The following is a 57,671-nucleotide window of genomic DNA, read 5'->3' on the forward strand; positions in this document are numbered from 1 at the left end:
CGAATAACCGGCTTTTCGGGTTTTGAATGATCATTGTGATAGACGGTCGGCATCGCACCGGTCAGTTTCTCAACAGTCGCCGCCATTCCACCTTCGAACTGGTAATAGTCATCGCTGTCGAGCAAATCGTGCTCGCGGTTATCCTGATTTTGCACCACGGCCTGAACAGAGCGAAGCCGCTCTTCAAGAAGCCCGCGTTCCGCTTGCCCCTCTTCGCCCGCGCCATAGGCATAACCACCCCAGACAAGCCAGGCTTCCGCCAGATCATTGCGACCAGCCCAGCCATTTTCGTCAATCAGTGCCTGCAATCCAGCACCATAGGCACCGGGTTTTGATCCAAACACACGATAGCCTGCGCGACGCTCGGCGGTCTTTTCATCGGCACCTGTTGCGATAAGCCTTGCTTGTTCAGCTTTGATGCGGTTAGCAATCGGATTGTCATCCGCCTCTTCATCTAGTGCGCCCACAGTACGAACGGCCTTGTCAAACAGCGCAATCTGTTCGGGGAAAGCATCGCGGAAAAAGCCGGAAATACGCAATGTCACATCAACGCGCGGGCGCCCAAGCTTGGCAATCGGCACGATCTCATAGCCAGTGACACGCCGAGAAGCCATATCCCAGACAGGTTTTACGCCGATCAGCGCCAAGGCCTGCGCAATATCATCGCCGCCTGTGCGCATGTTGGACGTGCCCCAAGCAGTCAAGCCAAACGAGGTCGGCCACTCGCCGTGATCCTGCGTATAACGGGTAATGAGCAATTCAGCTGATTTGCGACCAAGCTCCCATGCGGCAGGTGTCGGTACGGCACGACTATCGGTCGAGAAGAAATTACGCCCGGTCGGTAATACATCAGGACGACCTCGCGTTGGCGCTCCCGATGGTCCTGGCGGCACAAAACGCCCTGAAATGGCAGCCAGAAAACCTTCAATCTCTGAAGGTCCGCAGGATGTCACCATGGGGCGCAAATGATCATTGATCGATTGCAACACAGCAGTGGTATGCGTCCACTCTACTGGGCAATCAACCTCGCCCTCAACAAACTGCGCAGCAAGCAATTCGATACGCTCAACCGTATCACCTTTAATACGCCAGCTTGCAGGACTTGCCGCCACCAGCAGTGCAGGCTTCGGCCCGATCCATGGATCAGCCATTGCACAATCGAGTGGATCAAATTCTTCCCCAAGACCTGCGTCTTTTGCGATAGCACGTTGCAGGCTCTGTTCGCCCGGCAAACCACCCAGCGCAACAGGAATACCACGCGGTACACGTGCCAGCGCTACCAGCAAATCTGTGAGCAAACGCCCTTCAGGGGCCAGACCAAAAATATGCAGCCCATCGCGAATCTGCATTTCCTTGAGATCGCAGAGATAGGCGTCAAGCTTTTGCAGCGCCATATCTTCATCGTCATGGTCGTGAATGCCTGCGTCGCGGTCAAGACCAATATCGCGCACAAGATCGAGAATCTGCGCCTTCAACCGCAGCAGGCGACGCGGATCAACGCCAGACGCCTCGTAGTATTCATCAACCAGCGCTTCCAGATCTTTGAGCGGGCCATAGCTTTCGGCACGTGTGAGCGGCGGTGTCAGGTGATCGATGATCACGGCACCCGCACGGCGCTTGGCCTGCGTGCCTTCACCCGGATCATTGACAATAAACGGATAGACATGCGGTGTAGGACCGAAGACCGCTTCGGGATAGCAATTTTCCGATAGTGCTAAGGCTTTACCGGGCAGCCATTCCAGATTGCCATGCTTGCCCATATGCACAATGGCATCGATCTTCGCCACGTCACGCAGATAGGCGTAGAACGCGATATAGCCATGCGGTGGCACCAGATCGGGCGAATGGTAGGTCTCTTTCGGATCAATATTATAGCCACGTGCTGGCTGAATACCGGCAATGGTTTCGCCAAGTTTCATCAGCGGCAGAGCGAAAGCATTAAGCTCATTTGCGAAATATGGATCACCTTCCGGCGCTCCCCAGCGCATTGTCACTTCATTCTGAATCACATTCGGAAGCTTTGCAAAGAAAGCCTTGTATTGATTCAGAGAAATGACTTCGCGGATTACGCGCCCATCACGCGCGGCATTGGTTGGACCGGCCATTAAAAGCTGCATGAAAGCATCACTATTGGCAGGCACCTCGCCCACCTGATAGCCCTCGCCTTTCATAGCCCGCAGCACTTCCACCGTTCCAGCTGGCGTATCAAGCCCAACGCCATTGCCAAGCCTGCCATCGCGGTTTGGATAATTGGCGAGGATCAACGCAACGCGGCGTTCTTCCGGATTCTTGCGCTTAAGGCGCACCCAGTTTGCCGCCAGTTCCGCCACAAAAGCCACACGACCTTCATCCGGTTCATGGGTGACGATATTGGCTTCAACGGCGCTATCGAATTGCTTTGCCGATTTGAACGAAACCGCACGCGACAGCACACGACCATCCACCTCCGGCAGCGCCACATTCATCGCGAGATCGCGCGCCAGTAGCCCCTGCTGCGAGGCCTTCCATGTCGCTTTTGGCGTACCGGAAAAGATCACCTGCAAAACCATATTACCGCGCTTATCAAGCACGGTCGGTTTACGTTCCGCACCCGGTGATGAAATCGCAAAGCCGGTTGCATTGAGCACAATATCCGGCTGGCAATCTTCAAACAGGCCATCGACAACCGCCGCCGAAAGTCGGTCCTTGAGGCTGGAAACAAAAATCGGAACAGGGTTCAGCCCCTTGGCCTGCAATGCACTGATCATTGCTTCAACCGGCTGTGTCTGTCCGCTCTGCACCAGCGCACGATAAAAAATGATTGCCGCAGCAGGCGCATCAGCGGCCTTCCATTGCTGGCGGATGAGATCGAGCGAAGGCGCGGCCATATTGGGCCACCACAGCCCAGCTTTCAGAAGCGGTGCGGCCTCTTCCGGCTTTTCGCTCTCATCAATCAGTGCGCAACAATAATCGAGAAAGCGCGACGTATTGGCCGCCCCGCCTTCGATCAGATATTGCCAAAGGGCATCCCGCTCCTGCGCTGGTACGGTTGAAAACCTTGTCAGTCCGTAATCGGGCTTATCATCCCCCGGCAGCACTGCGATCTTGATGCCGTGTGAAACTGCACAGGCATGAAGCGCCTCAAGCCCATAAGGCCAATAGGTCTCGCCACCAATAATCCGCACGACAATAAGCTTCGCATGTTTTGCCGTACGCTCAATATAAGCGTCGACCGACATGGGATGTGTGAGGCTTAGAAAATTAGCGAGCCGGAGACTTGGCCCGCTTTGCCCAAGCTTATGTGCTTGAGCAAGACTGGCCAGTTCCGTATCGGCAGCGGAAAGGAACAATATGTCACCCGGCGTCTGGCCGAGGTCGACGGCCTCATTGCCGTCGCTTATCGTTCCTTTCTGGGCAAGTAACAGATGCATTACGAAACGGCGTCTTTCACAGCTTTGGTGATTGCCTGCTCGTCAATCTCATGCAGACCAATGACGACAAGACGCGTATTGCGCACTTCATCCTTGCCCCATGGGCGGTCGAAATAATGCTCAATACGTGGACCAACGGCCTGCACAACGAGACGCATCGGCTTGCCCGGCACATCGACAAAGCCCTTGAGACGCAGAACATCGTGTTCCGCGATCACAGCTTTGAGCTTCTCTGCAAATACCTTGGGATCGGCTACCGAACCTGCTTCCACCACAAAGCTTTCAAACTCATCGTGATCATGCTCGTGACCATCAGCATGATGAATTTCATGATGCGATTTGCGATTGGCAATATCGTCTTCCGTACCCACGCCAAGACCGAGCAGCACGTCTGCACCAAGCTTGCCGAAGCTTGCTGGCACCATGTTGACGCGACGCGTTGAGCGTTCAGCCACATCGGCCTTCACGCTATCAAGTTTCGATGGATCAACGAGATCGGCTTTGTTCAAAACAATAAGGTCAGCTGCATGAATCTGATCCTCAAAAAGTTCCTCTAAGGGGCTTTCATGATCAAGAGATTCGTCCGCTGCGCGTTGTGCATCAACCTTGTCATGATCATCTGCAAAACGACCTTCGGCAACGGCGGCAGCATCGATAACAGTCACTACACCGTCAACCGTTACCTGTGTCTTGATTTCAGGCCAGTTGAACGCGGCGACCAGCGGCTGTGGCAGCGCCAGTCCTGAAGTCTCGATCACGATATGATCAGGACGATCCGCACGATCCAGAAGCTTAGTCATGGTCGGAATGAAGTCATCGGCAACAGTGCAGCAGATGCAACCATTGTTGAGTTCGATCACGTCTTCCTCACGGCAGCTTTCAATACCACAGCCTTTCAGAATTCCGCCATCGACGCCCAGATCACCAAACTCATTGATGATAAGCGCGATGCGCTTTCCATTGGCATTTTCCAGCAGATTGCGGATCAGCGTCGTCTTGCCGGAACCTAAGAAGCCGGTGATTACGGTCGCTGGAATCTTTTGTCCCTGCATCGAATTATCCCTTCATTTTGAGCGGCAGACCTGCCGCCATGAAATAAACTTCATCCGCCACTGATGCCACGGCCTGATGCAAAAAACCGGCATGATCGCGAAACTCCCGCGCCATCTGATTTTCCGGCACAATGCCTAGGCCAACTTCGTTGGAAACGAAAACAACCGGACCTGAAAGCGGACTCAACGCCGCTATCAGTGTCTCGGTTTCAGCAGCGATATTCTGCTCTGCCATCATCAGATTGGTGATCCAGAGCGTCAGGCAATCGACCAGCACGAAGCGGTCATGCCCCGCATGTTTTTCAAGCGCCCCAACAAGGTCGAGTGGTTCTTCCACCGTCTGCCATTCACGTCCGCGACGGTCGCGATGAATGGAAATACGGCTTTCCATTTCCTTGTCGAATGCACGTCCTGTCGCGAGATAGACTGGCTGAAGTCCTGAGTCCTCAACCAGTTTCTCCGCAAACGACGACTTACCAGAACGGGCTCCGCCAAGAACGAATGTAATTTTTGCATTTTCATTTCTGGGCGGAGCCATAGGTATCAGCCTTCAATATCCGACTTTGCATAAGCCTGAATGAACCAGCCCAGCGCAAGACCAATGACGGCCCACATGAACAGGTTTGTTGCAAGCGATGCGACTGCATATTGCGAAGCAAGCAGCGATGGGATTGGCGATGCAATATCTTCAGGATGCGGTGCACCATAAAGATGTGGTGCGATAATCAACACAAGCCCGAGAATTTTGGAAATGATCTCACCACGCAAAACCAGCAGATAAATGCCGACGCCGCTTAACACCACTGTCAGAATCCACCAGAGCTGGCGCTGCGCCAGATCGGCTGCGGGCATCGCAGGCAGTTCCGGCGAAAGCCCCAAAGCTGGCAGGAAAGCGACTGCAAAGAAACCGGCCACACCCCAGAAAATACCGTTCTGCGGCGTAATACGACGACCAAGCAACAGAGCAACACCGCCCAAAAGCAGGGCAAAACCTGCGCCAGCTACGAGATTGGCGAGCAATGTATTGCCAAGACGACCAAACGGCAGTTCTGCCCCGGCCTCACCTTCACCTTCGCTGGTTGCAGCTGCTGCATGATCGTGCGGTGCAGCCGCTTCGGCTGCATCACCATGACTATGACCGCCACCAGCGTCTTCATAAGTTTCCGCCTGAATGATCAGCGGAACGGTTTTCAAGTACATGGCAGGCGTCACGAGAAGCCCTGCCAAAATGCCAGCAGCAAGCGTGGCCAGAAGATATCGGATAAGCATTTTAGTCCCTCAACAACGGCAATTCGCGCCGATAGCCGTCCACCATCGGGCGTTGCTCAATTCCAATTCAAAAAGCTAAACGGCTTAGTGGCAGGGAAAACCGTATGAATGACGCGTGTCGTGCGCTGAATCGTGCAGCGTATCGGAGTGAGCAAGACCCACGCCATAAATCAGAAAAGCACCAAGAAGCAGCGACACGACAGCCGTGCCAAGACGCGTTGCAAGCGGCATAGCTAAAGTGTTGGGAACAGAATTTTGGGTACGCGCAGCCATGACAACCTCCGTGCAGGCAGCAGGGAAAACCTCCCATGGGGTGCGGACAAAATGTCCTTCACGCAACAGGCAGGTCTCCTGGCTCACGGGTCGTAGGGTTTGAAGCTGCCTTCCCAGAAACGCTGTGTTTCCAGTGGCCGCCGGTTAACCGGCTTGCCTCATCCCTCTCCGCTCTACAGTCGCGGGGTCGGCTGCGATAAAGACGCCCGGATTGGGTCCGTCCGTCGCATTCCCTTTTGGTATCGTCGGGATTCGTCCCGGCAAAACCTGTTGTGTAAACCGACACTAGGCTTTCACAAATGCGGCGTCAATCGAGTGCAAACAACGCATCAATATCCAGACAGTTTTCAAGGCCGTCAGCCAGCTCATCAAGTGCCGTTTCAATGCCAGCACGATAATTCTCGACTGAACTGCTCACGCCGAGCGTTGCAAGAAATTGCCGACGGAACTCATCCGCACCAAAAAAACCGTGCAGGTAAGTCCCCATTACCCGACCGTTCGCCGAGACTGCCCCGTCATCGTGATCGCCGATCCGCGCGAATGGGCGGATAGCATCGGGACCATTTGTCCGCCCTATATGAATCTCGTAGCCATCAAGTGCTGCATCATAAAGTTGCGAGTGAGCCTCAACATTGCGCAAGACTTTTTCTGGTTCCATCATAGTGTTGACGTCCAGCAACCCCAACCCGTCGATGTCGCGCACCTGACCCTCGATACCCTCCGGGTCACTGATCCGGTTGCCGAGCATCTGAAACCCACCACAAATACCAAGCACATGCCCGCCGCGCCGCACATGGAGCTGCAAATCACGCTCCCATCCGTTTTCGCGAAATGCAATCAGATCGGCAATCGTTGATTTCGTGCCCGGTAAAACCACAAGCCCTGCGTCATGCGGCAAAGGCTGTCCCGGCGGAACCATGACAACCTCAACCTGGTTTTCTGCCTTCAGCGGATCAAAATCGTCGAAATTCGCAATACGCGGCAACAGGGGGACTGCTACTTTCAACGCCTTGGCATCGCCGCGCGTGGCTCGTTCCAGAACGACCGAATCTTCAGCAGGCAGTCGTGACACGGCTTTCAACCATGGAACAACCCCAAAAGAACGCCAGCCCGTAAAGCGGGTAATCGCTTCCAGACCGTCATCAAACAGCGAAATATCGCCGCGAAACTTGTTAATCATGAAGCCGCGCACCATGGCGCGATCTTCATCCGGCAGAATTGTATGCGTACCGACCAGCGAGGCAATCACCCCGCCGCGATCAATATCACCCACCAAGACGACTGGCACATTTGCACGCGTGGCAAAGCCCATATTGGCGATATCACCGGCGCGCAGATTGATTTCGGCAGGCGACCCCGCACCTTCGATCAACACCAGATCGGCGCCTTCACTGACAATATCAAAGGATTCCATCACCGCAGCCATCAGTTGCGGCTTTAACTGCTGATAATAGCGCCCACGCGCCTCGCCACGCACTTTACCCTGCACAACCACCTGACTGCCCATATCAGTCTGTGGCTTCAGCAGAACCGGGTTCATATGAACCGATGACGGCTCGCCGCAAGCCAGAGCCTGAAGCCATTGCGCGCGCCCAATCTCGCCGCCATCATCGCTGACGGCTGCATTATTCGACATGTTTTGCGGTTTGAACGGCCGGACTTTCAGCCCGCGATTGCGTGCAACGCGACAAAGACCGGCAACAAGCACGCTTTTGCCGACATCCGAACCCGTTCCCTGAAACATGATTGCGCGTGTCATGCGAGCTTGCCTATCCCAACTTCATGCGACTGGCAATCGCCAGCGGTTGCGGCAACCTTATATGCAAAAATGCGCATCAGTTTATTACAAAAGTGAGCAACATTATTCCAATGGAGCGTTGGCAGCCACGCGCCATTGTGATCTAGTCGCCTCAGGAGGGTGCGGTGCTCATAGGGAGGAAACCATGGATACTGCCGACCAGAACCAGTTTGAACTCAATGAAGATCAACTCGCCATTCAAGATATGGCGCGCGGCTTCGCATCGGATTTTGTTGCGCCTCATGCACTGCGATGGGATCGCGACAAACATTTCCCGATTGACGTTATAAAGGAAACCGGACCGCTTGGCATGGGTGGCATTTATGTTCGCGAAGACGTAGGTGGATCGGCACTTAAACGCTCTGATGCGGTCCTTATTTTCGAGGCGCTTGCCGAGGCTTGCCCAGCTTTTTCAGCGTTTATTTCCATCCATAATATGGCAGCATGGATGATCGATACGTTTGGCAATGAAAGCCAGCGTCAGACATTTTTGCCTAAACTTACGTCGATGGAATGGCTTGCGAGCTATTGCCTGACTGAACCCGGTTCAGGCTCCGATGCAGCCGCACTTCGCACCCGCGCAGAGCGGGATGGCGATCACTATGTACTTAACGGCACCAAGCAGTTTATTTCCGGTGCGGGAGCTACCGATCTTTATGTAACTATGGTGCGTACCGGCGAGGACGGTCCGAAAGGAATTTCTACCATCGTTGTGCCGAAAGATGCGCCCGGCCTGTCGTTTGGCGCCAATGAGCACAAGATGGGTTGGAATATGCAGCCCACCCGCACAGTGATTTTCGACAATTGCCGCGTGCCTGTCGCCAACCGTCTGGGTGACGAAGGTACGGGCTTCCGAATCGCCATGGCCGGCCTTGATGGTGGACGACTAAACATCGCCGCCTGCTCGCTCGGTGGTGCACAATCTGCGCTCAATAAAGCATTGGAATATACCGGGCAGCGCAAGGCTTTCGGCCAGACAATTGACCGGTTTCAGGCGTTGCAGTTCCGCCTTGCTGATATGGAGACCGAGCTCTCAGCAGCAAGACAGCTTCTTTACACTGCTGCGAGCAAGCTTGACCGCAAAATGCATGATGCTGGCAAATGGTCAGCGATGGCCAAACGCTTTGTGACCGACACAGGCTTTAACGTCACCAATGACGCGCTGCAGCTTCTGGGTGGCTATGGCTATCTTCATGATTACGGCATCGAGAAACTTGTCCGTGATCTGCGCGTTCATCAGATTCTCGAAGGCACCAACGAGATCATGCGCGTGATCATTGCTCGCCAGCTGATCGGACGCTGATACAAATATTGAATGGGAGGAAATCATGGCCACTATCGCGTTTATCGGCCTCGGTAATATGGGCGGCCCAATGGCCACCAATCTGGTGAAAGCCGGACACAAGGTCATAGGCTTTGATCTGCTGCCTGCTCATCTTGAAGAAGCTAAAGCCAACGGCCTTCAGATCGCGGCAAATGCTGCAGAAGCGGTCAGCGATGTAGACGCGGTTATAACCATGTTGCCTGCTGGTAAACATGTTCTTTCTGTTTATGAAGACATTGCCCCTAAGGCTCGTAAAGACTCACTCTTCATCGATAGCTCGACGATTGACGTTGATTCGGCGCGCAAAGCTCACGAAATCGCAGCCCGCCATGGCCACCTCTCCATTGATGCACCGGTTTCGGGCGGCACAGGTGGCGCCGCAGCAGGTACCCTCACCTTTATGGCGGGCGGCAGCGATAATGCCTTTACAAAGGCTGAGCCGCTTCTTCAGCCGATGGCTGGTAAGATCGTGCATTGCGGCGGCGATGGCGCAGGTCAGGCTGCAAAAATTTGCAACAACATGATTCTCGGCATTTCGATGATCGGCGTCAGCGAGGCCTTTGTGTTAGCTGAAAAATTAGGCCTCTCGCATCAGGCACTGTTTGATGTGGCATCCACCTCATCGGGGCAATGCTGGTCGCTGACGACCTATTGCCCGGTGCCCGGACCAGTACCAACATCGCCTGCCAACCGGGATTATAAGCCCGGATTTGCAGCAGCTCTGATGCTCAAAGACCTCAAGCTTTCGCAGGAGGCGGCAAAAAGCTCGGGTGCTGCAACGCCGTTGGGCGCTCATGCAGAAGCACTTTACAGCCGCTTCGATAATGAAGGGCATGGCGGAGACGACTTTTCGGGCATAATAAATTTCTTGCGCTCAACCAAAGCAGGCAATTGAGAAATTCTTCGCCAAAGCAGCGAAAAACTTGCTTTGTTTAGATTTGCTTAAGTATCTGATAACTGTCCGGTAACGATGTTGCGCTAAAAAGGAGCCAGAGACGGTGCAAACCTTCTCGACGCTCCGGATCTGGTACTGCGTACCGGAGCTTCAGTCTCTCCCGCCTGTGTATTGTTTGGCGGGAACGCCATGCGTTTTTGGCAAAACCGTGCACCTTCAGAGGCAGCGCGGTTTTTGCCATTGTTCATTTCATAAATTATGCGTGATTTTTATATTAGATCTGGTCCCAAAGATTGAATTCTGGCCATAATCCTGTGAAAGCTAACCGCTGCTTGGTACGCAGATAAAGCGTAATTTTTTCTGGGATCTATAGATTTTGAGTGCAACACGACCAATAACGGCACTTCCAGCCGAAAAAAACACGTTCGGTTTACCGGCGGCGGTGCTTTTTGTCCTTTGTTATTTCGCCTTCCAGGCAATATTGGTCACGTTTGTATCAAACGGTGCAGGTCTCGACGATGCGGAACAGCTCGCCAATATCGGCTATCTTGATTGGGGTTACGGCGGCTCTCAGCCACCGCTTTACACCTGGATAACAAATATTACGGCGTCGGTGCTAGGCACTTCTATGCTGACGTTGCAGATCGTCAAGTTCGGTGTACTCGCAAGCCTTTTTCTAAGTGTATTCGCCGCAATGCGGCTGCTCGGGTTTTCACGTATCGTTGCCTCGACGTCAATGCTTGGACTTTTTCTCATTCCGCAGATTGGATGGGAATCGCAGCGCGCACTCACACACTCTGTTGCAGGCACAGCGGGCTGTGGTTGGGCCTTTTTGGCTCTTGCCTGGCACATGCGCGCCCGTCATGTGGGTTCGGCGGCCGTACTTGGCATTACTATGGCTGCAGCGATTCTGGGCAAATTCAATGCCTCGCTTTTCATAATAATGCTGATTGTCACCGCTCTTTCAGTCCCCGAATATAGAAAAATTCTCCTTTCAAAGCTCTCTATCGTCACAATCATTGCCTTTGGCGCAGCTTTCGCCCCCACGGGCATGTGGATGCTCGCGCACAAATCGAGCGTCATTGCTCGCTCTGGCAAACTCCAGATAGGCGCTTCGGGAAATCTCTTTATTGACCGCCTCAACGGTGTCGGCAGCTTTATTGAAGCAGCCTTTCTATTTTCGATTGTAGCACTCGCGGTTGCGGGCATTATTGCGCTTATCCACTCGAAAGCGCGGACATTGCCAAATAAACCATTCACTTCAGGCGAGATTTTTATGCGTCGCCTGCTTATCATCGGAATGGGAATTGTTTTTGCCGGTGTCGTGCTGGCCGGTGTCAGCAATATCAAAGACCGCTGGTTGCAGCCGGTTCTTTTCCTTCTACCTGCAGCCACCGCTGCCTGGTTTGCACATTATCGAGCCGGAACACGAGCGCTGATAGATTTCGCGACTGTAAGTATCGTTGCGGCTCTAATTGTGCCACCTGTCCTTGCCTATTATCTCACATATGGCTCAAGCACGCCGCCCTATGGCCAGCTGGAATATCAGCGTCTTTACGATGAAGTGAGGCAGCAGGGCGAATTTAAAACGATCTTGACGGACAACGCACAGATCCCCGGAAACTTCCGTCTCTTCGACCCGTCTCTCCAGATTATTCATCCTGAAACACCGTTTGGTGCGGCCAATGCAGTGAGGCCTACGCTGGTTATGTGGTTCGGAGATGCAGTTCCAAATGAGCGTGTATCGGCGCTTATAAACGAGGCACAGATTCATATTCCTGAAACGGGCATCACAACGACCAAGATCGCCTACAGAACCCGTCCAGACATGAACATCACTGTGAGTTACTTCCTGCAGAAATAAAAAAGGTCCGGGTTAATTACCCGGACCTTTTCATTTTATTCTACTGTTTCCTGCACCGCATGTGCGGTGCCTTTGACGTCGCGCCCGACGCCGCGGACTGTATTTGCGCAAGACGCCAGCGTGAAAGCACACAGAACGATGGCAACGGGGACAATGCGGGATAGCTTCATAACAGTCTCTCCATTGAGATGCTCAATTCAACCAAATATGCCTCCCAAACTACCTGACGCGCGCTGCCCGGTATTCTGGCGGTGAAGCCGTTACTCGGCTGTCACATATAAAATCTAGCGCAGCTTTTTTCGCTGGCAAGAGAGGTATTTAGTAAACTGCTAAAGTTTCATTGCACGGCTCAACCTGCGCGAAATGTATCGAAGCGACCGCTGCGGCGATAGCTTTCAAAAACATTGCGTAAATGTTCAGCGACCACCTGAATGTGCTGGCGCGCGTCCGGTTTAATGATCATTCCGAGCTGATAACGTCCAAGCTGCGGCAGATTATGTTCAGGTCCGAGCGCTACAATTCCCTCTCCCAGCAATGTTTTACCGAAAGGTGCAATAGCGAGATCAGCCTGTATGGCAGCGCGCTGCCCTGTAGAATGAGAACTCATATAGGCGATACGATAAGACCGGCCTGACTTCTCCAACGCTTCCAGCGCATTTCCACGCCATGCACAGCCCTCTTCCCATATGGAGAGCGGAAGTGGATCACGACGATAGGCCGTACCACATTTTGCGCCTGCCCAGACAAGCTCCTCATCAAGCAACACTTCAACGTCACCTCTGCCCGGCACTGTGTGCGAGAGATTGACCAGCGTGACATCAAGACGGCGTTCATCCAGCCGCTTGCGCAGATTGGTGCTTTGATCAATGACGACATCGACAGTGACGCCCGGATGGGTCTCAGCAAATCGCTTCAAAACCAGAGGCAGAACGCATTCGCCAATATCGTCAGGCGACCCTAAGCGAACAACGCCTGTAACCGTCGGAGCAACAAATTTGGCCACGGCCTCGCGATTGAGCGCAAGCAGTCGCCGCGCGTAGCCAAGCAATATCTCACCATCACTCGTCAGCGTAACCGAACGCGCATCGCGCTCAAAAACGGCAACCCCGAGCTGCTCTTCAAGTTTCTTGATCTGCATCGAAACAGCCGAGGGCGTCCGAAAAACCACATTTGCCGCTGCCGAAAAACTGCCTGTATCGGCAATGGACGCGAATGTGCGCAACACATCAATATCGAGCATTGGCAGAGGATGTTGAACCGGCGCTGTCATGTTGAACTCCGCGATTTCCGTTAGTTCAATTTTTCTGATCTTATACCTTTCTATATTTCGTTTGATTGAACGTCAAGATGGTCGCAAGCTCTCATCATCGAGATCAGAACATCTCCACCCAACCACTTGGTCTCACTTTTTGTCAGGAGAACGAAAATGAGCATTCAATGTGAAGCACTGCAAAACGAATCTGGTTCGCGCCCATCTGTCATCCCAAGCTGGCTGCAAGCGAACATTGCATCGGTCGTCGCTTTCTATGCCGAATGGGCTTATCAGCGGCGCGTAAAGAAAAGCCGCAGGGTGCTGGAGTCGTTACCGGAACACATTCTACACGATATCGGCTGGCCTTGCGTGGATGATCGCCTTCCCACTTCCACACGCATCAGCCGAAAGAAGTAAATAACATCGTCAGTTGAGGGCAGGATATTCCTTGCCCTCAATTAAACGACATATAGATGCCAATTTACGGCAGGCATTTAGCCGCACTATGCAATCTGAAAGTTCTATGTCTCAATATGTCTGTCCTGTTTGCGTCATAGCCTACCCCCTATAAATCCGGGCTGGAGCAACAGGATGGCCGGTCAGAAAGCGACCGGATGACAGGGTCTGACAAAGCCCCGGTGTCATGACGGAGGCACAAAGCCGGAAACTGCGTCGGGAACCGCGGTTCGGGCTTTCGAGAATGGGAACGATCAGGCTATGAATCAAGCTTCATCGGTTAAGCGGTCTATTGTTTTTTTTCTGGTCCCTGACTTCTCGATGATCGCATTTGCGACAGCAATTGAACCGCTGCGCATTGCCAATCGAATGCTGGGCTATGAAGCCTATCGCTGGCGGTTGACATCCACCGACGGCAAACCGGTAACAGCGTCGAACGGCGTGGAATGCGCTGTCAATGCTTCGCTGGAGGACGAGCGACGCTTCCTTCAGCGCGAACAGCGCCCTTCCATGGTGTTTGTTTGCTCGGGCGTTTATGTCGAAGAATTTCGCAACAAGTCAGTCTTTGCCTGGCTACGCGAAGAATATAACCGCGGCGTCGCGGTTGGCGGCCTTTGCACGGGCGCGCATATTCTGGCGGCTGCCGGCCTTCTCTCTGGTAAACGTTGCGCCATTCACTGGGAAAACCTGCCCGGCTTCTCCGAAGCTTTTCCAAAAGCGGAAGTCTATGCCGATCTCTTCGAAGTCGATGGCAATATCTATACCTGTGCAGGCGGAACCGCCTCACTCGATATGATGCTAAAGCTCATCGGTGATGACTTCGACGATAATCTGGTCAACCGCATTTGCGAACAGGCTCTCACGGACCGCGTGCGCAATCCGCATGATCGCCAGCGTCTGCCGCTTCGCGCTCGTCTTGGTATCCAGAACTCGAAGATTCTGACGATCATCGAAATGATGGAAGCCAATCTTTCAGAACCCGAAGCGCTTATCGATGTGGCGCATAATATCGGGCTTTCGCGTCGCCAGGTCGAACGTCTGTTCCGTCAGGAAATGGGTCGCTCACCAGCGCGTTATTATCTCGAAATTCGTCTCGACCGGGCCCGGCATCTGCTGCTGCAATCATCCATGCCGGTTGTTGAAGTTGCCGTTGCCTGTGGCTTTGTTTCCGCGTCGCATTTTTCCAAGTGCTACCGCGAACTTTACGGGCGTTCGCCGCAGCAGGAACGGGCTGACCGCAAAATGCTGATAGCAGCCTGATCGGAGAAACAAGCATAAAAGCCGCATTATTCACAATGCGGCTTTTCTTTTTAAATCATAGTGATAGCCCTGCCCTGTGAATCAAATTCTCAACACATTAAGGTTCCGGATTTCCTGTCCGTCAAAACGATCAAACAGCCATTGAGCTTCGGTCGCCTCACGCCGTGATTATGTCGTAGAATGACAATTGTAAGCTCCTGCCAATCACTATGTTTCTATCAAATGAAAAATGGGATCGCATAAAATGGCAGAGTTTCCTAAGAAAGCGAAAGTAGTCATTGTCGGGCTGGGCGGCATCGTTGGCGCATCCGTCGTCCATCACCTGATCGAGCGTGGCTGGGACGATATTGTTGGCATTGATAAGTCAGGCATCCCCACCGATATCGGCTCCACCGCACACGCATCTGATTTCTGCTATGCAACCAGCCATGATTTTCTGTCGTGCTGGACAACGCTCTACTCCATCGATTTCTATGAGAAGATGGGCCATTACGCTCGCGTCGGCGGTATCGAAGTTGCTCGCGTCGGCGACGATTCCCGCATGGAAGAACTGAAACGCAAAGTCGCATCCGGCAAAGCCTTCGGCACACGCGCCCGCCTGATGGAGCCTGCGGAAGTCAAAGAAAAATTCCCGCTAATCGAAGAAAGCCTCGTTCAGGGCGGCTTGTGGGACCCGGATGCAGGTCTCGTTATTCCGCGTTCGCAGACGGTTGCGGGCAAGCTGATTGACCAAGCCGAAGCAGCTGGCAAGCTTCAGAGCTTCGCCAATACCCCCGCACAGTCGCTTGTTGTTGAAAATGGGCGCATCAAGGGCGTTGTCACCCATCGCGGTACGATCGAAGCGGATTATGTTGTGATCTGTGCCGGTCTCTGGGGCCGTCTGATTGCCGAGATGGTTGGCGAAGACCTGCCAGTCATGCCGATTGACCATCCGCTCACTTTCTTCGGTCCCTATAATGAATTTGCAGGAACCGGTAAGGAAATCGGCTGGCCGCTCATGCGCGATCAGGGCAACTCAGCCTATATGCGCGACACCGGCGACCCGAAGACGGCCGAAGGCGGTCAGATCGAATGGGGCTATTACGAAGAAACCAATCCGCGCCTCTGCCATCCGCGTGATTTGCTCGAAAAGCATGAAGCACGCCTGTCGCCATCACAGCGCGATCTCGACATGGAACAGGTACTCGAACCGCTTGAACGCGCCATCGAACTGACCCCGATCCTCGGCGAACTGGGCTACAATGAAAGCCATTCCTTCAATGGTTTCCTTCAGGTCACGACTGATGGCGGTCCTTCAATGGGTGAAAGCCAGAAGGTGCGCGGCCTCTGGTATGCAGTTGCGATTTGGGTCAAAGACGGCCCCGGCATGGGCAAGCTCATTGCTGACTGGATGACAGATGGCCGTACAGCAATCGATCACCACGCTATCGACTATTCACGCTTCTATCCGCATCAGATGACCGAGCAGTTCATATGGGATCGCTGCACCGAAACGGCGATGAAGGTCTATAATCCAGCAGTGCATCCGCGCGAACCATTTTCCAAAGGCCGCAATATTCGTCGCTCACCTTTCTATGAGCGTGAAAAGGAACTTGGCGGCCACTTCATGGAGCTGGGCGGCTGGGAGCGCGCGCACGGCTATGCGGCCAATGAGCATCTGCTTGAAAAATATGGCGACCGCATTCCGGTCCGTGAGAACGAGTGGGATAATCGCCATTTCTGGCGCGTTTCCAACGCTGAGCATCTCGCACTGAGTGAAGATTGCGGCATTATCAATCTGTCGCATTTTGCCATGTACGACATCGAAGGCCCGGATCATGTCGAGCTGATGGAATGGTTATGCGCTGCCAAGATCGGCGGCGATGCCAATATCGGCAAAGGCATCTATACGCATTTTCTCGATGATGAAGGCATGGTGCGCGCCGATTTCACGGCCATCCGCATGGCAGACCGCATCCGCATGATCAACGGCGCGGATGCCGGTCCGCGCGATTTCCATTATATGCGCCGTGTGGCTGAAGATAAGGGCTTTGATGTCACTATTACCGATGTGACTGAGAAATATGTCACCATCGGTATCTGGGGACCGAATGCACGCGACAATCTCAAAAAGGTTGTCGAGAACCCGGAGGGTCTTGACCTCGAGAACTTCGCGTTTGCCGCCATCAAGCCAATCTGTATTGCAGGCAAGGACGTAACAGCGTTCCGTATTTCCTATGTCGGCGAACAGGGCTGGGAATTGCACATGCGCTATGAAGACGGCCTCGCTGTCTGGGATGCGCTGCGATCAACCGGGGCAATTGCCGTCGGTGTTGAGACCTATGCGAATACACGCCGCATGGAGAAAAGCCTACGCCTTCAGAATGCAGATCTGCTCACTGAATACAATCTGCTTGAAGCTGATCTGGCTCGCCCGAAGGTCAAGGAAGCAGACTTCCGTGGCAAGGCAAAGCATCTTGAGTACAAGGCTCGCGAGCATCAGCCAGCCATGCTTTGCACGCTGGTTATGAGCGAGAATGTCGACTCCAAAGGCGTCAAACGCTACCCGGTCGGCATTCTGCCGGTGCTCGACCCTGAAACGGGTGCAACATTGGTTGATGAACTCGGACGTCGCTCGTTCACGTCGTCCATCGCCTACGGCCCAACCATCGGCAAGAATATCGCACTTGCCTATCTGCCTTGGTCCTACTGCCAGGAAGGCCGCAAGCTGAACGTGGAGTATTTCGGAGAGACCTATCCAGTAGAAGTCGTATCGATTGGTTACAAGCCACTCTACGACCCGGAAAATCTCAAGCCCCGCAGTTAAAGAGCAGACCGAAAAGTGCGACGCGGTTCTCGGAACAAGAGGCGCGCAAAAACAAATAGATAGAGAATTCCCAACGGTTCAATGAAGATGGGAGACGCTCTAATCGTAAAGCTCAATAAAAAGCCGGGGTTGTGCCCCGGCTTTCTCAATTCGTGCTAGTCAACTTATTGAATGGTCGCCTTGCCACCCGAAATCGTAATGGTTTCGTCGCCCTTAAGCGCCTCACGATCACCATTCGGGAACGTTACAAAACAACCGCCATTGCAGAAATCGACTGTTTCACCAGGTGCCACCAGCATTTCACGCTTCGAAGCGCCTTCAGTCACCACAATGGTCTGAGCCGAGCTGTCGTTGTTGGCAACAGTTGCAGCATAAAGGCTCGGTACGGAGAACGAAATCGCGAGCATCGCACCGATAGCGACCTTGCCAGCATAATTGACCTGAGTTCTGTTCATATCGTTTCAGCGTTTCCGCTGCTCCCGCTACAAGCCGAGTATACGGCCCCATTGCTCTAAGACAGTTCGCCTGCCTCTTTTCGTAATCATTTATAAGACTTCAAAACTGAACTGCAACTGAACGACATATTCATAATTCGCATTAAAGCGCATCCCAAAAAGTACGAAGCGGTTTTCGGAACAGGATGCACGCAAAAACGAATAGATAGAGAGTTTCCAACGATTCAGTGAAAACTGGAAGTAATTTAAAGCGTTCAGACTTTGTCGTCACGTTCAGGCTTTTCGCCCTTCTCAGACTCAGCAGGCTTTTCCTTCCGCGTCTTTGTAGCGCGTGGGGTATCTTTATTCATAAGCTCGGAAAGCTTTTCGATTTCCGTAACACCAAGAACCAGATCAGTGGAAGACGAAGCCAGCTCGATACCTTCTGCGTGGAAACGTTCAACAATCTGGAATCGCAGCTCATTCTTGATACCGCCTGTCGATGTAATATCTGCAACATGTGCGTAGATATCGAACACCAGCAGAGAATCCGTCATGCTCTGAAACGCTACGAACGGTTCCGGATTTTTTAGAATTGAAGGGTGACTGCGGATGATTTCTAGCAGCAATGTGTGAACGCGACGCGGCTCATCAGTATAGGCTGCCTGCACATTGATATCGATGCGGCCAAGCTTGTTACGAAGTGTCCAGTTACCGACATTGCCGTTGATAAGCGTCGAGTTTGGAACGACAATCGACTGCTTCTGGAAAGTCTCAACTTCGGTTGCACGAACGCTGATCTTTTTTACGATACCGCTAACGGTGCCTGCTTCGACCCAGTCGCCCACTTTGAACGGACGTTCAGCCAGAAGGATAAGGCCCGAAACGAAGTTCTGGACAATGTTCTGCAAGCCAAAACCGATACCAAGTGACAGACCACCAGCAATCAGTGCGAGACTGGACAGATTGAAGCCAGCTGCCGAAACACCAACCAGCGCCGCAAGTACCAGACCAACATAGCCAACCACCGTACGGATCGAATTACGAACGCCGGAATCTACACGACCACGCGCCATGACGCTGTTATCAAGCCAGTTCTGGAACCAGCGCGTCATCAGATAGACAACGACGAAAAGCGCAATACCCGTCAGAATACCCATCAGCGAAATGGAAATATTGCCGATAGGGATGCCCGTCATCAGATTATAGAAAGTGCTTTTCAGCTCCGACCATTGGAAACCAAACTGCATCAGCACGAGCGGTATGCCGACCAGCGCCACCGCAAAATTGATGAGAATGCCGACACCAAGCCCTATTTGGTCAAGTGTCGCTTCATCAAAATGGAAGCGGTCACGCATAACCCGACCAATCGGGCTGGACGCAAAGGCCTGTTCTTCCGAAATTGCACGACCGGTCAAAAACCCGAGATACATCGTAACGAGGAACGCCCCGGTAACAACGATCTGCTGTGCAGCAAAGCGTGCAAGTCCGATAAAGCCAAGACCAGCTGCGATAATCGGCAAAAGACCAAGGACGATCAGGAATATCCTGAACATCTTAGGCCAGGGGCGGACGCCCTCTTCTCCGTCTTTTTCTATTGGCTTCACAAAGGCGACGATGAGGATCAGAACGCCGATCACGACCGTCGAAAGCAAGCTTTTCGCCATCGTCAAAGAGAGCGGCGAGGAAAGAACCTGATTTACTTTGCTGAAAAACGAGTCAAGCCCGTTGATCAAAGCCATGCCTGTGATCAGCCAGACGAGAACCCGACCTGGGCGCGGTGCGACCGGCACCAACCGCCATGCTGGTGTGTATGGGCTTATACAGGCAAACGCCAGCCGGCTGATAAAGAACACAATGCCTAAAACGACGAAGAGCGACTGTAGAAGCCCTGCAATATCAGGTCTTAAAACATTGAAGTAATTGAGAAAGAAATAGGTCGTTGCCAGAAACACACCGACAGCACCCGATGGGATCGCTGTAGACCAGAATGCAACCGACAAACGGCTCAGATAAGAGGGTGTTTCAATCGTCGGGTCACGTTCGTAAAGCGTACCGAGAACGCGGCGTGCGCCGAGCTGGATGATCAGTGCCGCGACAAATGCGAAAAAGGCCGCTGCCAGAAACGAATTCAGCTTGAAGGTGGAGACAAAGCGCCACCATGATTTCACGATGCTCCACAGCGAAACCATCTGATCGCCAGCAGCCGAGGTTACTTCAGATCCGAGCGTAAGATCGAGATTGACGCGCTGAGACAAGGTCTGCGCAAACAGGTCACGGCGCATATTGCCGATTTTCGCCGACATCTGATTGACCGAAAGCGATGCATCTTCCGTCTCGCCGATAACGGCGTTGATCTCGGCCTTTTCAGCAGTCAGTCGTGCGCGTTCATCCGCAACGATTTGCGGTTCTGCCGGTTGATCGCCGGAGGGGGCGGCACCCAACTGCTCCAGACGTGTGTTGATTTCCGTCAGCCTTGGACGAAACGCAACACCCGCATCAAGCAGCTTCTTGGAAAGACCATCAAGCTGTAGCTTGAGATTTGCGAGCGTCTCATCGCTGGTCGAAGATTTTTGCAGCTGATCGTTGATCGATTTGGTCTGCTGCTTGAGATCGTTGATGATCGGCTTTTGTTGCTGCACCACACCAGAAACGGGTGTGCTAGCTGCCGCAGGTTCTGCTGATACCGGTGCAGGAGCTTGAGCAGGCGCCGATTGCTGAGCGAGAGGCTGAGCCTGTTGCGGTTTGTTATCCTGAGCAAACGAATGATCCAGCGCCCCAAGCGACACAGCAAAAGTGGTCATTGCAAATGCAATTGCGCGGAACGTCGGTAAATATGCCAATTTAAGCTCTGCCAGTTTCACGATCACTGTTTCAACATAAAGCGCGTTAAAGCGGAAGCAAGCCCTACAACATTGGGCCGAAAATCGAAATCGGTTTTATGACCAACAGAGCCTAATCGACGCAGGATTTTGGTTGTGTGAGCAGCAGATCAGGAACCATCGCAAACCCTTTCATGCGAACCGAGGGGCAGCAGGTGACAGAAATAGATTCCAATTTGTGAATCGATGCTGTAGGTGTCAACGCTAAGTCCCGATAAAAATACAAAGTTTTTGAATCGGGCTTTGCATAAAATCGAATAACTAGAGTGGCTTAGGCCAATCGGAAAACCACTCTGGCACTGGCTCATTTCTGCGGAAAGACTGTAGAGGAAAGTCCAAGCGTTTTGATTAAGGGCATGAACAACACAGATCAGCGCACTGATCGTTATCATCAGCATGGATTCATGCTGTTTGTAACGTGCGTCCTGTCGTTTGCAGCCTTTATGTTTGCGGTGGACCTTTCTGCCCTTGGCGATGAAGCCTGCCGCACTGTTCCCAAAAGCATGGCAGCCCAGCAGGTCGAAGACGCGCCTGCGATACCTGGACGCCAGCAATCCACGCCTGCGACGCAGCCGTTACGCGCCGTTCTGGCCGAAGCGATTGCTGCTAAAATCAAGGCAACCTATCCCGACGGAAATGGTGCAGGCTTGTCGGCAATGCCGCGTGATCTTGCATTTTTCGACGCAAAACCAGTCGAATCCGCAAGGACAAACGCGATTTTGAGACTTTCGTGGAGCACATATGCTCCCGCACGCGCGCCACCAAGTAACGCCTGAAAGTCGTCATTGAGATTGGCCATAGCCAATCCTGAATCACTTACGAAGAAATGCGCCTTAAATTTTTGTATTCATTACGAAATTTGAATGCGCTCAATATCCGGAACTTCAACTCATGCGTACTTCTAAATGGGTCGCTGTGCTATATGGCCTGATCGTTCTGATCGGCGTCATTATCGCCTTGCCCAATTTCTTTACACAGCAGCATCTCGACGCGATGCCGTCGTGGTTCCCTAAACGACAGGTAACGCTCGGCCTCGATCTGCGTGGCGGCTCCTACCTTGTTCTTGAAGTGGATGGAGCTGGTCTCAAAAAAGATCGTATGCGTGCGCTGCTTGATGATGCACGCGGCAAGCTGCGCGCTGAACGCATTCAGCCACAATCGATCCGCGCCGTTGGTGATTCCGTCATCGTGACGATCCCTGACGCCGATCAGCGTGCAAAGGCCGATACCGCGCTCAAAACCCTGATTTCTCAGGTTAACACGAGCGGCTTCGGCGCGGCGATCAACGATATCGACGTAACGTCCAGCGACAATCAGATTCGTCTGACACTGACACAGGCTGGTTTCACCTATCGCCTTGATTCAGCGCTTCAGCAGAGCCTTGAAATCATTCGCCAGCGTGTTGATCAGGTCGGCGTTGCCGAGCCTTCGATCCAGCGCGTTGGTTCCGACCGTATCGTTGTTCAGCTTCCGGGCCTTCAGGACCCGGCACAACTTCGCCAGCTTCTCGGAAGCACCGCGAAGATGAGCTTCCACATGGTGGCTGACGCGAATCCGAATGATGCACCGCCTCCGGGCGTCAGCATCCTGCCGGATTCCAAAGATCCAAACATCAAATACCCAATTGAAGACCAGGTTGCCCTGTCCGGTGAGCGTCTTACCGATGCGCGTGCAGGATTTGATCAGCGCACCAACGAACCAATCGTTTCGTTCCGCTTCGACAGCCTCGGTGCCCGTCAGTTTGCTGACATCACCACCAAGAACGTCAATCGCCCATTTGCTATCGTTCTCGACGGCAAGGTGCTGAGCGCGCCGGTCATCCGCGAACCGATTACCGGTGGTAACGGCCAGATCAGCGGCAGCTTCACGGTTCAGGACAGTGTTGTTCTCTCAGCATTGTTGCGTGCAGGTGCTCTCCCTGCCCCACTGACGGTTATCGAAGAGCGTACAGTTGGTCCTGACCTCGGTGGCGACGCCATCAAGATGGGGCTGATCACCGGTATCGCTGGCTTTATCCTCGTCGCGATCTTCATCCAGCTGCTTTATGGTGTCTGGGGTCTGATTGCCAACGTAGCGCTTCTACTCCACACGTTGCTGACCTTCGCAGCACTGAGCCTTATCGGCGCGACACTGACGCTGCCCGGTATCGCCGGTATTATTCTGGGTATCGGTATCGCGGTTGACGCGAACATTCTCATCAACGAACGTATTCGAGAAGAAACAAAAAGAGGCCTTGGTGCCATGGCAGCCCTCGACCGAGGCTTCCATAGCGCTTTTGCTACAATCGTTGACTCCAACGTCACCTCGCTGATTTCGACCCTGCTCCTCTTCATGTTCGGCACAGGCCCGGTGCGCGGCTTTGCTGTTGCCATGATGCTCGGTATCGTGATCTCGATGTTTACCGACGTGACGCTGGTTCGCATGGCGATGGGTTGGTATGTGCGTCGTCGCAAGCTCAAGGTGCTTCGCATTGAGCCACTGGTAAGGATCGCGCCTGAAAACCCTAACTTCCGCTTTATGAATGCGCGCTTCTTCGGCATCGGCGTTTCCATCGTCCTGTCGATTGCTTCGATCGCGCTCTTCTTCAAGCCGGGGCTGAATTACGGCATCGACTTCAAGGGCGGCATTCAGGCGGAAATCACCACGTCGCAACCTGCTGATCTGGCGCAATTGCGTGAGAAGCTCGGCGGACTTGGCCTTGGTGAAGTTGCCCTGCAGTCTGCTGGCAGCCCTAATGATGTGCTGATCCGTATTCAGCGTCAGGATGGCGGCGAAGAAGCGCAGACGGTTGCGGTCAACAAGATGCGTGACGCTGTTACTGAAATCGATCCGGGTGTGAAGATTGAACGTACCGAAGTTGTGGGACCAAAGGTCTCCGGCGAACTGGCCCGTTCTGGGTTCATCGCGGTTGTGCTTTCGGCTCTCGGTATGCTCATCTATCTTTGGTGGCGCTTCGAGTGGTTCTTCGCAGTCGGCGCGATTATCACGCTGATACTCGATACCACGAAGATGGTTGGTTTCTTCGCGCTGCTTCAGCTCGACTTCAACCTGACCGCCATTGCAGCGCTTCTGACCGCTATCGGTTACTCGGTAAACGATAAGGTCGTTGTTTATGATCGTATGCGTGAAAACATGCGTCTCTACAAAACGAAGCCTCTGCGTGAGATCGTCGATATGAGTATCAATCAGGTACTCGTCCGCTGTATCTATACATCGGTTGTGACGTTCCTCTGCCTTCTGCCAATGGCAATCTGGGGCGGCAGCGCCGTTCATAATTTTGCCGTGCCGATGCTGTTCGGTATCTTCATTGCAACGACGTCGTCGATCTTCATCGCAGCACCGATTCTGCTGTTGCTAGGCAACTGGTGGCAGCATCGTCGGGAAGCGCATCAGGCGCTTGAAGACAACACGGCTGCACAAAAATAACTCCATTGCCGGGCATGGTTACGATCATGCCCGGCTCTCCATAAAAGTTTTATAAGACTGAAGAACGGGAAGGCACCCCTATGCCCCATGACACGCCTTTGATTGCGACAATCGTCATCGGGTTATGTCTGGCGTTTATCTTCGGCGCGATTGCCACCCGTCTCAAAATCTCCCCCCTCGTCGGTTATCTGCTTGCTGGTGTCATAGCTGGCCCGCACACGCCAGGTTTTGTTGCCGATCAGGACCTCATTCTCCAGCTCGCGGAAATCGGCGTTATCCTGCTGATGTTCGGCGTTGGTCTGCACTTCTCTCTCAAAGACCTGCTTTCTGTGAAAGCAATTGCTGTTCCCGGCGCGCTGGCGCAGATCGCGACAGCAGCAGCACTCGGCACAGCTCTCGGTCTTGCACTTGGCTGGGACGTAAAAGCCGGTCTTGTCTTCGGGCTGGCACTTTCAACGGCCAGTACCGTCGTTCTCCTGCGTGCGATGCAGGATCTGCGTCTTATCGATACAGATCGCGGCCGCATCGCCATCGGATGGCTGATAGTCGAAGACCTCGCCATGGTCATGGCGCTGGTGCTTCTGCCTGCCCTTGCCAGTGTCGGCACTGAAGCCGGACATGCCGCGGCCAACGATCCTATCGCCGAGTGGCTGGGGCTAGGCATTGGCGGCATCATTCTTCTGACCATTGCCAAGGTTGCAGTTTTTGTAGCGCTTATGCTGGTGGTGGGGCGAAAGGTGATCCCATGGCTTCTGAACGTCATTGTTCAGACAGGCTCGCGTGAACTGTTCCGCCTTGGCGTTCTGGCTATAGCGCTTGGTGTTGCCTTTGGTGCCGCCCATCTGTTCGGCGTATCTTTCGCGCTTGGTGCATTCTTTGCTGGCATGGTGATGAGCGAATCTGAGCTAAGCCATCGCGCCGCAGAGGAATCGCTGCCTCTGCGCGACGCTTTCGCGGTTCTGTTCTTCATTTCCGTGGGCATGTTGTTTGATCCAATGAGTCTCATCCGTGATCCCCTGCCCCTGATTGCGACACTCCTGATTATTCTGGTCGGCAAATCGGTTGCAGCATTCTTCATTGTCCGCGCATTTAAACGTCCCGTTGGAACAGCTCTTACCATTTCCGCAAGTCTTGCTCAGATCGGCGAGTTCTCATTCATCCTCGCAGGGTTGGGAGTAGGCCTCAACCTTCTCCCGCCTGAAGGGCGCGATCTGATCCTCGCCGGTGCAATTCTTTCGATCTTCCTCAACCCGGTCATGTTCATTGTTGCCGAGCGACTACGACCTTGGATCGAAAAGCGTCTGGGCGTTGAAGGCTCAACCAATGATTTGGGTGAAACAAGCCTCGATATCTCGGAACCCGAACCGCTACCGCGCACCAAATTGACAGCTCACACAATCATTGTGGGCTATGGCCAAATCGGTAAACGAGTGGCTTCGGCCTTGCAGGAAAAGCAAATGCCTTTCCTTGTGATCGAAAATTCGCCCAAGATTTATTTCAGATTGAAAGAAATCGGCATTGAAGCTATTGCGGGCAATGCCTCTGATGCTGAAATATGGGAGGCGGCGAATCCTGAGAAAGCAATCAATCTGGTGATTGCTATCCCGAATGCATTTGAAGCCGGGCGCGCAACATCACTTGCCCGGGCTGCAAATCCGGGCCTGCGCATCATCGTGCGAGCCTGTTCGCCAGCTGAAGCACAATACCTGCACGATCTCAGTGCAGACTCCGTTATCCTGGGCGAAGCCGAAATCGCCGGAGCAATGGAGAGAGCAATTATAAACGAGAGACGAAACGAGGGTTTTCAGCAACATCGCCCTTCGTCCGAGACCATGGTTGATTTGAAGGGGATCGAACCGGAAGCAACCTGATGCAAGAACCGGAGAGATCGATAAAGGGGAATTAGATGCGAGTTGAAGGTGCGGTGATCGGTTAATGAAGTTCAAGGATTACATCTGGCCGGTAATAGGCATTCTAGCAGTCATTGTTTCAGCCTGGCTTCTTTATCGGGAGCTGCGCAGTATCTCGCTTGAAGACGTTCTGGATAGTCTTTACGCGATCCGCGCGCATCATTGGTTGCTGGCAACAGCAGCAGCGCTCCTCGCCTATAGCTCGCTGGCCGGATATGATCGCATTGCGCTTCTCCATTTGCGTCGCAAAATTTCCTGGCTCTTCATCGCCCTCTGCTCGTTTACGACCTACGCATTGTCGCACAATATCGGCGCGTCGGTCGTTTCAGGTGCAGTGGTGCGTTATCGCGCATATTCCTCGCAAGGAATGCCAGGCAGTGAAATCGCTGTCCTTATCGCTTTCTGCTCATTCACATTCATTCTCGGCGTAATCATCACCTCCAGCATTGTCCTGCTGCTGGAACCGCATATTTTGATGCGGTTCAACTCGGACCTGACGCCGACTGTGTCGATAGTCATCGCGTTGTTGATGCTGGCTTTTGTACTGCTTTATATCTTCGGCAGCTGGTTGCAATTACGCCCACTTCAGATCGGCAAATTCCGCCTCGAATATCCGCGTTTGCCAGTTGTTACACAGCAGCTGATTGTAGCCCCGCTAGAACTGATTGGTGCCGCAGGCATCATCTATTTCGCACTGCCAGAAGCAGGCAATCCGGGCTTCCTGATTATTCTCGGCATCTTCCTGGTATCGTTCTCGGCAGCCCTCATATCACACGCTCCGGGCGGCCTTGGGGTGCTTGAGCTGGTTTTCCTCACCGGCCTGCCGGATATGGATCAGGCTGACGTTCTGGCGGCACTTATCGTCTTCCGCCTGCTTTATCTTCTCATTCCATTTGCCATGTCGCTGATCGTGGTTCTCGTTTTCGAGAAATCGCAATTTGTGCTGCGCTGGAACGACAAACAAAAGAAGTAATCAATCTGAGGCGGGATTAATTTTTACACACCCGCCTCAATTTGAATTTATATTCCTTAAAATGATATGAAATAGCCCCTATCTTGGAAATTGCTTCGCATATCCTCCTGATGCAGAGCAGAAACGCCTCCCAAGGCACATTCCAAGAGGAACTAACGCATGCCTGCGACATTGATCATCCCCGGTTACAAGGGATCGGAAGCAGGCCACTGGCAGCGCCAATGGTTGCATGACGATCCGTCAGCAGTGCTCGTCGAACAAGATGACTGGCACTATCCGGTGCTATCCGACTGGATGCACGCGCTTGAAGCCAAACTCGCCGAAAATCCCGGTGCGGTTCTGGTTGCCCATAGTCTTGGCTGTATTCTTGTTTCGCATCTTGCAAGCCGTCCGGCTGCGGCTCACGTTGCTGGCGCACTTCTGGTCGCCCCGGCAGACGTTGAAACTATGTCGCGTCGCGATAGCCGCTTTGCGAGCTTTGCACCCTTGCCTCGGCATGAATTGGCTTTTCCATCCATCGTCGTTGCCAGCCGCGATGACGAATATATGCGCTTTGCCAAGGCAGAAGCCATTGCGAATGTCTGGGGTTCTGGCTTTGTCGACGTCGGCCATGCAGGCCATATCAACGTGGCAAGTGGCTTCACGCACTGGCCGGAAGGCGCAATCCTCGCCTCATCCCTGCAACGCGAACCAATAACACACACGCTCTCCCAAGCAGCGTGACCGCTAGCCGCCTGCCTCTCAAAAAGCAGGCGGTTTCTTTTTAGCCGTGCTGTTTCCGCTCAAGCCAGATTTTTAGAACAAGCGTCAGCAACGCTAAGCCAGCCAGTGTCGAAGCGGCAGCAAAAGCACCAGCGACATTGTAATCGTTGAACAAGAGCTCAACCTGCAGCGGCAATGTATTGGTCTTGCCACGGATAGCGCCTGACACAACGGACACCGCGCCAAACTCGCCCATCACGCGGGCATTACAAAGCACAGCACCGTAAAGCAGCGCCCATTTGATATTGGGCAGCGTGACATAAAAAAATGTCTGCCAGGCATTCGCTCCAAGCGTAAGAGCCGCTTCTTCCTCATCGCTGCCCTGCACTTCCATCAGTGGAATCAGCTCGCGTGCCACAAAAGGCGACGTCACGAACAGGCTCACCAGAAAGATCGCGGGAACCGTGAACATGACTTTGACGTCGTAGCTCTCAAGCAACGGTCCGAGCAGTCCCTGCGAGCCATATAGGAAAAGATACGTAACACCAGCGACGATCGGAGAGACCGAGAACGGAATTTCGACGAATGTGATCAACAGTCGGCGACCCGGAAAGCGAAATTTTGTGACCAGCCACGCCACACAAATGCCAAATGCCATATTGATCGGCACAACCACAATCGCGGTCAGGATCGTCAGCCACACCGCATGAAGCGTATCAGGCTTGAGAATTTCTCCAAAGAAGACATCCACCCCTTTGCTGAAGGCATAGGAGAAGATGACGGCCAGCGGCGCGCCAATGCAGATTGCTGACAAAATGGCAGCCATTCCGATCAGCAGGCTACGCACAGAGCCCGGCTTGTTGCGCGCCTGCGCGCTTGCACTAGCGCTCTGCATAACGAAGTCGCCTTGCCTGAATGATATTAGTCACAAGAAGCATAAAGAACGCCATGAGCAGCATCATGAAAGCGAGTGCTGCAGCAGCTGGATAATCATATTCATCCAGCCTGATGAAAACCAGAAGTGATGTGACTTCCGTTTCAAACGGCAGATTGCCGGAGATGAAAACGATGGAGCCGAACTCACCGAGACTGCGGGCAAAGGACAACGAAGCGCCAGCCAGGAACGCCGGGAAGATTGTCGGCCAGATAATATGCGAGAAAACCTGCCAGGGGCTAGCACCCAGGCTGCGCGCAGCCTCTTCCACATCAGCACTCATATCTTCCAGCACCGGCTGTACGGTGCGGATGACAAAGGGAATACTGGTAAAAAACATCGCAATCATAATGCCAAGTGGCGCATAAGCAACCTTGATACCAATCGGCTCAAGAAAGCGACCAAACCAGCCATTGGGTGCGAACAGCGTCACCAGTGCCAGACCGGCTATCGCAGTAGGCAAAGCAAAAGGCAGATCGACTGCCGCATCGATCAGTCGCTTTCCAGGGAACTGATAGCGGGACAGAACCCATGCAAGCAGAAGCCCAAACAGACCGTTGAACACCGTAGCTACGGCTGCGGCACTGATTGTAATGCGAAACGTCGCCAATGCACGATCCGAAGTTACGATGTTCCAGAAATCGCTCCATCCAAGACTGGCGGTTTTCAGGATCATTGCCAGTAGAGGCAAGGCGACAATGACCGCCAGATAAAGCAAAGTGCAGCCAAGGGTCAGTCCGAACCCCGGCAGCACAGAATTGCGTTTCATGCTCAGAAGCGACACTGGATTTTTCCAAAAGAAAGGCGAGAGCTGGGTGCTCCCGCCGGGTAGTCTTGTTTACTTAGCAGTAAAGAGCTTATCAAGTACGCCGCCTTCGGCAAAATGCTCTTTCTGAACCTTTTCCCAGCCGCCAAAAGCATCTTCGACTGTTACAAGGCGCACATCTGGATAGATATCCTTATGCTTTGCAATCACGTCCTTGTCGTGCACGCGATTGAAATTCTGTGCGAGGATTTCCTGACCTTCAGGCGCGTAGAGATAGTTTAGATAAGCTTCGGCAATCTTGCGGGAGCCGCGCTTGTCGACAACCTTATCAACGACAGTAACCGGGAATTCAGCCAGAAGGCTGACTTCTGGAACAACCACGTCATATTTGTCTTCGCCGAGCACCTTGGCTGTACCGCGCGTTTCCGCTTCAAACGTTACCAGAACGTCGCCGATACCGCGTTCAGCAAAGGTCGTCGTTGCACCACGACCGCCTGTATCGAACACTGGTACGTTCTTGAAAATCTTACCGATGAACTCGTGAACCTTTTCCTGATCGCCCTTGAAAGCTTCGTTGGCATAAGCCGTCGCTGCTAAATAGGTATAACGCGCATTACCAGAGGTCTTAGGGTTCGGGAAAACAACCTTCACGTCGTCACGAGCGAGATCATCCCAGTTCTTGATGCCCTTTGGATTGCCTTCACGCACAAGGAAAGCCGGGAACGAGTAATAAGGCGAAGAATTGTTTGGCAGGCGCTTCTGCCAATCAGCAGGAATAAGGTCGCCCTTATCGTGCAACACCTGAACATCCGTCACCTGGTTAAAGGTTACAACATCAGCTTCCAGACCTTCGAGAATGGAACGAGCCTGCTTGGATGAACCGGCATGGGACTGATTGACAGTGAGGTCTTCTCCAGTCTTGGCTTTCCAATCCGCGATGAATGCCTTGTTGACCTGCTCGTAAAGCTCGCGTGCGATGTCATAGGAAACGTTGAGGATTTCCTTTGGCTCCTGCGCGCTGACCGGAGCTACGCCCAAACCGAGAGCAACAGCCGCATATAGAATAATTTTCTTCATAGATCGCACCCTTCTCACTTTGCTTGCGCAAAGCGCCCGTAAATCGACTTCTGTTGGGAAACAAATCTACAGAGAGACAAGCAAGAATCAATCTAAATCATTGATTTAAATATATAAACTACTTTCATAACCATTCTTGGAAACCTCGCCTAACGGAAAAATTGGTCTGAGAATATTTTTCCAAAGACAGGCAGAAACGCGCAATAAAAACGAGAAAGCCGGAAGCTTTCGCTCCCGGCTTTCGAAACTTTTTTCATTGCTTAGATGTTACCAAAACCCACGGTGCTGCCAGCACCAGAGAAAATTTTGCTCGCCACGCTCCAAGCGATTACGACGACGCTCTGCAATTTCATCAGCGCTTAGCTTCATGCCGCGCCAAGGCTGCTCCAGATAGGCCGTCATGCGCAGCACAGCATCTTTTATGCTTTGCGCCAGCAATTGAATTTTACGGTTCATAAGAGCCTCCATTTCACGCTCACCACTCAAGCTGCAATCTGAAGCCCAATTTGGGCCACGCTTTCGCCGCAGCAATGAACGATGTGTTAATTTTGAAGGCTTCTGCGATAAAGTCAATATCCCACTTATTTTATGGGAGTTAACATCGCGAAATATTTTGCGAGCAACCATGTGGATGCTCGCAAAATTATTCTATTTTACACTTCGTAGTCGTCGACGGGCCTGATCCGGACCTTTTCAACATGACGACCACTCATCGCTTCGATGGTGAATTGGTATCCATCCTCGACAAAGCTTTCACCGCCCACCGGCAGATGGCCGAGGTGCCAAAGCGCATAGCCCGCAAGCGTTGTGTAACGATCGCTATCATCCACCAGATCGCGCTGCAGGATGCTGCTGAGACGGCGAATATCAGTGAAACCATCAACCAGATAGCCACCCTGTCCGTCTGATTCTGCAACAGCAGCCTCTTCGTCTTCATCCGGGAACTCACCGGCAATGGCTTCAAGCACGTCGGTCGGTGTGACTACGCCTTCAAACGAGCCATGCTCATCCACCACCACAGCAAGCTGCACCGGCGAAACACGAAGCTGTTCCATGACGCGAAGCACATTCGCATTTTCATGAACCACCAGCGGCTGCTTGACCACTTCATCCCAGTTGATCTGCTTCTTGTCGGTCATATCAAGCAGCAGATCCTTGACCGAAGCGACACCGACAAACTCATCAACCTGACGACGGGCAACAATTACGCGAGAATGCGAAAGCTTACGGATCGCTTCATGAAGCTCAGCTTCATCCTCATCCAAATCAAGCCATTCGATCTCATTACGCGGCGACATGATGGAACGAACCGGGCGATCGGCAAGATCCAGTACGCCTCGGATCATTTCCTTTTCTTCCGGCAGGAAGACGTCACTGGCAGCCGTCTGCTGCGCAATCACGTCAACTGTGTCCGAAAGTGGGTTATCGCCGCGATGGCCACCGAGCAGGCGCAGAACAGCGCCCGCTGTGCGTTCACGAAGATCGTTTGTGGTCACGAGCTTTTCGCGATTCTTACGCGCCATCTGATTGGCCGCCTCGATCAATACCGAGAAGCCGATAGCGGCATAGAGATAGCCCTTCGGAATATGGAAGCCGAAGCCTTCAACGACAAGGCTGAAGCCGATCATCATCAGGAAGCCAAGGCAGAGGATAACCACTGTTGGATGCTTGTTGACGAAGTCCATCAGCGGACGCGAAGCCAGCATCATGACTGCAATCGCAATAATGACCGCGATCATCATAACCGGCAGATGCTGCACCATACCAACAGCCGTGATCACGCTATCGAGCGAGAAGACTGCATCAAGCACGACGATCTGAACGATAACCTGCCAGAAGATCGCATGGGCAACGCGCGTGTTCTTAGGTCCATGCGCACCTTCAAGGCGCTCATGCAACTCCATCGTACCCTTAGCGAGAAGGAACAGACCACCAACCAGCATTATGAGATCGCGACCGGAGAAGGAAAGTCCCATCACGGCAATCAACGGTTCGCGCAGCGTCACGATCCACGAGATCGAAGCCAGCAATGCGAGACGCATTATCAAGGCCAATGAAAGACCGATTATACGCGCACGATTACGCTGATGAGGCGGAAGTTTATCGGCCAGAATGGCGATAAAGACGAGATTGTCGATGCCGAGAACAATTTCTAGCACCACCAATGTCACGAGTCCTACCCAGGCATTGGGGTCGGCAATCCAGTCCATGGACCAATCCATGATTTGTCGGCTCCTGTAAAATCAGAGAAAAGAGGAAACAGAAAAAACGCCGCATGCGTTTCCCTCCCGAACCACAGAAAAGCGGATCGGCCAGAAGGAATTGCAAACGGCGTGAGAAAGCTCAAAGCCTTTTAAGTCCAATGCTCCCATACAGGGAGCGGGACTTCGTGAAGACGAATCGTCAGAACTGTCGTCGGGCATAAAGCGCGATGAACCTTTTAAAGAGACACGAAGCAGACCCTTTGTCTGCTCCAGAACACCATGTTTTCATATGGCATATGATGGCTGCATTATGCAGACGCGCGGCTTACGCGCAAGACCATATACTATTCAGCCGGAGAAACATGCACGCCGCGCTTGCGCTCACGACGTGGACGACCTTTGAAATAACGCATACCGATCACCGTTACCACGATCGTCAAGGCCGTAATGCCTATCACGGACCAGAACATGTGATCGCCATCCATCTTCGCAAATACGCCTATGCCGCGACCAGCGAGCCAGCCTGGTAGGAACATGAGCGGCGCCCAGACCACCGCAGAAAGCACGTTTGCGGTCTGGAAGCGCTTTTGATCCATCGACATCATGCCTGCAACCATCGGAACGGTACAACGGACCGGCCCAAAGAAGCGACCAAGGAAAACAGCCGAGAAGCCATAGCGGCGAAATAGCAATCGTGCCCGCGCAATGCCGGTGCGGTGCTTATTGAGCGGCCACTTGTGAATAATGCTGCGACCAAGCCACCAGCCAAGCAAATAAGAAACGATATCGCCGATGACCGCGCCGATGATGGCGCCGATGATAATTGGCCAAGGCTCCACGATTCCGGCGCCCACCAGACCGCCAATGGCGAGCATGATAGGTGTGGCAGGAATGAACATTCCGATAATAGCGAGAGACTCGCCGAAGGCTATAATGCCTACGATAGGACCCGCCCATACCCGATGATCGGAAATGAACTGTCCGAGATCGCTAATTATGCTTTCCATTCCGTCCTCAAAATGCCGCGAACCGGATTCTGAAGTCAGACCCCAACCGTGGGGTGACTTCGGGTTTTCTTAAACGAGGACAATCCGGTGCGTGAACCCCTCGCCTGCCTGCGCGTAACAAACGCTTGCAGCATTCTCTCAATGGCAAAGAACTTATTTGCCTATCAAGTCTTTTATATGCCGAACCATCTCAGACAAGCATCAAAAATTGATGACATGGCTGCGAATTTTGCTGCGCAAATCATTTAGCTCGAACGAATAATGCCAGTCCCCTCTTGAGCGAAGCATTAGCAAGTCCAAATCGAGCGTTGCGAATATGGAAATTCCTGCGTCCACTTACAACGTCATTTGGAAAAAATGATTCAAAATCAGAATCATGACAAGAATGATTCCACTGGCAGAAATTTATTTTAGCAATCAAAACGATTAGTTTTCACTTATACGCGGAATAGGTGCATTGAGTATTTAATTAAGAACTCCGCATTTCCGGGCTTTTTGAAATCTCCGCAACTTTTTTTCATTTTTTTATCACTGAAGGCTAGACAGACAGAAAAGCGGCCTTTATAGAACCGCTCACCTCACCGGGGCCGCTGCCTCGGAGAAGCGAGTGGGTGATTAGCTCAGTTGGTAGAGCAGCTGACTCTTAATCAGCGGGTCGTAGGTTCGATCCCTACATCACCCACCATTTTCTCCTCTTCTTTCAAAGAGTTACCGCTGATTACACGATAGCCGGACGAACCGGCTCAAGTTTCAATTGCGTTAAAAATCTTCTTCCTTGCTACTTGTAAATATCCAGCAATATTGCAGCCTAAGTGCGCAAATAGGCATGGCGAAACCAATAAGGTGGTACTATGAGTGTGCCACATGACGCCCAAGAGCCTTGGTTACACATTCACACTTCTAGCCGTTGCCATTTTTGCGGCACAAGATGGCATCTCGAAGTATCTCGGATCACATTACTCGCCCATCTTCATAACGATGGTGCGTTATTGGGCGTTTGCCGTTTTCGTGATTCTACTTGCGATGCGCGCCGGGGGAATTGCACGCGCTGCTTCGACTAAGCGTCCATTTTTGCAGATCTTCCGCGGCGTCTTGCTGGCAACGGAAATCGTTATCTTCGTATTCGGCCTTAGCCGGGTCGGCATGGCCATGGCGCAGTCAATCTTTCAGGTAGGCCCATTACTCGTCACGATGCTCTCAGTGCCCTTCCTTGGCGAAAAAGTAGGCTGGCGTCGCTGGACCGCGATTGTGGTGGGTTTGTTCGGTGTTCTTCTCATCATCAATCCAACTCATGTAAAATTCGACCTGAACTTGCTGTTTCCCATGGCTGCAACAACCATGTTTGCAATTTATGCGATTGCGACACGCGCAGTCAGCAAATCTGATAACTCCATGACCAGCTTCTTCTATACGGGCATTGGCGGCGCTGTTGTACTAACCGCAGTCGGTTTTTTTCATATGGAACCAATTGCGCAGAATGACTGGCCCTGGATGGCGGCGCTTTGCGCCTGTGGCATTGCAAGCCATTATTGCCTCATCCGCGCCTACGACATTCTTGAAGCCGGTGAGGTGCAACCACTATCCTATCTCCAGCTCGTGATTGGAGCGTTCATTGCAGTTCTTGTTTTCAACGAACATCTGACCTGGAATGTAGTGACCGGTGCAAGCATTGTCGTCGCGGCTGGCCTCTTCTCGATGTTTCGAGAGAGAAAGCTCGCAAGCAAGGCATCGTAACATTACGAATTATTAATTGGCCTGTTCATATCAGGTTCACCTAAAATGGCTGACATTGCTCACACGCCAATAAATGGCGCCGTGTATAGAGTAATGGAGTCAAATAACCATGAAATCGAAGACCTTGTATATTGCAGTTATCGCTTCTGCATTGCTTTCCACCGCCGCATTCGCACAGGAAAAGGCCAGCGAAAATACAGACAAGTCAGCGACGGATACTTCCATTACACAGAATGATGGATCTAAAGGCAAGCGCGGACCAATCGATCTCGAGAAATTCTCCCGCATGGACGAATTGAAAGCCGCCGACACAAATGGCGACGGCGTCCTCTCTCGCGATGAAATTGAAGCACTTGCGCTCAAGCGCATGGTCAGCCGCGCAGCAGACCGCATGGAACGTCGCCTTGATGTAAAGGGCGATGGCAAAATCACTCTGGAAGCGATTGAAAAGCAGCGACAGAAGGAATTTGCAGCGCTTGATCGCAACGAAGATGGCAAGCTAGACCGCCACGAGCTACGTGCAGGCAAGAAGTTCCACCACCATGGCCCAAAGGGTCCGCATCACGGTGGCAGAGGCAAAATGGAACACCACCAGCCAAAGCCACAACAGTAAAATAAACATTACGAAGAAGCCCCGCAATGCGGGGCTTTTTTGTTTCCATTATGAGCGAATAACGCCCTTCTTGAAAATGATATTGCCATAGAGACGCTTTTCGCCAGAGCGGATGACTGCATAGGCAGAACTCGCCCGATCGTAGAACGCAAAGCGATCAATCGGATCAACAGCAATTTTGCGGCCTTCTGCCTTCTCAATGATGGCTTCAAACTCACCAAAAATCGCAGGCGTCTCACTAGGGCACTCCATCACAGCCGCTGGCTTATCAACAAAGTCGTCGAGCGGCAGCAGAGAAAGCACAGCGTCTGCAATATCTGTCGCGCTGAGCCCCGGAAAGTCCAGAACCTGCACACCGGAAGCCTGTGCTGGATAATTGGCATCAACGATAACAAGATCGTCGCCATGGCCCATATCCGCAAGCACTTCAAGAAGCGAACCGGTCAGCAGTGGGTTTAGATTTTTAAGCATTGGGTAAATCCGAATGGTGGAGTTTGAATGCGCGCACCCTATAGCATCACCGTAATAACCGATATCGGTTTCTGGAGACACGGGGCAAAGATAAAAGAAGCGAAAGTGTCGTGTCCACACTCATTATGGTGATCACAAGCGACAAAAAACGCCGGCTGATTAAAGCCGGCGTTTCCAGTTGATCACTTAAAAAGAAACGTACCGTTATTCAGCTTTCGCTTCAATATTGACCTTATCAAGCAGCGCTAGCGGGTTCTGCGATGCCGCAACCATTTCCAGCGCACCGATACCCTTGTCTGACTTGGACTTGACCGTCACCTCAAAGATATTTGGCTTAGCAAGGAATGTCGAAAAAGCAGTGATCGCATCTTGAAGCTGCGGTTGGTCGGCAGCAAGTTCCTGCAGAACTGCATTAGCAATCATGGTCAAAGCGCTGCGGGCATCTTCGACAGTCATGTTGTTTTCGTCTGCGTAGAACTTGAGACCCTTTTCAATCAGACCCTGTTCTTCAATCTTGAGCTTTACCTCACGAGCCTTGAGGCCGAGAAGTGCAACCTGTGCCAAAACTTTATCACCGGAGAAGAACTCTTTGGTGAAGCCGCCCAATAGACCAGACATGGAAATTTTTCCCATGTCCTGACCGCTGACCGACAGATCCTTGATGACGAGGCTCTGGCTGGCTTCATCCCAATTTGCTTCCAGATTGGATGAAACGTTTACACGGTCATAACCGAGCTTGCGCAGCTGCTGATACATTTCTTCACGGCTGTTCGCAGGAACAGGCAAAGACATATCCTCATAGGCAACACGAATATCAGTCGGAATACCGTTGAACGGCTTGTTCAACGCCAGCTCGTAGCTCTTCATGCTAAACTTGATGCGCTCAGGCAAACCGGTTGCTGGCGGCGTTGCTGTTGTGTCCTGATCTTCCTCAACATCAACGTCGTCATTGGCGTTGCTGTCGCCCGGCAGGTCGGCATCAACACCTTTGACGACCATCGTGCCGAATTCAGGCAGCATGGTCGTGAACGGGAAATTCTCCATTTCCTGGTCGCTCAGACCTGCAAACTTTGTCACGGCCTCTGCCGACGGCGCCCAGTTGAAGCCTTTAAGCGAGAATTCGTCCAGCTTCACGAAGTCGGTGCCGTTACCAGCCGAGAAGCCATTAAGCGACATGTCGAGCTTCTTATTGTCGAAGGACATCGCCATCTTGTCGATTTTGCCTACGCCCTTTTCTGGATCACCCGGTTGGATTTTCATCCCGAGTAACTCGACGTCGCCCTTACCAATCGTGTCGAAGAGACCGATCAGGCGCATGAAGAACTCTTTACGTTCTTCCTGCGAAAGAGATTCGATGTCCTTGGCTGCTTCCAGTTTCTGTAGTGTTTCGGTAAACGGCTCTGCAGGCAGGCGCATGGTAAAGCCGTTGCTGCGAACTTCATCATAGCTGAAGCTCGACTTCGTGCCCTTTACGACGATATTCTTCGCAGAAAACGGTCCATAAATCGGCTTCGCTTCGGTATCGTTCGGACCAGCCTTCTCAGTATAAAGACGTGCTATGAAAACGCCGTCGATATCCTTGCCTTCCGATGCGCCGATCGTACCAGCCATACGTTCTTCATTAATCGTGCCGTTTTCATCGGGCAGCGAAAGATCAAGATCGAATGTCGCGCCACTTGAAGTGTAGCGTGCGACATGGCCATGAACGATGTCTTCCAGCGCGACATCTTTATAAGACGTCTTCTGTTCCTTATCGTTCAACATCTGAACGATGTTGATTTCAGGCACCGACATGCGCTTGGCAGAAACACGCCCAACGCGTTCAGCAAGGCTCAACTCGCCATTGCCGAACGTATCGCGCAGCATCTGGATATCGAAATTCGCATCGTCGATAAGAACACTCGGCATCTCAATCTTAAACTGAGCGATTTCCGTCTTGATACCTTTGGCATCAAGCATGCCATTCAGAAACAGTACTTTTGGACGACCTTCGATCGAAGCGATGGTGACGTTCGTGCCGTTTTTCAAAGGCAGGACCACATCGGTCAGCTTTATGTGGCCGAGAAAATCTGCCGAAACAGAGGCAGCCTTGCCGCCACGCCGCTCAAGCTGGGCGTTAATCGTCTTTTCGAGTGTGATCTTGTATCCGACTGCACCTGCAGCCGCGATGGCTATGACTGCGACAGCTGCCCAAAGCGCTTTGCGTCCGCCCTTGCGTTTTCCGCTCGTTGCCTGCTCCACGATTTCTCATCCTTTCAGCGCAATTTCAACGGGATCTGATAGATGATTGGTTAATCACAAGAAATTGTAAGAGCAAGCAGGATCGGTAAAGATTAAGATTTTTTCGGCCGCCAGATGTGAAAAATCCTGCACATTCTGGAAGGATTTTGCAGAAATTGGTGCAGAAGAGCCTCAGAGCGGGTTTGCTGGATGCGGAGACGAATCGTATGCACCCCAGATCGACTGGTCAAAATTCACGATTGCACCAGTCATCATTCCGGATTCTTCCGATGCCAAAAACGCAATCGCGCGCGCAACTTCCCTGGGATCAATCAGACGTCCAAATGGCTGGGCCTTGACCGCTTCATCCAACCAATTGGCGGGTGCGCCGTGGAATTCGCGCTGGATACGATCTTCGCCATCCGATGCCATCCAGCCGATATTGAGGCTGTTGACGCGGATGCGATTACGCAGCACCGAATAGGCAATATTGCGCGTGAGCGTATCAAGCGCACCCTTGGAAGCACAATAAGCAGCGATGAATGGTTGGCCGCCCATCGAGGACATAGACGAAATATTGACAATTGCACCTTCGGCCTTTTCACGCCGGAAAAGCTTGATCGCTTCCTGAATAAGAAAGAAAGGTGCACGCGTATTGACCGCAAAAAGCCGGTCAAACAGTTCAGGCGATGTATCAAGTATATCGCCACGATCCGTCAGCCCCGCTGCATTGACGAGAATATCAAGCCGTCCAAAAACCCGATCCGCTTCCGAAATCACCTGACGGCAATCTTCGACCTTTTCCAGATCGGCCTGAACAAAGACGGCCTTTGCACCGAGCTGCTCCAGCGCGTCGGCCTGCGCCCTGCCTTTTTCGGCTGAGCGACCGCAGATCACTATGCCCTTAGCACCACGTTCGGCAAAAAGTCGTGCTGTAGCCGCACCAAGACCTTGGGTGCCGCCAGTGATGACCGCAACCTTACCATTCAATTGTCCGCTCATTTCAGGCTCCAAATATAAGTTAAACCCGTCCACCCAAAGCAGATGAGAGATCAGCCAGTTCCTGGCCGCCTGCCATAAGGCTCTGCAGCTCATCCATGTCCACATCGCTTCTGGTGCGAGTTCCAAGCGTGGCACCGCGATTAAGCACGGTAAATTTGTCGCCTACGGCATGAGCGTGGCGCACATTATGCGTGATGAAGATCACACCGAGCCCTCGCTCACGCACAAGGTTGATATACTTCAGCACCATAGCTGTCTGACGAACGCCAAGCGCTGAGGTTGGCTCATCGAGGATCAACACTTTCGCCCCAAAATAGACTGCCCGTGCAATCGCTACACATTGTCGTTCGCCACCCGACAACGTGCCAACGGCCTGCTGCGGATCACGGACATCAATTCCGATCTTCTTCATCTCTTCACGGGTCACATCTTCCGCAAACTGCGTATCGAACCAGCGAACTGGCCCAATCCCCTTGGTCGGTTCCCGACCGAGAAAGAAATTTCGCATGACCGACATAAGAGGGATCATCGCAAGATCCTGATAGACCGTCGCAATGCCGTGATCGAGCGCATCGCGCGGACTGTTGAAGACAACCTGTTTGCCTTCAACAAAAAACTCTCCGCTTGTTGGTTTGTGCACGCCGGACAGTGTTTTAATCAGTGTCGACTTACCGGCACCGTTGTCACCAAGCAGACAGTGTACCTGCCCCGGTTCCACACTGAGTGAAACGCCGTTCAGTGCAATAACCGGGCCGAAGTGTTTGACAAGATTGCGAACCTCAATGATCGGGGTTGTCATAGTGCATACTCCCTATCAACGCAGTTTCGGGAAAGTTAGGAAGCGGTTTCCCTGAAACTGCGTAAATGCTGAAACCTATCGCTCGCCGGTGGCGCGCTTACGGATAAAGTTGTTGAAGAGAACTGCGATCAGCAGCATTCCACCAAGGAATACCAAGTACCAGTCCTGATCAATCGTCGTGTAAGTCAGGCCAATCAGCACCATACCGAAGATGATCGAGCCGAAGAATGCCCCAATGGCCGAACCATAGCCGCCGGTAAGCAGACAGCCCCCGATAACAGCTGCAATGATCGCTTCGAATTCCTTCTGGAAGCCGCGCCGCGCATCCGTCGACCCCGCATCAAGAACAGTAAGAATGGCAACAAGTGCTGCTGCCATTGCCGTACACATGAAAAGAATTGTCTTAACACGACGCACAGGCACACCCGAATTGCGCGCAGCCAGCGCATCACCACCGGACGCGAAAATCCAGTTACCGAAGCGGGTTCGCACCAGAACGTAGGTCGCCACGAGAGCGATGCCGATGAACCAGAGAACTTCGACCGGCACACCCTTCACCGTCGGTTGGCCATTTGGGAACTTCGCGATGAGGTCTTTTTCCGCAAGCCATTCAAATAATCCTTGAAAAGCATCACCAGAAAACAATCCCGCAAGATAGCTCGTGCCGACCGCTTCCTTCACGCCACGCAATTGCGTTGCACCGCCCGTCGCCCATTTGAGGCCGACCAGCGAAAGCCCACGCAGGATGAACAGAAACGCCAGCGTAACAATGAAAGAGGGCAAGCCGGTTTTAAGCACAATCTGCGCGTTCACAGCCCCCACAAGCGCCGCGAAAACCAGTGTCAGAATGATGGCAACGATGAGCGGTACCTGCCAAACGACGAGGGCAGCAGCAAATATTAGGCCGGCGAAGGCTATCATTGAGCCGATAGAAAGATCAAATTCGCCACCGATCATGAGTAGCGCGGCAGCCACAGCAAGAATGCCAAGCTGCGATGCAGGCGCCATGAAATTCATAATACCGGCGGCGGTGAACATTGCCGGATTGGCTGTCGACAGGAAGAAGATCGTGATGAGCACGAGACCTGAAACCGCACCCAGTTCAGGACGACTAAGCATCCGCTGGAGTGCACTGGCGTTCTTCAGCCGCTCATCCCGTTGCGCAGCTGCGATCGCCGGATCATTTGCTGCAGTCTGAGCGGGCTGCTCTGATGAAGTTGGCTCACTCATGCTTTCCTCCTTCAAGCGTATCCGCGAAAATACGCATTAAAACAATTCTCTAGAGCACCATTTTGATTCAATTTGAGAGAAACGCGCTCTAGACAACGCGACATGAAGGTCGCGAACTTATGGGTATGGATACTCGATCCCGCCCATTTTCATGGGCGGGGTGAGATATTCAAAAGTTATGCGTTGCTGCTTAGCGGATGCCCTTGGCAGACAGTTCAACCACCTGCTTGGCTTTGTCCTTGGTAATCAGGTTCGGGCCCGACGGCACATTGCCGCCCGGCATCAGGCCGTATTTCGCATTGAGCGCCAGAAACGCAACTGGCAGATAACCCTGCAGAAACTGTTGCTGATCAATCGCGAAATCCGCTTTTCCGTTTTCAACCGCCTCAAGGAAGCCAGCCGACATATCGAAAGTGGCAATATGAATGCCTTCGCGACCACTTTCTGAAGCTGCCTTAACTGCTGGCTCACCGGCCAGCGTTGCGTTCAGCGTCAGAATTGTATCGACCGCCGTGTCAGATGCGAGTGCTGCACGCACCTTGGATTCATTTTCAGTCGGATCAGCCGAGGTGGGCAAAACCGTCACATCGCCAAAACCTTCCTTGAAGCCCGCACAACGCTGATCAAGCGAGACGTTACCGACTTCCTGATTGACGCAGATGCCTTTCTTGCCACCAGCCTTTTTAAGTGCTTCACCGGCAACCTTGCCAGCATCGAACTCATCCTGACCGACATGCAGCAACGCACCAAGCTTTTTGGAAGCATCCGAACCTGCGTTCATCGAAATAACCGGAATACCGGCTGCAACAGCACGTTCAATCGACGGCCCGAGCGCGTCGGCATCTGGAATCGAAACAACGATGCCCTGCGGGTTCTGGTTGATTGCAGCATCAATGAGTTGCGCCATCTGCACCATGTCGAATGTTTCAGGTGCGCGATAATCAACCTTTGCACCTGTATCCTTGGCTGCTTCCGCAACACCATTCTTCACAACCGACCAGAAAGGATCGGATGCCTGGCCGTGGCTGACAACAACAATGCTGACATCCTGTGCCTGCGCCGCAAATGACGCAGCCATCAGCGCAACGCCAGCAACTGCCGATTTCAATAGAGATTTCATGTTCACTCCTCCCTGCCCGGCACTCCCCGCCGGTTTGTTAATTTGTCTGCACTTCGTTCAGAGCTAATTCCGGGGCTGCCTCCACGCATTTGATCCCGGCAATTTCGCTGCAATCTTTGTCATTTAATAGAATGAAACATTCATTAGAAAATTCTCGTGGAATTATAATTCCATTTCTGTTAGCTCATGTCAATCACATAAGCAGCAGTCAAAATGCACATGCAATTTAGCTCTGGGAGGAGAGAATGGCAGTTGTAGCAGGCCTGATCGGCTCGGGTTTCATGGGCAAAACTCATGCTCTCGCCCTTGCGAATGTAAACCGGATTTTCGACCTGCCGATGACGGTCGAGCTTCACACATTGGCCGATGTGGACGAGAAAACCGCCTCACGCGCAGCGTGTCAGCTTGGCTTTGCTCATTCCACAGGCAGTTGGCGTGACCTGATCGCCAATCCAGCCATCAATCTGATCGATATCACAACCCCAAATCGCTTTCATAAAGAAATGGCGCTTGCTGCCATTGATGCAGGCAAGCACGTCTACTGTGAGAAGCCATTAGCTCCAACTGCCGCCGAATGCCTTGAAATGACACTCGCTGCCGAACGGAAGGGCATTCAAACCGCAGTCGGATTCAATTACCTCAAGAACCCGATGATTAAGCTCGCTAGAGACATCATCGAGAGCGGCGAAATTGGAAATGTCAGAAATTTTCGCGGCATCCATGCCGAAGACTTCATGGCCGATCATCGAATTCCTTGGTCATGGCGACTTGATCCGGCAGGTGGTGGCGGCGCACTTGCCGATATAGGCAGCCATATTATTGCCGCGGCACGCTATCTGGTTGGTCCGGTTGCCGAGGTGATGGGCAAAAGCGTGACAGCAATTGTAGAGCGTCCCGACCACAACAACCCGTCGCAGATGAAAGCAGTCGAAGTGGATGATATCTGCCATGCTTTTCTATCGTTCGAGAATGGCGCAACCGGCACTATCGAAGCGAACTGGCTCGCCAGTGGCCGCAAAATGCAACATGATTTTGAGATATCGGGCTCAAAGGGCTCGATCTTTTTCTCGCAAGAGCGCTTCAACGAACTCGACCTATTCCTTTTCTCTGACAAGAAAGGGCAACAGGGTTTCCGCAAGATCTTCGCAGGCCCAGACCACGAGCCTTATGGCGCGTTTTGCGTGGCGGGCGGGCATCAGATTGGCTTCAATGATCTGAAAACGATTGAGGTGCGCGACTTCCTGTTAAGTATTGCAGGACAGAATACAGGTCACGCCGATTTCCGCGAAGGCTATGAGGTGCAAAAAACTATCGAAGCCATCTACGCATCCAGCCGCGGGCGGCAGTGGAAACCAATTTAATCTACCGAAAGCGTTTACGCGTATGCAGGATGAATTCGCCCTCGATCTTCATCAGCTGCGCGTCGATGCCATAGACCTCTTTCAGGAGCGCTGGATTGAGCACCTCTTCCGGCGCACCATCGGCGACGAGTCGACCCTGATTAAGCACAATCAGCCGGGTGCAATATTTCGCGGCCAGACCAAGATCGTGCAGCGAGGCGATCACCATCTTCTTTTCGGTTGCCAAACCGGCAAAAAGCTCCATCAATTCCAACTGATGGGCCGGATCAAGCCCAGCTACAGGCTCGTCAGCCATGATGATCGGCGTATTCTGTGCCAATAGCCGCGCGATCAAGGCCCTTGTTCTTTCACCGCCCGATAGCTCGTTAGCAGGACGTGACGCAAGTTCAGCCACACCCATGCGCTGCATGGCAGTCTCGATCACAGTTTCATCGTCACGGTCCAGTCCTGCAAACACAGGCTTCAGTGCTGACCGCCCAAGCGATACCAGCATCCTAACTGTTACCGGCCATGCAACATCGCGTTCCTGCGGCAGATAAGCGATGATCTTGGCGCGATCCGCAACATGCATTCTTCGGAGGTCCGAGCCATCCAGCAGAATGTCCCCTGTCGAAGACGTAAGGCCCAAAAGCGCACGCAGCAGCGTGGTCTTGCCTGCACCATTTGGACCGATCAGGCCGATAAACTCACATTCACCGGCCTCGAAACCGACAGCTTCAAGCACCGCCTTGCGCCCCAGCGACACATCAAGATTGTGGACTGAAAGAGTGCTCACACCAGCCGCCTCCGATATTTAAAGACAAGCCACAGGAAGAACGGGGCGCCAATGATTGCCGTTAACACTCCGAGCTTTAATTCGCGCCCCGGCATAATCACTCTCACCAGCACGTCGGCAGCCAACAGAAGGGCGGCACCGCCAAACGCACTGGCAACAAGCAGACGTGACGGTCGCGAACCGACCAGCGGGCGCAACAGATGTGGCACTACAAGCCCTATAAAACCGATTGCTCCCGCAACCGCAGTCGATGCGCCAACGGAAGCTGCAGTGCCAAGGACAGCGAGAATCTGAACGCGCGAGAGATTGACGCCCATGCTGGCCGCGGCATCCGATCCCAACGTTAGGCTATCAAGCGCACGCCCCAGTGAAAACAACATCGCCCAACCGATCAGAATGAAGGGTGCGGCAAGCCACACATGCGTCATCGACCGATCGGCAAGAGAACCCAGCATCCAGAACACGATTTCCATGGCAGCGAATGGATTAGGCGACAGATTAAGCGCCAGTGCTGTCATCGCTCCGGCGAGACTGGTGACGGCAACACCCGCCAAAATGACAGTCAGTGTTCCGGCGTGACGCCCCGCCAGCGTCTTGACGAGAAAGACCGACACAAACGCGCCGACCAGCGCCAGTAATGGCAAAGCCAACGGGAAAACCTGCGACAGCCCCGTATAAATCGCAATCACCGCACCAAGTGAGGCCGACGAGCTCACGCCAAGCAGCCCTGGCTCGGCCAGCGGATTGCGCAGATAGCCCTGAAGAGCAGCACCTGAAAGGCCTAGCGAAGCACCAATCAGCAAGGCAAGCAAAGCGCGCGGCAGCCGGATTTCGCGCATAACCAACACGATCACATCCCCCTGCCCGGCAAATAGCGCCCGAATGCTCTCACCCACACTGATGGATGCCGGACCAACCAACGGCGAAAGCGCAAATAGCACCAGAACCATCAAGCCAAGAACAACAAGCAGGAGATAAAAACGACCAGTTTCAGTCACGCGCAGCCTCCGCGAGCTTCGCAACAGCTTCAACACTGAACGGCCCGCCACATACTGTCAGATTATCGTTTAGCGCCACGCTTCGCGTGTGCCCTTCGAGCGCGCGCAATGCCGGATGCTCGAAATTCTCAAAGGCCAGTGCGGGCGGTCGTCCCCGCGATCCGCGCACCAGAATATCAGGCTTTTCCATAACCAGCATTTCCAGCGGCAGCATAGCTGAACCACGAACGCCCGCCTTATCGGCGATATTATCAAGCCCGGCCAGACGGATTGCTTCATCAATCAGCGTGCCGCGTCCCGACGTATAACTATTCGCATAATAGAGCGCGACGGTCTGTTTATGGTCAGGCTTTTGGATTGCTGAAAGAGCCATATCCATGTCTGCAATCTGCCGAGTTGCTTCGCTTTCACGGCCGAGCAATTCGCCCATGCGCTTCATATGCGCTTTGATATCCTCAAAAGAGCGTGCAGGCGCGAATTCCTCTACCTGCACACCCAAATCCCGCAACAACCCAACCGTGGCACGCGAAGAAAACGTGCCCGCCAGCACCAGATCAGGCTTCATGAGGAACACTTCTTCAGCCTGCCCATGGTTGATGGGCAGCTGTTTTGCTCTCTCGGTCATCACAGACAGAAGCGGGTCACGCGAGAGATACGACACCGACCGCAGCTGAGTGGCATCTGCCAGCAGCATTGCCAGCTGATCTGTACAGACATTGATCGACACGACGTGCTTGGGCAATCCATCCGCATGAGCGGGATGAAACGCAGTCAGAAACAGGCCGGCCAAAAGGCCAAACCTGATTTTCCATAACCCGGACTGCGTTTTCATGTTGCGCATCTCGTCAGAAATTCCGCGTCAGCCCGATATTAAAGCTGCGCCCCGGTGCATTATAGCCGGACGTTGTCTGGTAATCCTTGTCGAAAATATTCTCTACCGAAAGCTTCAACTGCGATTGTGTGTCGATGTCATACAGTGCGATGAAATCAGCCGTCACATAAGGATCAAGCTTCTTGGTATTCGCGGCAGTTGTGTAGCGCGAACCGCCGTAAAGCAACCGAGCCGTTAGATCGAGCTTGTCTATAGGCTTGAAATTCACTTCAGCTGTCGCCTTCACCCGCTCGCGATATGGCAGATCGTTATCGGTATCCTCATCAATCGGCTTCTTGAGGTCTAGCGATCCTTTCACCGCCCAAGTTTCGTTGAAGCGATGAGACAGCGCCGCTTCGAAACCCGTCACTTCTGCACGCGCAATATTGTAAGGCAGATAGGAAGGTGCCGTGCTCATGATCGCATCACGTAGCCATGTCTTATAGAAAGCCAAATCGAGACTTGTATCGGCTGTTGCTTGCCAGTTCAGACCAATCTCATACGAGCGGGATTTTTCCGGCTGCAGATCGGCATTCGCAAAGCCGGGATAGTAAAGCTCATTAAAGGTCGGCGCACGGAAGCCCGTGCCAAACGAAGAACGCAGCACGAGATCCGGCAGAATTTCGTAGCTCGCGCCGAGATTATACGTGACCACGTCACCAAACTGCTCATTATAATCGTAGCGCACACCGCCATCAAAGCGCAGCGCATCATATTCGAGCGAGTATTGCCCGAATACCGCAGCCAGATCACGACTGGTTTTGGCATATTCGGTCGTAGCGCTGACTTCCTCGCGGTAAGCTTCAACGCCACCGGTCACCACATGCGAAACATTGCCCGTTTCAAACTGCTTTTCCGTCGAGGCAAAGATGCCATAGCGCTTAGTTTCAAACAGATCAGACCCGCTAACCCCCTTACGGAAATTTCGGCTGTGATCGAGACCAGAGCTGAGCTCGATCGTCGAAGACCAATCAGCTGTGTGATCGATACGCGCACCCAACTTGCCGCTAAATGCTGTTGTATACGCTTCGTTAGCAGACGGTGCTTTGGCATCATATTGATTGCGGCCGCGGCTCAGGAGGCCATCAGTATAAATCTTCCCCCAATCAAAATCCTTCGACAGCGAGAAGTTAAACGATCCCTGCAGAAAACCATCACGATCAGGCTCATAACCAAAAGAATCCGGAGTCGTAAAATTATATCCCTGTGTGCCTGTGACAGCGGCACCAAAGGCATAATCAATGCCGTCCTTGCTGCGTCCCTGAAGCGAACCGGACGCATAACCGCCCCATGGATGCGTAACCCCCGTTGTCAGACTTCCGCAGTAGGAGCGCTCACCGCAGGCTCCGCCCTGTTTGGTGATGATGTTGATAACCCCTCCCATCGCATCCGCACCATATTGCGAGGAATGCGCGCCTTTCGCGATTTCAATACGATCAATTGAACTCAGTGGAATATTGGAAAGCGCTGTTGCTCCGGTCGTTGCTGATGCGGTTCGCACACCGTTGACGAGAACAACCGTCTGTTTTGACGACATACCGCGAATGTAGAGATTGGAAGACGATCCCTGCCCGCCATTGGTGGTAATCGAAATTCCCGAATAGTACTGAAGAAGCGATTGCAAATCAGGCGCTGCTGATCGGTCGATTTCCTCCCGATCAATGACCGTGACGGACGATGTGGAGCGCTGCAAAGACGTTGCACGCCTCAACGGTGTGACGACAATCGTATCAAGCACAACGCCATCCTGCACGCTTGCCTTCGTCTGAGCGAATACGTCGAGCGGCGTAACCACCAGAACGGTGGATGCGAGATATGCCGATAGTTTGAGAATATGCATTATTTCTACTTCCTGCGTGCAAGCCTTGCTTCACCGCAGGTGTCAGAAATCAGGGCGGAAGCGCCTTGTCTTTGTCCCACGGCAACATTTCACAATGTCACCGCTACGGACGGCCGCGACTGGACACCCCTCGTGTCAGCCATGGGTGACTGGATACGGCAGGTCTCCTGACTTCCGGGTCTTCATCGGTCCTCCGCCTTCCCGAACGTGAATATTCAGTGGCTATGATCGCAACTTACGATCATGGGAGGATGACTCGCCGGTCACAGTTGCGGGGGCAGTCTCGGTCTCAGCTCTTCAAATGAGCCTCACCGTGTTCCCTTTTCATCCATCCTTGCGGACAGAACCGTTTCCTGTGGCGAGCGATAGCAAGGGGATGGCAGATTATCAACTGCAACAATGTGCCCCATCTGAATCACATTCAGAACCAATTGATTCAGATGGTTGAACTGTATGGATTTTTCATCTCAGGAAGTCGCGGAAACGACGCAGTGCAAAGAAGAAAAGAACGCTTCCGATTACAATCATGGCCAGCAATTGCGGCCACACGACATTGAGTCCAGCACCGCGGAACAGCACCGATTGCGCGAGCATCACGAAATGCGTGTTGGGTGCCGCCAGCATGATATTCTGAATGATTTCCGGCATACTTTCGCGCGGCGTTGTACCGCCTGAGAGAACCTGTAGTGGTAGCAGAACCAGCATAAGCAAAAGCCCAAACTGAGGCATAGAACCAGCAATCGTTGCTAGGAAAATGCCAAGGCTCGTGGTCGCGAAAAGCTGTAATGCAGCACCCGCTAAAAACAGTGTCAGCGAACCATTGATCGGCACCGCCAGAATGCCCTGCACAACCACAACCAGCGAAAAGGCAGTCGCCACTAGAACCACCATCCCCATGGACCAGACCTTGGAGACCATGATCTCAAGTGGCGTCACCGGCATGACCAGCAGATGTTCGATGGTGCCATGTTCGCGCTCGCGGATGAGAGCTGCCCCCGTCAAAATGATCGAAAGCATAGTCACCGATGAAATGACATTGGTGATTGCACCAAACCAGCCTTTGTTCAGATCCTGATTGAAGCGCGCGCGTAGGTTAAGTCCAACCGGTGTTTGCGTATCCCCGCGATAGCGATTGAGAAACTCGTTCACTTCGCTGGAAACTATCGACTGAACATAACCGCCGCCGGTAAAGGCCTGACTCATGCGCGTTGCATCGACATTCAGCTGAATCGTTGGCGAACGCCCGGCAAGCAGATCGCGCTGAAAATTCGGCGGGATATTGAGCGCAAACGTATCGAGGCCAGAATCCATCCGTTTATCCATCTCATGAGATGAGATGAGCTTTGGCGGCACAAAATACGGCGGATAAAACGCAGTCGTGATGCGACCCGAAACCGGTGACTGATCCTCATCAACGATTGCGATTGCAGCATTGTTGAGATTTTCCGGCATAGCCTTTGCAGCGGTATAGATCGCAAGTGTGAAGGCATAGACGATAAGCAGCAGAAGCATCGGATCACGCGCCAGTCCGCGCAGTTCCTTGACGCCAAGCTGGAATATATTGGAAATCCGCATCTCAGCCCGCCTGCTTCTTGAGAAGTACAATGCCGAGAACGGTAAGAACCGGTATGGCAATCAGCAGCGGCAGGAATGATCCGGCGAGATCGGAGAAATCGAGCGCCTTTGAGAAAGTCCCGCGCGAGATCGTCACGAAATAGGTCGTCGGATAAATCTTGCCGATAAACGCACCTGCCCCCTGCAAAGACGAGACCGGATCGATAATGCCAGAATATTGCACTGCGGGAATGAGTGTCAGCAATGCAGTGCCGAAGATCGCCGCAATCTGGCTATTGATAAAGGTTGAGATCACCAAGCCCATGCCGGTCGTAATGATGACATAGAGAAGCGCCGCCGTGGCATAGGTCAGGAAACTGCCTGTGAATGGCACACGGAATATGAAAACAGCAAAGGCCGTCAGCATCAGGAAGTTGAGAAAAGCAAGCGCGATATAGGGCAGCTGTTTGCCTAGCAAAAACTCGAACTTAGTCACCGGCGTCACATAGAAATTTATGATGGAGCCAAGTTCTTTTTCACGTACAACGCTCAGAACCGCCAACATTGCAGGGATCATCAGCAGAAGTAGCGGGATAACTGCTGGCACCATGGCCACAAGGCTCTGGACGTCCGGATTATAACGATAACGAATTTCCAGATTGAAGTTACCAACAGTGGCGTTGCTTCCATAAAGCTCGCGCGCTTTTTGTGTCAGCCAATTGGCATGCATTCCCTGCACATAACCGCGCACGGTTTCCGCTCGCGTTGGCATGGCGCCGTCGATCCAGGCACCAATTTCGACAGGACGACCACGCGAGACATTGCTGCCGAAATTCGGCGGGATTTCAATAGCCAGGCAGATTTCACCTTCGCGCATACGCCGATCAAGGTCGTCATAATCGGTTATGGGTACTTTTTCAGTGAAATACCGGGAACCAGCAAGTTGCTGCGTGTAATCACGGCTAATCGTCGTATCGTCGCGATCCAAAACCGCAAACGTCAAGTCCTCTACATCGAGATTGATACCGTATCCGATCACGAACATCAGGATCACAGTGCCCAGAATGGCCAATGTCGCCCGGATCGGATCGCGTTTCAACTCCAGCGCTTCGCGGCGTGAGAAAGCCAACATTCGCCGAGGATTTGGCAACCAACCCGCGCGGGCCGTCGTGCTTTTCTCAACCTTTTCAGGCTGAATCTTCACCGCCTCTTGAACGTCTTTCTCAGGCGCTGTTTCGCCAATTGCTTCTTCGAGATATGCGATGAAAGCATCTTCAAGTGTTGCTACATTCCGGCTTGCGGTAATGGCTTTTGGTGTGTCGCTGATCAACACCTTACCAGCATGCATCAAGGAAATGCGATCACACAGTTCCGCTTCATTCATGAAATGGGTCGACACGAAAATCGTGACATTGTCGTTGCGCGAAAGATCGGCAAGGATTTGCCAGAACGCATCGCGCGCAACTGGATCAACGCCTGAAGTTGGCTCATCGAGAATAAGAATATCCGGCGAATGGATCAGCGCGACAGCCAGCGACAGGCGCTGGCGGATGCCGAGCGGCATCGAGTCGGGAAGATCATCCATAACGCCAGCCAAATCAAACCTTTGGGCCAGTTCCTTGATTCTGCGCTTGGTATCTTCTTCCGCCATGCCAAACAGCTTGGCGTGAAGCTCCAGATTTTGATGAACTGTCAGTTCGGAATAGAGCGAAAACGCCTGCGACATGTAACCAACATGACGGCGTATATCGATATCCTTTGGGTCGACTTCGCGTCCAAACAGCCTTGCCGTGCCTTCGCTTGCAGGCAACAAGCCGGTCAAGACCTTCATCGTCGTGGATTTGCCGCAACCGTTAGAGCCGAGGAAGCCGAAAATCTCGCCGCGCGGAATACGGAAACTTACATTGTCAACGGCAGTGAAATTGCCAAATCGCACCGTGACATGCTCGGCTTCGATAGCGATGCCACTATCTGCCTGTGTATTGCGCGGTGGCATTACTACTTCGCTGTGCCCTTTCCGAAGCTCCTCCGGCAAAAGCGCGATGAAGGCTGCATCAAGATTAGGCGTCTGGGTTTTCTCAAGCAGTTCCTGAGGCGTGCCGGTTGCAAGAATCTGGCCGTCATTCATAGCAACCAGCCAATCGAAGCGCTCCGCTTCTTCCATGTAGGCCGTGGCCACAATAACGCTCATCCCCGGACGATCTTTGCGGATATCGTCAATCAGTTCCCAGAACTGTCGCCGCGATAAAGGATCAACGCCCGTTGTCGGCTCATCAAGGATAAGCAAATCAGGATCATGGATCAGTGAGCAACAAAGACTTGTCTTCTGCTTCATGCCACCCGAAAGCTTACCAGCCGGGCGATCAGCAAAAGGCGACATGCCCGTTCGCGCCAGAAGATCAGCAATACGGCGCTCGCGCTCGTGCTTATCGTGACCAAACAGTCGTCCGAAAAACTCAATATTCTCGAACACGGAAAGCGTCGGATACAGATTCTTTCCCAAGCCTTGAGGCATATAGGCGATGCGCGGGAAGGCAGACTGTCGATGACGCTTGTCGGCAATATCGCCGCCAAGCACTTCAATCCTGCCCTTCTGCATAACGCGAGCGCCAGCAATCAGCGACAGAAGGCTCGATTTTCCAACGCCGTCAGGTCCAATCAGCCCGACCATGCAGCCGGCAGGCACCTCGAGCGAAACATCACGCAACGCTTCAGTCGATCCATAGGACAGCTTCACGCTGTCTGCGCGAACGACAAAGCTGTCGTCGCCCACGCCAGCCTTTATCGAAGCCGCACTCATTTTACTGTTTCCGCGAGATTCTTCGGCCATTCAGCATTTTGATCAAGTTTCACATAAGCCATACCCGGAAGCCCGGTTTTGACCTGCTGAATATATTTCTGAAGCAATTCCTGCGGGATTTTTGCCTTAACGCGGAACATAAGCTTTTGACGCTCTTCCTCCGTCTCAACCGACTTTGGCGTGAACTGAGCAACATCGGCTACGAAACTAATCGTGGCGGGGATCACATATTGAGGTGCGGCATCAAGCACAATACGAGCATCCGCGCCAATGGCCACGCGACCAGCCTGCGAAGTCGGCAGGAAGAAAGTCATATAGACATCGCTGACATCGACCAGATTAAGCACGCGGCCGCCAGCCGACAATACTTCACCCGGTTGCGCAACACGATATTGCACGCGACCCGGCTTTGGCGAACGCAATGTGGCATCATTGATATCTGTATCGATGGTGGCAATCGCCGCCTTTGCAGCTTCAACCGCAGCTTCTGCATCAACAACTTGTGCCTTTGCAGCACTGATCGCAGCCGCTGTCGCGGCGAGCTGCGCCTTTGCAGCACCCACGGCTGCCTCAGCGCCCTGCGCGGTTGCGCGATCATCATCCAGTACCTGCTGAGAAACTGTGCGCGATTCTGAAAGCTGTTGCGAACGGGCCAGACGGCGATTTGCAGCGTCCAGTTGCGCTTCGCGCTGTGAGACCGTGGCCTGAGCGGCGGTTTGCTCGGCTTCACGCTGGACAACCAAACTTTTCGCTGTCTCAATGCTTATTTCAGCGCGACGAAGCTGCGCTTCTGCCTGTTTGCGCTGGCTCTCGAGCTGGGCAGTATCCATGCGCGCCAGAACCGCGTTTGCCTCAACAAACTGTCCTTCGTCGGCAAGAATTTCGCGGATACGTCCGGGGCTTTTGGTGGATACATCGATCTCTACGGCTTCGATTCGCCCATTTCCGCCAGCAATGCCTTCCGGCAGTCCGGGGTCGCTCAGTGCTTTCCAGGCATAGTAGCCTCCGGCTACCAAAGCCACGACTACACCAGTTGCGATCCACTGCTTGCGATTAAACCCCATGCCGAAACATCCTCTGCGTCATCATCTTGCGGGCCCGCAAAGCAAAGCTATGCGGCAAACGATACTACTCAGTCAGATTGAATTCTGTATTTTCACTTGGGAGTGCGTGCCTTGATTAAAATCAACTATACTCAAATGCACCGCAATTTCATGCGTTAAATAATAAATATAAGAAAATTCGCGGGTGCCGATTTAGTGAGATGGAGGGCAATGCTGACAGCACCCGCTGGCTGTCGACAGTACAACATTGCAAAAAGATCGCGCTGGTGCGCTCGACAGATCCTTGAATTGTTTAAAATTAGCCGGGGCGTCGCTTTGGTTGGGCCTCGACGCCCCGGAGATTGCCGACTCTGGTGGAACTCGGCAACAAGCGATCATTAGCATCCGCTGGCGGAGGCTTTCTTTGATTTAAATCAACCAGATAATAAATAACCTGAATGTGCCGCTATTTTTTAGGTCGACACTTACCCCAGGTCTTTTTCAAGTATGCCGATACGCTCTTGAGCTTCGGATCAGACAAGAAACCCTGTCGAAAAAGAATACTGCCTTTGACCTCCGGTATAGCGTTGTTGAGGTCAAGCTGGCGCTTGATTTCATCGACGCCATTTCCCGCAAGCCATTCAGGCTCAGCCTTACTCGAGGTGCCAGCGCGATAAAGTGCCATCCCGATATAAAGGTCAGTGTTTGTGCCTTTAACTGTATCCGCCCACCATCTGACGATAGGTTCATAAGGCACATCCTTGCGGCCTGACGACCAATAGACCTGCGGCGCGATATAATCGATCAGCCCATCTTTCACCCAGGCACGCGTATCAGCGAAGTCTCCATCATAATTGGTCTTACCCGCCCGCGTTGGCGAACCAAGCGGATCGTCAATCTGATTGCGCCAGACGCCGCCAGGGCTGATACCAAAGCGAACATGCGGCTTGATGGCTCTGATCTTGTGCGAGATTTCCTGCACCAGCGTATAGGTATTGTGACGCCGCCAGTCATGCTTGCTTGAGAAACTTGTCCCGAAACGTTTGAATGTCTTGTCGTCCTTGAGCGGCGAGCCCTGCGTTTCGTAATAGAAATAGTCATCGAACTGGATTCCATCGACATCATATTTCTGGACAACTTCAGCCGTGATGTTCGTTACCCACTGGCGCACTGCCGGAATACCGGGGTCAAGCACATAGCGATCCGCAGATATGCCTACCCAACCCGGATTGGTTTTATAAACGCTAGGCGGAGAATCGCTGGAAGAATTATTCAGTTCTTTTCGCGTTGCCGGCCGCACATCCATAGAAACACGGTAAGGATTGAGCCATGCATGTAGCTCGATCCCACGCTTGTGCGCTTGCGCGATCGCAAAGCGCAGTGGATCGAAGCCCGGATCTTTTCCGAGTGTACCCGTCAGATAAGATGACCACGGCAGATAGTCTGATTTGTAGAAAGCATCCGCAGCAGGTGAAACCTGAAAGATCACGGCGTTAATGCCATGTTCGGATGCTTCTTCAAACATTCGCACCAGTTCCTGCTTCTGGCGCTTCACGCGTTCGGAATCGTCCTCAATCTGTGTGGAAGCTCTGGACGGCCAATCCAGATTAAGAACAGTCGCAACCCAGCTCGCATGAAAAGTATCGCAATCAATTGGCATGGATTACCGCAGTCCCGTTCTATTCTAATATTAACGCCATATCTGGTTTGATATGATCAACTGGGTAACTACTTTAAAGATGCATAAAGTCAAAGCGAGGGCACGATGTATAAGAATATCCTAGTCACCACAGATGGTTCAGAGTTTGCAGAGCGCGGTCTTATTCATGGATTTGATACCGCGAAAGCCATGGGTAGCAAGGTGACTGTCCTCACCGTGACCGCCCCCTATTCGCTTTCCGGCCTGCCTGGTGGCTTTACTGACAGTCCGGCCTTTATCGAGCGTTATGAAGAAGAATGGAACGATTACGCCGATGCTGCACTTGCCCGCGCCCGTGAACTGGCAAGTCAGGCTGGCGTTGAAATCCATACATTGCATGTCGTGGCGCAGCATCCAGCCACCTCAATCATTGAAACCGCAAAAGAATTGCGCAACGACCTGATTGTGATGGCGTCGCATGGTCGCCGTGGACTGAAAGGCATGTTGCTCGGTAGTCAGACCTATGAAGTCGTTACGCGAAGCACTGTTCCGGTGCTGGTGGTTCGCTAGATTCAACCGGCCTGATGACCAGTGGCGCTTTCAATATCAACGCGAAAGAAAACAGGTTCCAGTTTGCGTTGCTCGCCGCCACTGGTGATGGTCTTGGTATAAGCAGGCTCCCACCATGTCGGCTCGTTTGAGAGCATATTGACGATCGCAGCCTTTTCTTCCTCGCGCGTGATCTCGCGATAATGACCGTTCACCACAACGCTACGCCATTCCGTTTTTGAAATGATGTGATCGAACAAAATGCAGACCGCATCATTTTTCCGCATAGCCTCAGTCTTCTGGCCATCGGTAGTGAAGGAATAAAGCGCCCCACCACTGAACCGAAAACCGAGCGGCACCACAAATGGTCGATCACCAAGAATATAACCCAACCGCCCGATCTGGGTATGCTGGATCATATCACGGACATCAATTTCAGACATTTCCTTGATTATCATGGCAAGCGTCCCTCGTTCAGCTAATCTGTTGTTAGATTACTATAGGGCGGCGATTGCGCTTTGACCGCAATCAAAACATGAAAATCAGACGAACAGGCGTCCTTCAGCAATCTTGACTGCCGTACCGCCAATACGAGCACCGGTGAGTGTCTGATTTGATACATCAAGTTCAAGGCGAATACGGGAGGGGCGCCCCATCTCCATGCCCTGCTCGATCCACCATTGCGAACTTCCATCCACCGGCTGGTCTTTGGCCAGGATCATTCCTGCAAAAGCCGCCGCTGCAGACCCCGTCGCAGGATCTTCATACACATTCGAGCCTGTCACAAACATGCGTGCGTGATAATTACTATCGAACAGAATGGTTTCGCGGCAATAGACATAAATCGGCAATGGTCGATCGCCCACATGCGGCAGACTTTCGCTCACATAGACAGGATCGATGGAGACTTTGGCTGCAGCGATCAGGTTATGAACCGGCACAAGAAGATAAGGTGTGCCTGCGCTCCAGACAGCAGGAATATGGTTCTCAAAACCGATCTCATGCGTGCCTAGCCCAATTGCGGCGGCGGCCTCTTCCTTCTCGATCTTGATATCGAGCTTTTCCGGCAAACGCGGCA

48 protein-coding genes, 1 tRNA gene and 2 riboswitches (2 of these 51 cut by a window edge) are annotated in these 57,671 nt (G+C 52.8%); of the genes, 17 read left to right on the forward strand and 32 right to left on the reverse strand.

Annotated features, from left to right (window positions below; all coding sequences use genetic code 11):
* The 6 genes from cobN to ABWV94_RS10625 all read right to left on the reverse strand — a co-directional run.
* Positions 1 to 3,410, reverse strand: the 5' portion of a protein-coding gene (gene cobN / locus ABWV94_RS10600; protein WP_113498067.1) for a cobaltochelatase subunit CobN. The gene continues 364 nt to the left of window position 1, outside the view; only the first 3,410 of its 3,774 coding nucleotides appear in the window; it begins with the start codon at positions 3,408 to 3,410; its stop codon lies beyond the left edge, outside the window.
* Complete coding sequence (cobW, locus tag ABWV94_RS10605) at positions 3,410 to 4,462, reverse strand: cobalamin biosynthesis protein CobW (protein WP_113498065.1); 1,053 nt, start codon at positions 4,460 to 4,462, stop codon at positions 3,410 to 3,412. The genes cobN and cobW overlap by 1 nt, the downstream gene beginning before the upstream one ends.
* Positions 4,463 to 4,466: 4 nt before the next feature.
* Positions 4,467 to 5,000 (reverse strand): bifunctional adenosylcobinamide kinase/adenosylcobinamide-phosphate guanylyltransferase, encoded by a 534-nt coding sequence (gene cobU / locus ABWV94_RS10610; RefSeq protein WP_113498063.1) that lies wholly within the window; start codon positions 4,998 to 5,000, stop codon positions 4,467 to 4,469.
* 5 nt (positions 5,001 to 5,005) lie between these two features.
* Positions 5,006 to 5,731, reverse strand: a complete 726-nt coding sequence (locus ABWV94_RS10615) for a CbtA family protein (protein ID WP_113498061.1) — start codon at positions 5,729 to 5,731, stop codon at positions 5,006 to 5,008.
* Between the two features lie 84 nt (positions 5,732 to 5,815).
* A complete protein-coding gene (locus ABWV94_RS10620) occupies positions 5,816 to 6,004 on the reverse strand; it encodes a CbtB domain-containing protein (RefSeq protein ID WP_007875594.1) in 189 nt (62 codons plus the stop codon).
* Between the two features lie 51 nt (positions 6,005 to 6,055).
* Positions 6,056 to 6,290: riboswitch (cobalamin riboswitch) on the reverse strand.
* A 21-nt stretch (positions 6,291 to 6,311) separates the two neighbouring features.
* Positions 6,312 to 7,763, reverse strand: coding sequence for a cobyric acid synthase (locus ABWV94_RS10625; protein WP_353413586.1), 1,452 nt, complete (start codon positions 7,761 to 7,763; stop codon positions 6,312 to 6,314).
* A 184-nt stretch (positions 7,764 to 7,947) separates the two neighbouring features.
* Between ABWV94_RS10625 and ABWV94_RS10630 the strand changes: the two genes are divergently transcribed.
* The 3 genes from ABWV94_RS10630 to ABWV94_RS10640 all read left to right on the forward strand — a co-directional run bounded on the left by ABWV94_RS10630 (position 7,948) and on the right by ABWV94_RS10640 (position 11,885).
* A complete protein-coding gene (locus tag ABWV94_RS10630) occupies positions 7,948 to 9,105 on the forward strand; it encodes an isobutyryl-CoA dehydrogenase (protein WP_113498057.1) in 1,158 nt (385 codons plus the stop codon).
* A gap of 25 nt (positions 9,106 to 9,130) precedes the next feature.
* Complete coding sequence (mmsB, locus tag ABWV94_RS10635) at positions 9,131 to 10,021, forward strand: 3-hydroxyisobutyrate dehydrogenase (RefSeq protein ID WP_353413588.1); 891 nt, start codon at positions 9,131 to 9,133, stop codon at positions 10,019 to 10,021.
* Positions 10,022 to 10,502: 481 nt separating this feature from the next.
* Positions 10,503 to 11,885 (forward strand): ArnT family glycosyltransferase, encoded by a 1,383-nt coding sequence (locus tag ABWV94_RS10640; protein WP_235911167.1) that lies wholly within the window; start codon positions 10,503 to 10,505, stop codon positions 11,883 to 11,885.
* 35 nt (positions 11,886 to 11,920) lie between these two features.
* On the opposite strand, the gene ABWV94_RS10645 is transcribed toward ABWV94_RS10640, so the two are convergent.
* Entirely contained in the window at positions 11,921 to 12,055 is a 135-nt protein-coding gene (locus ABWV94_RS10645; protein WP_007875604.1) for an entericidin A/B family lipoprotein, read from the reverse strand.
* Between the two features lie 179 nt (positions 12,056 to 12,234).
* A complete protein-coding gene (locus tag ABWV94_RS10650) occupies positions 12,235 to 13,155 on the reverse strand; it encodes a LysR family transcriptional regulator (protein WP_007875606.1) in 921 nt (306 codons plus the stop codon).
* 156 nt (positions 13,156 to 13,311) lie between these two features.
* On the opposite strand from ABWV94_RS10650, the gene ABWV94_RS10655 reads away from it, so the two are divergent.
* The 3 genes from ABWV94_RS10655 (at position 13,312) to ABWV94_RS10665 (ending at position 17,659) form a co-directional block, all read left to right on the forward strand.
* Positions 13,312 to 13,554, forward strand: a complete 243-nt coding sequence (locus ABWV94_RS10655) for a DUF1127 domain-containing protein (RefSeq protein WP_064320774.1) — start codon at positions 13,312 to 13,314, stop codon at positions 13,552 to 13,554.
* 300 nt (positions 13,555 to 13,854) lie between these two features.
* Positions 13,855 to 14,853 carry a GlxA family transcriptional regulator gene (locus ABWV94_RS10660; protein WP_064320775.1) on the forward strand — a complete coding sequence of 333 codons (999 nt, stop codon included), beginning with the start codon at positions 13,855 to 13,857 and terminating at the stop codon, positions 14,851 to 14,853.
* A gap of 244 nt (positions 14,854 to 15,097) precedes the next feature.
* Complete coding sequence (locus ABWV94_RS10665) at positions 15,098 to 17,659, forward strand: GcvT family protein (RefSeq protein WP_113498053.1); 2,562 nt, start codon at positions 15,098 to 15,100, stop codon at positions 17,657 to 17,659.
* Between the two features lie 164 nt (positions 17,660 to 17,823).
* Here ABWV94_RS10665 and ABWV94_RS10670 read toward each other — a convergent pair whose 3' ends face one another.
* Positions 17,824 to 18,114 (reverse strand): hypothetical protein, encoded by a 291-nt coding sequence (locus ABWV94_RS10670; RefSeq protein ID WP_007875611.1) that lies wholly within the window; start codon positions 18,112 to 18,114, stop codon positions 17,824 to 17,826.
* Positions 18,115 to 18,368: 254 nt separating this feature from the next.
* Positions 18,369 to 20,936 carry a mechanosensitive ion channel domain-containing protein gene (locus ABWV94_RS10675; protein ID WP_113498131.1) on the reverse strand — a complete coding sequence of 856 codons (2,568 nt, stop codon included), beginning with the start codon at positions 20,934 to 20,936 and terminating at the stop codon, positions 18,369 to 18,371.
* Positions 20,937 to 21,331: 395 nt separating this feature from the next.
* Between ABWV94_RS10675 and ABWV94_RS10680 the strand changes: the two genes are divergently transcribed.
* From ABWV94_RS10680 to ABWV94_RS10700, 5 genes are all read left to right on the forward strand, one after another.
* Positions 21,332 to 21,751, forward strand: coding sequence for a hypothetical protein (locus tag ABWV94_RS10680; RefSeq protein ID WP_113498051.1), 420 nt, complete (start codon positions 21,332 to 21,334; stop codon positions 21,749 to 21,751).
* Between the two features lie 115 nt (positions 21,752 to 21,866).
* The gene (secD, locus tag ABWV94_RS10685; protein WP_113498048.1) at positions 21,867 to 24,401 is read left to right on the forward strand and encodes a protein translocase subunit SecD; all 2,535 of its coding nucleotides are present in this window, start codon (positions 21,867 to 21,869) and stop codon (positions 24,399 to 24,401) included.
* Between the two features lie 80 nt (positions 24,402 to 24,481).
* Positions 24,482 to 26,272, forward strand: a complete 1,791-nt coding sequence (locus ABWV94_RS10690) for a cation:proton antiporter domain-containing protein (protein ID WP_353413593.1) — start codon at positions 24,482 to 24,484, stop codon at positions 26,270 to 26,272.
* A 64-nt stretch (positions 26,273 to 26,336) separates the two neighbouring features.
* Positions 26,337 to 27,284: a lysylphosphatidylglycerol synthase domain-containing protein gene (locus ABWV94_RS10695; RefSeq protein WP_007875615.1), complete on the forward strand. Its 948-nt coding sequence runs from the start codon at positions 26,337 to 26,339 to the stop codon at positions 27,282 to 27,284.
* Between the two features lie 159 nt (positions 27,285 to 27,443).
* A complete protein-coding gene (locus ABWV94_RS10700) occupies positions 27,444 to 28,007 on the forward strand; it encodes an alpha/beta hydrolase (protein WP_064320780.1) in 564 nt (187 codons plus the stop codon).
* A gap of 40 nt (positions 28,008 to 28,047) precedes the next feature.
* Here ABWV94_RS10700 and cysW read toward each other — a convergent pair whose 3' ends face one another.
* From cysW to ABWV94_RS10730, 6 genes are all read right to left on the reverse strand, one after another.
* Positions 28,048 to 28,881 carry a sulfate ABC transporter permease subunit CysW gene (cysW, locus tag ABWV94_RS10705; protein ID WP_285534581.1) on the reverse strand — a complete coding sequence of 278 codons (834 nt, stop codon included), beginning with the start codon at positions 28,879 to 28,881 and terminating at the stop codon, positions 28,048 to 28,050.
* The gene (cysT, locus tag ABWV94_RS10710; protein WP_051063921.1) at positions 28,868 to 29,689 is read right to left on the reverse strand and encodes a sulfate ABC transporter permease subunit CysT; all 822 of its coding nucleotides are present in this window, start codon (positions 29,687 to 29,689) and stop codon (positions 28,868 to 28,870) included. Before cysT ends, cysW begins: the two co-directional genes overlap by 14 nt.
* Positions 29,690 to 29,758: 69 nt before the next feature.
* Entirely contained in the window at positions 29,759 to 30,763 is a 1,005-nt protein-coding gene (cysP, locus tag ABWV94_RS10715) for a thiosulfate ABC transporter substrate-binding protein CysP (protein WP_079212036.1), read from the reverse strand.
* A gap of 267 nt (positions 30,764 to 31,030) precedes the next feature.
* A complete protein-coding gene (locus ABWV94_RS10720) occupies positions 31,031 to 31,219 on the reverse strand; it encodes a hypothetical protein (protein ID WP_039859886.1) in 189 nt (62 codons plus the stop codon).
* A 197-nt stretch (positions 31,220 to 31,416) separates the two neighbouring features.
* A complete protein-coding gene (locus tag ABWV94_RS10725) occupies positions 31,417 to 32,985 on the reverse strand; it encodes a TerC family protein (protein ID WP_007875627.1) in 1,569 nt (522 codons plus the stop codon).
* Between the two features lie 326 nt (positions 32,986 to 33,311).
* Complete coding sequence (locus tag ABWV94_RS10730; protein WP_007875629.1) at positions 33,312 to 33,974, reverse strand: DedA family protein; 663 nt, start codon at positions 33,972 to 33,974, stop codon at positions 33,312 to 33,314.
* A gap of 87 nt (positions 33,975 to 34,061) precedes the next feature.
* Here ABWV94_RS10730 and ABWV94_RS10735 point away from each other — a divergent pair, with 87 nt between their 5' ends.
* The 4 genes from ABWV94_RS10735 (at position 34,062) to ABWV94_RS10750 (ending at position 36,321) form a co-directional block, all read left to right on the forward strand.
* Positions 34,062 to 34,223 carry a hypothetical protein gene (locus tag ABWV94_RS10735; protein ID WP_153222971.1) on the forward strand — a complete coding sequence of 54 codons (162 nt, stop codon included), beginning with the start codon at positions 34,062 to 34,064 and terminating at the stop codon, positions 34,221 to 34,223.
* A 360-nt stretch (positions 34,224 to 34,583) separates the two neighbouring features.
* Positions 34,584 to 34,659: transfer RNA gene (locus ABWV94_RS10740), tRNA-Lys, on the forward strand.
* Between the two features lie 179 nt (positions 34,660 to 34,838).
* Positions 34,839 to 35,708, forward strand: coding sequence for a DMT family transporter (locus ABWV94_RS10745; RefSeq protein ID WP_079212037.1), 870 nt, complete (start codon positions 34,839 to 34,841; stop codon positions 35,706 to 35,708).
* A gap of 109 nt (positions 35,709 to 35,817) precedes the next feature.
* Positions 35,818 to 36,321: an EF-hand domain-containing protein gene (locus ABWV94_RS10750; RefSeq protein ID WP_007875633.1), complete on the forward strand. Its 504-nt coding sequence runs from the start codon at positions 35,818 to 35,820 to the stop codon at positions 36,319 to 36,321.
* A 48-nt stretch (positions 36,322 to 36,369) separates the two neighbouring features.
* On the opposite strand, the gene ABWV94_RS10755 is transcribed toward ABWV94_RS10750, so the two are convergent.
* The 6 genes from ABWV94_RS10755 to ABWV94_RS10780 form a co-directional block, all read right to left on the reverse strand.
* On the reverse strand, positions 36,370 to 36,792 hold the full coding sequence (locus ABWV94_RS10755; RefSeq protein WP_079212038.1) for an RbsD/FucU family protein: 423 nt from the start codon (positions 36,790 to 36,792) through the stop codon (positions 36,370 to 36,372).
* Between the two features lie 204 nt (positions 36,793 to 36,996).
* Complete coding sequence (locus ABWV94_RS10760; protein WP_079212039.1) at positions 36,997 to 39,033, reverse strand: aq_1923 C-terminal domain; 2,037 nt, start codon at positions 39,031 to 39,033, stop codon at positions 36,997 to 36,999.
* Between the two features lie 171 nt (positions 39,034 to 39,204).
* The gene (locus tag ABWV94_RS10765) at positions 39,205 to 40,014 is read right to left on the reverse strand and encodes an SDR family oxidoreductase (protein ID WP_079212040.1); all 810 of its coding nucleotides are present in this window, start codon (positions 40,012 to 40,014) and stop codon (positions 39,205 to 39,207) included.
* 19 nt (positions 40,015 to 40,033) lie between these two features.
* On the reverse strand, positions 40,034 to 40,813 hold the full coding sequence (locus tag ABWV94_RS10770; RefSeq protein ID WP_007875637.1) for an ATP-binding cassette domain-containing protein: 780 nt from the start codon (positions 40,811 to 40,813) through the stop codon (positions 40,034 to 40,036).
* Positions 40,814 to 40,888: 75 nt separating this feature from the next.
* Positions 40,889 to 42,043, reverse strand: a complete 1,155-nt coding sequence (locus ABWV94_RS10775) for an ABC transporter permease (protein ID WP_007875638.1) — start codon at positions 42,041 to 42,043, stop codon at positions 40,889 to 40,891.
* 190 nt (positions 42,044 to 42,233) lie between these two features.
* Positions 42,234 to 43,163, reverse strand: a complete 930-nt coding sequence (locus tag ABWV94_RS10780) for a sugar ABC transporter substrate-binding protein (RefSeq protein WP_007875639.1) — start codon at positions 43,161 to 43,163, stop codon at positions 42,234 to 42,236.
* Between the two features lie 245 nt (positions 43,164 to 43,408).
* On the opposite strand from ABWV94_RS10780, the gene ABWV94_RS10785 reads away from it, so the two are divergent.
* Entirely contained in the window at positions 43,409 to 44,524 is a 1,116-nt protein-coding gene (locus ABWV94_RS10785; RefSeq protein ID WP_113498040.1) for a Gfo/Idh/MocA family protein, read from the forward strand.
* Position 44,525: 1 nt separating this feature from the next.
* On the opposite strand, the gene ABWV94_RS10790 is transcribed toward ABWV94_RS10785, so the two are convergent.
* The 8 genes from ABWV94_RS10790 to ABWV94_RS10825 form a co-directional block, all read right to left on the reverse strand.
* The gene (locus ABWV94_RS10790) at positions 44,526 to 45,299 is read right to left on the reverse strand and encodes an ABC transporter ATP-binding protein (RefSeq protein ID WP_113498038.1); all 774 of its coding nucleotides are present in this window, start codon (positions 45,297 to 45,299) and stop codon (positions 44,526 to 44,528) included.
* Positions 45,296 to 46,297: a FecCD family ABC transporter permease gene (locus ABWV94_RS10795; RefSeq protein WP_113498036.1), complete on the reverse strand. Its 1,002-nt coding sequence runs from the start codon at positions 46,295 to 46,297 to the stop codon at positions 45,296 to 45,298. The genes ABWV94_RS10790 and ABWV94_RS10795 overlap by 4 nt, the downstream gene beginning before the upstream one ends.
* Positions 46,290 to 47,129 (reverse strand): ABC transporter substrate-binding protein, encoded by an 840-nt coding sequence (locus tag ABWV94_RS10800; RefSeq protein ID WP_113498130.1) that lies wholly within the window; start codon positions 47,127 to 47,129, stop codon positions 46,290 to 46,292. The genes ABWV94_RS10795 and ABWV94_RS10800 overlap by 8 nt, the downstream gene beginning before the upstream one ends.
* 13 nt (positions 47,130 to 47,142) lie before the next feature.
* Positions 47,143 to 49,008, reverse strand: coding sequence for a TonB-dependent receptor domain-containing protein (locus ABWV94_RS10805; RefSeq protein ID WP_113498034.1), 1,866 nt, complete (start codon positions 49,006 to 49,008; stop codon positions 47,143 to 47,145).
* Positions 49,009 to 49,148: 140 nt separating this feature from the next.
* Positions 49,149 to 49,374, reverse strand: a riboswitch (cobalamin riboswitch).
* Between the two features lie 96 nt (positions 49,375 to 49,470).
* Entirely contained in the window at positions 49,471 to 50,583 is a 1,113-nt protein-coding gene (locus ABWV94_RS10810; RefSeq protein WP_113498032.1) for an ABC transporter permease, read from the reverse strand.
* A gap of 1 nt (position 50,584) precedes the next feature.
* Complete coding sequence (gene rbbA, locus ABWV94_RS10815; protein WP_502905168.1) at positions 50,585 to 53,392, reverse strand: ribosome-associated ATPase/putative transporter RbbA; 2,808 nt, start codon at positions 53,390 to 53,392, stop codon at positions 50,585 to 50,587.
* Positions 53,359 to 54,426 carry an HlyD family secretion protein gene (locus ABWV94_RS10820; RefSeq protein ID WP_105518704.1) on the reverse strand — a complete coding sequence of 356 codons (1,068 nt, stop codon included), beginning with the start codon at positions 54,424 to 54,426 and terminating at the stop codon, positions 53,359 to 53,361. The genes rbbA and ABWV94_RS10820 overlap by 34 nt, the downstream gene beginning before the upstream one ends.
* Positions 54,427 to 54,871: 445 nt before the next feature.
* Positions 54,872 to 56,065 carry a glycoside hydrolase family 10-like protein gene (locus ABWV94_RS10825; RefSeq protein WP_113498028.1) on the reverse strand — a complete coding sequence of 398 codons (1,194 nt, stop codon included), beginning with the start codon at positions 56,063 to 56,065 and terminating at the stop codon, positions 54,872 to 54,874.
* Positions 56,066 to 56,170: 105 nt separating this feature from the next.
* Here ABWV94_RS10825 and ABWV94_RS10830 point away from each other — a divergent pair, with 105 nt between their 5' ends.
* Positions 56,171 to 56,614 (forward strand): universal stress protein, encoded by a 444-nt coding sequence (locus tag ABWV94_RS10830; RefSeq protein ID WP_007875666.1) that lies wholly within the window; start codon positions 56,171 to 56,173, stop codon positions 56,612 to 56,614.
* A 2-nt stretch (positions 56,615 to 56,616) separates the two neighbouring features.
* On the opposite strand, the gene ABWV94_RS10835 is transcribed toward ABWV94_RS10830, so the two are convergent.
* Positions 56,617 to 57,051 (reverse strand): pyridoxamine 5'-phosphate oxidase family protein, encoded by a 435-nt coding sequence (locus tag ABWV94_RS10835; RefSeq protein WP_007875668.1) that lies wholly within the window; start codon positions 57,049 to 57,051, stop codon positions 56,617 to 56,619.
* 84 nt (positions 57,052 to 57,135) lie between these two features.
* Positions 57,136 to 57,671: the 3' portion of a PhzF family phenazine biosynthesis protein gene (locus ABWV94_RS10840; RefSeq protein ID WP_079212048.1), read on the reverse strand. The gene runs 391 nt beyond the window's last position; the window shows 536 of its 927 coding nt (coding positions 392–927); the start codon falls outside the window, past its right edge — the gene reads right to left on this strand; its stop codon occupies positions 57,136 to 57,138.

Source organism: Brucella sp. NBRC 12953 (assembly GCF_040369775.1).
GTDB classification, from domain to species: Bacteria; Pseudomonadota; Alphaproteobacteria; order Rhizobiales; family Rhizobiaceae; genus Brucella; species Brucella pseudogrignonensis.

Bases quoted from the DNA above. Each gene is read 5' to 3' on its own strand.
- ABWV94_RS10725 (WP_007875627.1), bottom strand. From the start codon at position 32,985: ATGGATTGGTCCATGGACTGGATTGCCGACCCCAATGCCTGGGTAGGA.
- rbbA (WP_502905168.1), bottom strand. From the start codon at position 53,392: ATGGCCGAAGAATCTCGCGGAAACAGTAAAATGAGTGCGGCTTCGATA.
- ABWV94_RS10665 (WP_113498053.1), top strand. From the start codon at position 15,098: ATGGCAGAGTTTCCTAAGAAAGCGAAAGTAGTCATTGTCGGGCTGGGC.
- ABWV94_RS10770 (WP_007875637.1), bottom strand. From the start codon at position 40,813: ATGACAACCCCGATCATTGAGGTTCGCAATCTTGTCAAACACTTCGGC.
- ABWV94_RS10655 (WP_064320774.1), top strand. From the start codon at position 13,312: ATGAGCATTCAATGTGAAGCACTGCAAAACGAATCTGGTTCGCGCCCA.
- ABWV94_RS10630 (WP_113498057.1), top strand. From the start codon at position 7,948: ATGGATACTGCCGACCAGAACCAGTTTGAACTCAATGAAGATCAACTC.
- cysT (WP_051063921.1), bottom strand. From the start codon at position 29,689: ATGAAACGCAATTCTGTGCTGCCGGGGTTCGGACTGACCCTTGGCTGC.
- ABWV94_RS10775 (WP_007875638.1), bottom strand. From the start codon at position 42,043: ATGAGTGAGCCAACTTCATCAGAGCAGCCCGCTCAGACTGCAGCAAAT.
- ABWV94_RS10780 (WP_007875639.1), bottom strand. From the start codon at position 43,163: ATGAAATCTCTATTGAAATCGGCAGTTGCTGGCGTTGCGCTGATGGCT.
- secD (WP_113498048.1), top strand. From the start codon at position 21,867: ATGCGTACTTCTAAATGGGTCGCTGTGCTATATGGCCTGATCGTTCTG.
- ABWV94_RS10680 (WP_113498051.1), top strand. From the start codon at position 21,332: ATGAACAACACAGATCAGCGCACTGATCGTTATCATCAGCATGGATTC.
- ABWV94_RS10615 (WP_113498061.1), bottom strand. From the start codon at position 5,731: ATGCTTATCCGATATCTTCTGGCCACGCTTGCTGCTGGCATTTTGGCA.
- ABWV94_RS10820 (WP_105518704.1), bottom strand. From the start codon at position 54,426: ATGGGGTTTAATCGCAAGCAGTGGATCGCAACTGGTGTAGTCGTGGCT.
- cysP (WP_079212036.1), bottom strand. From the start codon at position 30,763: ATGAAGAAAATTATTCTATATGCGGCTGTTGCTCTCGGTTTGGGCGTA.
- ABWV94_RS10700 (WP_064320780.1), top strand. From the start codon at position 27,444: ATGCCTGCGACATTGATCATCCCCGGTTACAAGGGATCGGAAGCAGGC.
- ABWV94_RS10625 (WP_353413586.1), bottom strand. From the start codon at position 7,763: ATGACACGCGCAATCATGTTTCAGGGAACGGGTTCGGATGTCGGCAAA.
- ABWV94_RS10690 (WP_353413593.1), top strand. From the start codon at position 24,482: ATGCCCCATGACACGCCTTTGATTGCGACAATCGTCATCGGGTTATGT.
- ABWV94_RS10810 (WP_113498032.1), bottom strand. From the start codon at position 50,583: ATGCGGATTTCCAATATATTCCAGCTTGGCGTCAAGGAACTGCGCGGA.
- ABWV94_RS10835 (WP_007875668.1), bottom strand. From the start codon at position 57,051: ATGATAATCAAGGAAATGTCTGAAATTGATGTCCGTGATATGATCCAG.
- ABWV94_RS10620 (WP_007875594.1), bottom strand. From the start codon at position 6,004: ATGGCTGCGCGTACCCAAAATTCTGTTCCCAACACTTTAGCTATGCCG.
- ABWV94_RS10660 (WP_064320775.1), top strand. From the start codon at position 13,855: ATGAATCAAGCTTCATCGGTTAAGCGGTCTATTGTTTTTTTTCTGGTC.
- ABWV94_RS10645 (WP_007875604.1), bottom strand. From the start codon at position 12,055: ATGAAGCTATCCCGCATTGTCCCCGTTGCCATCGTTCTGTGTGCTTTC.
- mmsB (WP_353413588.1), top strand. From the start codon at position 9,131: ATGGCCACTATCGCGTTTATCGGCCTCGGTAATATGGGCGGCCCAATG.
- ABWV94_RS10800 (WP_113498130.1), bottom strand. From the start codon at position 47,129: ATGAAAACGCAGTCCGGGTTATGGAAAATCAGGTTTGGCCTTTTGGCC.
- ABWV94_RS10745 (WP_079212037.1), top strand. From the start codon at position 34,839: ATGACGCCCAAGAGCCTTGGTTACACATTCACACTTCTAGCCGTTGCC.
- ABWV94_RS10825 (WP_113498028.1), bottom strand. From the start codon at position 56,065: ATGCCAATTGATTGCGATACTTTTCATGCGAGCTGGGTTGCGACTGTT.
- ABWV94_RS10765 (WP_079212040.1), bottom strand. From the start codon at position 40,014: ATGAGCGGACAATTGAATGGTAAGGTTGCGGTCATCACTGGCGGCACC.
- ABWV94_RS10785 (WP_113498040.1), top strand. From the start codon at position 43,409: ATGGCAGTTGTAGCAGGCCTGATCGGCTCGGGTTTCATGGGCAAAACT.
- ABWV94_RS10750 (WP_007875633.1), top strand. From the start codon at position 35,818: ATGAAATCGAAGACCTTGTATATTGCAGTTATCGCTTCTGCATTGCTT.
- ABWV94_RS10695 (WP_007875615.1), top strand. From the start codon at position 26,337: ATGAAGTTCAAGGATTACATCTGGCCGGTAATAGGCATTCTAGCAGTC.
- ABWV94_RS10720 (WP_039859886.1), bottom strand. From the start codon at position 31,219: ATGAACCGTAAAATTCAATTGCTGGCGCAAAGCATAAAAGATGCTGTG.
- ABWV94_RS10670 (WP_007875611.1), bottom strand. From the start codon at position 18,114: ATGAACAGAACTCAGGTCAATTATGCTGGCAAGGTCGCTATCGGTGCG.
- ABWV94_RS10755 (WP_079212038.1), bottom strand. From the start codon at position 36,792: ATGCTTAAAAATCTAAACCCACTGCTGACCGGTTCGCTTCTTGAAGTG.
- ABWV94_RS10650 (WP_007875606.1), bottom strand. From the start codon at position 13,155: ATGACAGCGCCGGTTCAACATCCTCTGCCAATGCTCGATATTGATGTG.
- ABWV94_RS10730 (WP_007875629.1), bottom strand. From the start codon at position 33,974: ATGGAAAGCATAATTAGCGATCTCGGACAGTTCATTTCCGATCATCGG.
- cobU (WP_113498063.1), bottom strand. From the start codon at position 5,000: ATGGCTCCGCCCAGAAATGAAAATGCAAAAATTACATTCGTTCTTGGC.
- ABWV94_RS10830 (WP_007875666.1), top strand. From the start codon at position 56,171: ATGTATAAGAATATCCTAGTCACCACAGATGGTTCAGAGTTTGCAGAG.
- cysW (WP_285534581.1), bottom strand. From the start codon at position 28,881: ATGCAGAGCGCTAGTGCAAGCGCGCAGGCGCGCAACAAGCCGGGCTCT.
- ABWV94_RS10805 (WP_113498034.1), bottom strand. From the start codon at position 49,008: ATGCATATTCTCAAACTATCGGCATATCTCGCATCCACCGTTCTGGTG.
- cobW (WP_113498065.1), bottom strand. From the start codon at position 4,462: ATGCAGGGACAAAAGATTCCAGCGACCGTAATCACCGGCTTCTTAGGT.